Below are 55,678 nucleotides of genomic sequence, written 5' to 3' on the forward strand. Positions count from 1 at the left end.
CAAGGTGGCGGAGCAGGCCAAGGCGGTGGAGCAGGCCAAGGCGGCGGAACAGGCCAAGGTGGCGGCAAAGGCATCGGTGGTGGAACAGGCCAAGGCGGCGGAGCTGGTGAAGAAGGCGGCAAAGGAACTGGTAACGGCGGCGGAACCGGAGAAGGCGGCGGCAAAGGAAACGGCAACGGCGGCGGAACTGGAGAAGGCGGCGGCAAAGGAAACGGCAACGGCGGTGGAACTGGCAACGGCGGCGGTACAGGCAACGGTTCCGGCAATGGCAATGGATCTGGCAAAGACAATGGTCAAAATGCCGAGGACAACGAAGGAAACGGCAAAGACTAAAAAACCGTTACCTGGCAAAAACGCTTCGTTTCTCCCAAAGAGACGAAGCGTTTTCGTTTAGACAGGCGAAGCAACGGTTTGCAACGTCATTTTGTCCTTCGTCCGCCAATGTTCGCAATCCCGACTTTCCATATTCTGCTTGCAGGACGTTTGCATTATAATAAAGACGTCCGCGCTCCTTTTTCGGATGGGGTGGAAGACTTTTTCCCTAGCATGGAAGTCATGCAAAACAAAAGCTGACATACATAACGACACAGGATATTGATGGCAGAGGATGAATCACATGGCGAAAATAGAGATCATAAAAAGCATGCTGAGCAATGATCGGGGAAATGCCCATGCATGGTTTCTTTTGGGAATGGAGCATGCGGAACTGGGGGATCGCACGGAAGCATTGCAAGCTTTTACGCAAGCTCTCTCACTCGGAGATGGGGAAATAAAAGATAAAGTTGCAGTGGAATTGAACAAGCTGCAAAGGGAAATGCCGTTTTCCAAAAGCAAAAAAGGAAGCGCTTCTTGGGAGGCTTCTCTTTTTGGCTGGAGGCCCTCGCGACGAATCCAGGTGATAGAGGGGGGCAAAGGAAAAGCAGTTGAGCATGGTTGCGCGTTGCCCGACTTTACGACCGGCTATCATTCGGTTGGCGGGTTGCAAGCTGAAAAAGAAGTGATCGTAAACACATTCGCTGCCCTGACACAGCAAGGCGTGGTACATGAAAGGGGAGAGCGGGGAGGGATTTTGCTTTACGGCCCATCCGGTTGTGGCAAATCATTGCTCGCTAAAGCGACGGCAGAGGAGTGCCGCGTTCCGTTTTTTCCGATAGCGCAATCGGCAGGAAGCGACGTTATGTCCTATCTCGCTGAGTCTTCCTTTTCTGCTGTTGCGGAGGCAGACAGCTATCAAAATAAGCCGCTGCTTGTCTTTTGGGACGAGCTGGACGGGCGACAAGGGCAACAGATCGCCTATCAGAAGCAGGTGGATACGGAATTTGCATGGCTTGCGAAACTGGGCGAGTGGCAGCAGGCTGAGCGAGGGCTGTTCCTTATGGGAGCGACTACCGTTCCCTGGGAGCTGGACATCGCATGGTTGCGGGAAATCGGCTTTGCGCAAATGCTGTTTGTCAGTCCGCCGGATCGGGCTGCGCGGGCAGAAATTTTCCGGTTGAAGCTGAGAGGCAGGCCCGCCGAGCCGATTGATTACGCGCAACTGGCAGGCTGGACGGAATTTTATTCAGGAGCGGATATTGAGTACGTAGTTGAGCTTGCTACCGAGCAAGTCTTGCACGATTTTTTGACCAAAGGGGTGGAAAGGCCCATTCAGATGAGCGATTTGCGCGAATCGATCGCAGCCACTCGGCCGACGACGATCGAGTGGCTGCGGACGGTCAAAGAACATTTGCAAGAAATCAACCGAGACGGACATTATGCGGCTGTCGCACAATATTTGGACATGCATCGGCGCATTTGACTGGCAGGACCGGACTCACTTGAAAAACGTGAGGGGGTCCTGCCGTTTTTCTTGAAATAGAAAGAATATTGACGCAACGACTGTCTTTCTATAATCTGAGGGTAATCGAGCTGATTCAGCAAGGAATGGGAGGAATCGACATGAAGCTGTATGATATATCTCGACCACTCACAAAAGCTACGCCGACGTGGCCGGGGGACACAGCTTTTCAGTACACCGTGAACTGGCCCAAATCAGAAAGCGGCTCCGTCAATGTCGGGAAGCTCGTGATGAGCATTCACACGGGAACGCATGTGGACGCGCCGTTTCATTTTGATGATCACGGGAAAACGACGCTGGAATTGCCGCTTGATCTGTACGTAGGCGCAGCCAGAGTAGTCGATGTGTCGGGGCGTGCAAGCATCGGAGCGGATGATCTGGCGGGAATCGACTTGTCAGGGGTAACCCGATTGTTGCTCAAAACCATGTCGTGGTCCGAACCCGAGACGTTTCCTGCTGAGATTTGCTACCTTCGTCCTGATTTGCCGCCGTTTCTGGCAGAAAAAGGAATCAGGCTGCTTGGCCTGGACGTGCCTTCCGTCGATCCGCTAGAGAGCAAGGAGCTGCCTGCCCACCACGGGCTGCACCAGCATGGCATTTATATTTTGGAAGGGTTATGGCTAGATGCCATCGAGCCTGGCGACTATGAATTGATCGCACTGCCGCTCGCCTTGGCTGGTGCTGATGGAAGTCCTGTGCGGGCTGTTCTGCGCCGATAGGCTGTAGCGATGAAAAACCGCTCATACCTTAAAGCGGCATGAACGGTTTTTTTCCTAACTTTATTTCAACTTACGCTCTACGTGATTTGCAAGAGGGGGGAAGTTTTCTCAATGACGTCCCAATTCATGCCGCGCGCTTTCAGTCTGGCGAGAAACGGGATCGGATCGATCAGCTCTGGAGGTATGCAGCCTGTCATCGAAAGCAGTCCCTCTGCCATCATGTCAACGGCAACGACAGGCGGGATGCCGGTTTGCCAAATCGTTGCCTGAAATTCGGTTTTTTGGAAAACCTCGTCATGATTGGCGATCGTGTAGACGTAAACTTCTTTTCGCTTGTTATCTTTTCTGCCCTTGACGAGCGCGCCGACGCTGGAGTAGCCGTGGATTTTGCCTGCCAGGTCTACTGGTTTGGGCATCGTCGTTACGACCACGTCGCGCGGGGCAACGCGCACTCCTTTTACTTCAATCTCTTCATCGCTGTCCAGCCCAAGATAGCGCAACACTTTCAAGGTGTTGACGAAATCGGGGTGCAGGGCGTATTTGAAGTCGACGTATTTGCAGCCTTTTGCCCGTCCAATCGTCTCGCCGAGCGTAGTGGCTTCTTCATGCTCCACGTTGTAGCAGTCCAGCCAGCCGATCGGCTCCGGAAATTCAAATTCTTCTTTGTTGGCAAAAGGTGTCGGGAAATACTGTTCGCCTTTTGCCGCAGTCCAGAAGTTGGGCTTTGCCAGACATTCCTGTATGGCTGTCTGCGGGCTGAAATAGGAGCAGAAGCCGTCGTAATCCACTACCGAATTATCTCCATCCCGGATGAGAATGGCGTCTACTTCATCGAGCGAATCTACAGCGTATCGTGCGGCGATGTTCGAAAAACCGGGGTCGCACCCGAGCCCCATGATTCCCAAAATACCTGCTTTCCGAAAACGGTCGTTCCAGGACAGTTGCTGCTGCAGCCATTGCGGGCCGCAAGAAGCCGTATCAATATAATGAGTTCGTGTGTGAAGGCAAGCCTGCATCACCGCCAGGTTGTTTTCTGGCAAGCCGATGTGCAGCAAAAGGTCGATGTCGCCCAAAATGGATTGGACGCTGGACACGTCGCGGGCATCCACACATTTTACCTGGATTTCCACATTCGTCTCCCGGCGCAGCTCCTGGGCCAGTTCTTCTGCCGGGCCGATGGCTATATCGGCCAGGACAAGCTTGGTGACAAAACGGGATTTGATCAACTCGCACGCGCTTACTTGTCCGACTCCACCTACTCCTAAGATTGCGACTCGCATAGAGTCCTCCTCCCTGGTGACAAATCTGCTATCTTCGCATTCGAAACAGCCATTTTTGCAAAAATAACGAAATGGACGATGAACGGCGGACTCCCGCCAGGGCATCATCGATCGGCTCGCGGGGACGCAAGGAAAGCACCATGAGAAACCTCCTTTTTCGTTTTGATTGTTCACCAAACGATTGAAAAAGCAAGGTGAATAGTACATGTATATGAAGCATTCCTCACGTCCCATGCGCGACAGTGAATATCGAAGCGCAATTCTTTTTCGGGGATGGGACTTGTCTTTCCAGCAAACAGCTACGCCTCGGTTTTTCCTCTCTGCGGGTTGCGAAAAGTGTTGACCGCAAGCGGTTGTATCCACTTTCATGAAAAAGTCGAGGTGCACTCGTCAAGCAGAGTTGTCTTGATAATAAAGCGAATTTCTCTAATAATAACGGTGTAAACCAACGAAGCATTCCGCATCGTGAGTGTACGGAAGGATGGAAACACACATGGAACCGATGAGCTTTGTTCTTTTTGGCGCGACAGGAGACTTGGCAAAACGCAAAATTTATCCGGCCTTGTTTAATTTATACGTAGATGACAAACTTCCCGGCAGCTTTTCTATTGTCGGTGTGGGCAGGCGAGCTTGGTCTGGTCAGGAGTTTGTTCGCAGCGTGGAGCAGTCGATCCGGGAGTTTTCCCGGCGAGATGCGATTGATCAGGCACAGCTTGAACGATTTTTGGCAGCCTTTTCTTATGCGGCTGTCGATGTGACGAAAGCAGAAGCTTACACGCCACTGCTGGAACGGGTCAAGCAGCGCGAGGACGAATGCAAGCTTCCGCAAAATCGGATGTTTTATTTGTCGGTTGCCCCTGAGTATTTCGAGGTGATTGCTGCCAATATCCAGACGAGCGGACTCGGCTCTGTTGCCGGCTGGAAGCGCCTGATCATCGAAAAGCCGTTCGGACGCGATCTGCAATCGGCGGAAGACTTGAATGAGAAGCTGGCCAAAGCGTTTTCCGAAGAAGAAATTTACCGGATCGACCATTATTTGGGCAAAGCGATGGTGCAAAATTTGGAGGCGTTGGAGTTTGCCAATCCCGTTTTCGCCGCTCTCTGGAACAATCGTCACATTGCAAACGTACAGATCACAGCGAGCGAAACGGTCGGGGTAGAAGAGCGGGCTGGTTTTTACGAACAGGCTGGGGCGCTGCGTGACATGTTGCAAAATCATATGCTGCAAATGCTGATGATGGTTGCCATGCACATCCCCAAGCGGATTACGGCGCAAGACATTCGCGCGCAGAAACGTAAAGTAATGGAAGCAGTGCGGCCGCTGGCGCTTGAAGAAGTGGCGAAAAACATCGTGCGGGGGCAGTATCGCGCAGGAAGCATGGGGGAAGTTCCGGTGGCAGGCTACCGGGAAGAGCCGGGAGTATCGCCGACCTCGATGACGGAGACGTATATCGCAGCCAGAGTCTGGATTGACGACCCGTTTTGGAGCGGAGTGCCCTTTTACATTCGCACAGGGAAACGGATGAAGGAAAAGTCGACGCGAATCGTCATTGAGTTCAAAAACCCGCTGGAGCAGCTGTATCGGGAGCAACAGGAAAAGACAGCGCCGAATTTGTTGATCATTCATGTGAATCCACAGGAAGGAATCGCTTTGCAGCTGAATAGTAAGAATCCGGCCAATAGCGGAAAGATTGAGCCTGTGACCGTTGATTTCAGTTCCGGGCAGAAGGACGTCCCAGAGGCTTATGAACGCCTCTTGTTCGATGCGCTGCGTGGAGACTCGACCTATTTTGCCCATTGGAATGAAGTGCGCCTGTCGTGGAAATGGGTAGAGCCAATCTTGACGGCTTTTGAGCGCAATCTCGTACCGCTTGTCTCGTATGAAGCGGGAACATACGGGCCGGATGCAGCGAAACAATTGCTGCAAGCGGAAGGATTTTCCTGGTGGTTGGATGAAGTAGAAGAGAGGGAGCCGGAGCCGGTGCATCGGTAATGGCTGACTGTACACCTCGGCTTATGCGAGTGTCTTGCTCATTTCGGGTTGAGACTGGCTCAAGCCAGGGGTGAGTCAAGTGAAAAAGAAGGGGGAAGCGATTCATGCGTTTTGGCGTAATCGGCACCAACTGGATTACAGATGAGTTCATCCAGGCAGGTTTGACCGTCGAAGGCTTTTCTCTTCAGGCGGTCTATTCGCGGACGAGCGAACGCGCCCAGGAATTTGCTGAAAAATACCAAGCCCCTTTTGTATACACGGATATAAAAGAGATGGCATCGAGCGGAACCATCGATGCTATCTACATCGCAAGCCCCAATTGCTTTCATGCGGAACAGGCGATCCTGTGCATGGACATGGGGCTGCATGTGTTGTGCGAAAAGCCGTTTGCTTCTAACGCGGCAGAAGTCGAAGCCATGCTTGCGGCAGCGAAAAGAAATGATGTGCTGCTCATGGAAGCCGTCAAATCGACCCTCGTGCCCAATTTTTCTACAGTCCGGGATCATTTGCCCAAGCTCGGCACCATTCGCCGATATATCGCAAGCAACTGCCAGTATTCCTCCCGCTACGATGCCTACCGACAGGGCCAGGTTATGCGAGCTTTTGATCCCGCCTATTCCAACGGAGCGTTGCTGGACATCGGGATTTACTGTCTCTATCCTGCGATTGTGCTGTTTGGCAAGCCAGAACAGGTCAAGGCGGAAGGCGTTCTACTGCAATCAGGGGTAGATGGCGAGGGCAGCATGCTGTTGAAGTACGAAAATATGGATGCCGTCATCAGCTTTTCCAAGATCACGACTTCGTACCAGCCTGCGGAGATTCAGGGGGAGGACGCGACGATGGTGATCGATAAAATCAACCATCTCACGCGTATCGAGATTCGCTACCGCGACGGGAGGGTCGAGGATGTGACCAGGCCCCAGACGCCCAAAACGATGCATTATGAGATCAGAGAGTTCATTCGCTTGGCTGAGGCAGGCTTGAGAGAGTCAGAGACAAATTCACATACAGCTTCCCGCTGGACCATGGAGGTCATGGACGAAGCGCGAAGACAAATCGGTGTTGTGTACCCTGCTGATTTGCCGCGTTGAAGGAAGGGAACAGCTAAATCATAAAAAAGCAGGAAGACAAGGGGGGCGAAAACGCGATGAGAATGTTCGATGTGACGGCACCAATCTTTGAAGGCATGACGGTGTACAAGAACAAGCCGGAAAAGCAACCGAAAATACAGACGGTTACGAATGGGTACGTAACCGAGTCCAGAATCGATATGGATGTGCACTCTGGCACCCACGTAGATGCGCCGCTGCACATGGTGAACGATGGAGAGACATTTGAGAGCATCTCGCTGGAAAAACTGGTCGGGAACTGCCGTGTGCTTGACTTGACGCACGTTGAGGACCAGATTGGCCGGGCTGAGCTGGAAAAGTTTGATATCGCCCCGGGAGAGTTTCTCCTGTTTCAAACGAAAAATTCGCAAGACGACGCCTTTTCGTTTGAATTTGTTTATTTGGCGCACGATGGCGCTGCTTATTTGGCTGAAAAAGGCGTACGGGGAATTGGCACGGATGCTTTGGGGATTGAACGGAGCCAAGAGGGGCATCCGACGCATAAAACGCTGTTTGCCGCAGGTATCGTCGTGATCGAAGGGCTGCGTCTGCGCGATGTGCCACCGGGCCTCTACTTTATGGTGGCTGCTCCGCTGAAGCTTGTAGGAACAGATGCAGCTCCTGCGCGGGTGCTGCTGTTTGAAGGCTGGCAAGAAGGATAAATAGAGAGAAGCCGAGGAGGACATGAGCATGCTGATTCGCCCAAACCGGGAGGAGTACCAAGATTATTTTGCTACCTACGTCAGTCAAGTGCCAGAAGGTGATCTGCTGACGATTCTCGAACAACAGGCAGCACAGACAGGGGAGATGTTCGCCGGATTGACAGGGGAACAAATCGATCATCGCTACGCTCCGGGCAAATGGACGGTAAAAGAAGTGCTGGGCCATATCATCGATACCGAGCGAATCATGAGCTATCGCTTGCTGAGAATCGCCAGAGGGGATCAGACTGAGCTGGCGGGGTTCGATGAAAATACGTATGTAGCAGAAGGCTTCTATCAGGAGCGCAGTCTGGCGGATTTGCTCGCAGAATACAACGCTGTGCGACAGTCGACGCTGGCCCAACTGCGGGGGATCGCTGCCGAGGCGTGGACGAGAACGGGCACAGCAAATGGCAATAAGCTGTCGGCACGCACATTGGCCTATATTATCGCCGGACACGAGGCACACCACTGTAGAATTTTGCGGGAACGGTATTCGCTGTAAGCCGGGAGAAGCCCGCTGTTTCGCTTTCTGTGTGTCGCTTTTCGTTACTCGTTTTTCGCTTTCCAGCTGTCGCTGCGTGTTCCTCGCTATCTTTTCGCTGCCGCTCGCAACTCGCCCTCCCTATCTCGGCAATGGTAGGGTACAATAACAGTAGTGATTTTTCCAATTTCATATGTGGGAACAGGTTCCTTGAGGTATATCGCCGCAAGGATAATAGGGAAGCTCGGTGCAAATCCGACACGGTCCCGCCACTGTAAGAGGGGAGTTTTGCGCATACAGGCCACTTGTCCAGACTTGGATGGGGAAGGCAGCGCCAGACGATGATCCCAAAGTCAGGAGACCTGCCTGTTTCGACGACACTGATGGACCTACGGGAGATAGGGAGGTGTTAGAGGACTCGCCATGACAGCAGGGGGACGAATACGTTTCTCTTTGCTTGCGCATTTTCTAACGATCGTATCGGTCGTCGGAAAATGCTTTTTTTGTTTGGGGGATTGGTGTGGTCTGTCGAAGGGGGCAACTTGTCTCGAAATTGATGCGATTAATCGAGGCGCTGGAGTAGCTTCGCGATAGAAGCGGCTAAAATCGAAAGAGCTGAGCTGAAGCTGCCTCTCGCTTGCAGCGGTTCGTCGAATGGACCAGGGCGTCTCGCGGTTGATCTACCTGTCAAAGAGGCTACGATGACTCGCGATTAAATTCAACTTGACTAGATCTTGTACGAATGTGAGGGATCGCAAGCTTGCGAACCGGAGCCTTTTTAAGGATATCGTTGCCAGATTGTCGCCGTGAAAAAGGAGGGAGTGGCGTGGTTCAGCTTTTCATATGTCCATGGTGCGGCTATGTTGAAGAAAAAGAAGTGCCAGAGGAAAGCGAAGCAGGAATCGTTACGTGCGCTTGCTGCAACATGGCAGAAGTGGAAAGTGTGTTTGCGCGTGGAAACGGCTGCTTTGCTGAGGGGGTTGCCGTTCTGTCTTCCTGCTTGCGAGTCTTGTCAGCAAACAAAAAGAATTGTGTTGACGAATGCATTGGAATTTCTTAGAATAGGCTCAATAGCAAATCATAGTTCTTATCCAGAGAGGTGGAGGGTCTGGCCCGATGAAGCCCGGCAACCGTTGCTTTTGCGACAAGGTGCCAATTCCTGCGGGACGTTTCGTCTCGATAGATAAGAAGCGGGTGCCTCGTAGCAGTCAAGACGAACCTTCTTCTTAGCGGAGAAGGTTTTTTGATGTATGAAAAAGTGGGAACGAGGCAAACATTTGCCCAATTTCAAAGACAAGAGAGAACTGACATCTAGCAAAGAACAAAAATTCATAGTTTTCTTTATCTAGAGAGGTGGAGGGACTGGCCCGATGAAGCCCGGCAACCGTTACGCAGTTTGTGACAAGGTGCCAATTCCTGCAGGACGAAAATCGTTCTGGGAGATAAGGAGAAGGACCTTGATGCCAAACCTTCTTCTTAGCAAGAAGGTTTTTCTTATTTTTCCAAAACATGACATGAGGTGGTAATAATGAGCGCAGGTGTAATCAAAGTAGGATTGCTGGGATTGGGAACAGTAGGGGGCGGCGTCATCAAAACGATTCGCTCGCAACAGGAGAAGCTGGCGCAGCGGTTGGGCAAACGGATCGAGATTGTCAAAGCATTGGTTCGCGATTCGGAAAAAGAACGGGCGGTTCAGGTTGATCCTGCGCTTTTGACTACCGATTTTGAGGATGTGCTAAAAAGCGATGTGGACATTGTCGTGGAGGTAATGGGCGGTGTCGAGCCTACGTATGATTACGTGCGTGCCCTGATTGAAAAAGGCTGCCATGTGGTAACGGCGAACAAAGAGCTGCTCGCCAAACGCGGCCCTGAGCTTGTCGATCTGGCTAACCAGCATCAGGTGCATCTGGCTTATGAAGCGAGCGTAGCTGGCGGGATTCCGATTTTGAGTGTGCTGCGGCAGTTTTTGCGCACAAATGACATCCAAGGAGTTCGCGGTATTCTCAACGGGACGACGAACTTCATCTTGACGAAAATGGAGGCGGAACAGCTCTCTTATCAGGAAGTGCTGAAGCAGGCGCAGGAGCTGGGCTATGCGGAAGCTGATCCGCGTTCGGATGTGGAAGGTTTCGATGCCATGTACAAATTGTACATTCTCGCGCAGCTTGTGTACGGGGAGTCGTTGCCGCTTGCGGATGTCGTGCGTAAAGGAATCGCCGATTTGTCTGCCGGACACATCCGGATCGCAAGCGAGCTGGGTTACCGGATCAAGCTGATTGCCCAGGCACAAAAAGCCGAGCAAGGCATCCGCCTATCGGTTCAGCCGACTGTGCTGCCCATTGCCCATCCGTTGGCGCAAATCCAGGATGCGTTCAATGCGGTGCAGCTCTCCGGGAACATCGTGGGCGACCTGTTGTTTACGGGCCGGGGTGCAGGCGAACTGCCGACCGCAAGCGCTGTCGTTGAAGATTTGGCTTACTTGTTGACCCAGCCATTTACGCCGCATCCTGTTTGGACAGAAAAAAATGCCGCGGCTCAGTTGGAGCAAGGGCAAGACGAACGGGTGCTGTGTTATTTGGAAGGCTCGTGTATCGCCGCCACACCTGATCGCGTGCTGCATTTCTTGCGGGAGGCTGGCGTGAACGTGACGAAATTGAAGGTGCAATTCGACTTGGGCGGTGTGCTGCGCGCGGGCTTGATCGTTACAGGTATTCGCGCAGAGCATGAGCAAGTGCTGAAAAGTGACTTCGGACTTTCCGTGCGCTGCTTCCCGCTGATCGAATCGGCATAGCTCGCAGTCTGTCTAGATCAGCGCTGATCCTTTCTACTTGCTTTTTTTATCCGAGAGCTGTTGATCGGTATCTGAAGGCCCGTTTTTCTGATTGCCGGGGAAGACGACTTTTTCCCATTTGGTCATGAAATAACTGCAGAGTATAATAAGGCCGATCGCCGATACGGTGATAATCAATCCGGTCATATGTGCCGCCTCCTTTTCGCTGGAAAAAGTGGTTCTACTATGGTCTACGAAAGCAATATGGAAAAGTTTCGCCAAAAAAGGCAACGGGCACGCCTCATTTATCATGAGCGTGCCTGTACGTGACCATCGGCTTCAATCTGAACGTTTTCCGACAGTGATTCGATTCGTTGCAGAAGCGCTGCCCCATCCGTGTCATTCATCGGTACCGCTCGTCCCAGCTCGGCATGGAACGGGAGCATCGTCAGTTCACAGGAAGCGTCTTTTGTGCAGCTTGCTTGCAGTACCATCGTCTGCCACGTTTTTGGCTCCGTCGAGCGGGTGAAAATGAAATTGCCCAAACTGTAGGCAATCCACTTGCCGTTGTAGCGTTCAAAGCCTTGCAGGACGTGAGGATGACCACCGACGATCAAGTCTGCTCCTGCGTCAATGTAAGCTTTGGCCAATTCTTTTTGGTGATCGACGGGAAAGTCTTCCCGTTCCTTGCCCCAATGGGCGATCACGACGACGAGATCAGCGTGTGCCTTTGCTTGTTGAATCGCTTGGACGGCTTTGGCGGAATCATAGGAGCCAGCCAGTCCAGGCTGTTTCTCCGTGGCGAACCAGCTGACTTCGGGAATGACCCGGCTGAATCCGAGCAAGGCGAGCTTGATGCCGTTTCGCTCCACCACGACGGGAGTGAAGGCTTCCACAGAGTCTTTGCCGCCGCCGAGGTAAGCGATCCCGTTTTTGGCAAGCGCGTCAAACGTGTCGAGCAATCCGGCCACGCCCTGATCCATCGAATGGTTGTTTGCCAGGTTGACCGCATCGATCCCTGCTGCTTTCATCGCAGGCGCAGCCAAAGGAGAGGACTTGTAAACGTATTGTTTGTTGTCGGCAGGCGTGCCTTTTGTGGTAAGTGGCGTCTCCAGATTGGCTATGGTAAAGTCATCCTGCAAAAACAGGGAACGGACGTGCGTGAACGGGTAGTCGTAGCCTTTTTCGAGCAACGTTTTTTCCACATTTCCGGACATCATCACATCTCCGACGAAGGTCAGCCGGACAGTCGGCTCGTGGGCAACAGCCGGAGGTGGTGCGGAATCGTGTTCAGGGGAGGCGGAATGGCTTCCCAGCTTGTCGAAAGCGAAGTAAATCCCTGAGCAAAGGATGACGAGCAGACTGAACAAGAGCGTTTGCTTCGCCATCCTTTGCCACTTCTTTTGTCGTTGTTTTCGCCGGATGTGCTTTAGGCTTTGCTGCGTCTGATTCATTATGCTCCTTTCAACGGTAACGAAAAATGGGTGAATTTGTTATTATAGAGCTAATACGAAAAGGGGCGAAAAAAGATGCAGCTTTCCTTCGATCATCTGGTTCATTTCGTGCACCGTCCCCCTGGAGAGGCTGCCCGGCTTTTTCAGGAAGCAGGCTTTCACGCTGTCGCGGGCGGACGTCATACCCATTGGGGAACATGGAACAGTCTCAGCTACTTGGGACTATCTTATGTGGAGTTTTTGGCGGTGGAGGAGGCAGCTGTCGCCAAGCAATCCGACAATCCGCTCATCCGGCAACTGGTCTGGGAGGCGAATCGCGGTGAGGGACTTGGGCAAATTGCCCTGCGCACTCGGCAAATGGACGCGTGGGTAGAGCGATTTCAGTCACTTGGTCTCAAAGTGACAGGGCCGGTAGCGGGCAGCCGCACGCGAGACGACGGGAAGATTTTGCAGTGGCGCATGCTGTTTGCCGAAGACCCGCACAGTGCGAGACAAATGCCGTTTCTGATTGAATGGAGCGAGACAGACGAGGAGCGCAAAGCCGATTTGACACAGCGCGGCATCATCGCTCCGCATCCAAATGGCGCGACGGAGCTGCAAGCGGTTGGTTATGCTGTTTCCGATCTGGAAGCGGCAGCAGCGGATTGGACGCGGTGGTTCGGCTTGCCGAGCCAAGCAGTGTTCGACGATGAGCAAATGGGCGCTCGTTGCCTGACGCTTGCTTTACCTGGCGGAAATATCGTGCTGTGTGAACCGCAGCAGGATGGATCGGCCAAGCGGATGCTGCAATCGCGCGGAGAGCGTCCTTTTTTTGCAAGAGTAGGCGCGGCAAAAGCGCTTCACGAATCGCACTCCATTTGTGGCGGGACGTACCTGATTTGAATTTGCTAGAAAGTAACGAGGGGCAAAGCAAGAAAATGGCGCAAAGGAGGCGAGCTTGTGACATCACCCAAGCATTCTTTGTCCGCTGCGGCGATTATCGTCAATGATCGCAACGAAGTGCTGCTGATCAAAGGGCCGAGACGGGGCTGGGAAATGCCCGGCGGAAAGGTGGAGCAAGGGGAGTCCATCCGCGAAGCAGCGATCAGGGAAACGAAGGAAGAATGCGGCTTGGACATTGAAGTGACGAAATTTTGCGGCGTGTTTCAAAATGTCAGCAAGTCGATCTGCAACGCCCTGTTTCTCGCCAGACCGATCGGCGGAAAACTAATCACAACGCCTGAGTGTCTGGAGTCGGGCTTCTTTCCGATCGAGGAAGCTTTGCAAAAGGTGACCTGGAGCAATTTCAGACAGCGCATCTCTTTATGTTTGCAGGAGGAAAAGCATCCGTTTTACGTGGAGTTTTAGGGCAAACGGGCAAGTGTAGGTCGTAGTGAAAAGAGCGGGCGAAATCAATCAGCAGGCAAAAAGCTGTCCGAACAGGGACGGCTTTTTTGTTTTGAGAAAAAAGTGAGTGTGTTTGCTCATTCACGGCGGGCCTTAGAGCTTTTTGCAACTGATTAGCCACATCGTTGAGTTTTTCCAAACGCACTTGACTGAATAACTGAATCATAGAAAAAAGAGCAACCCGTTCCCTTTGCGAAAAAAGGAATCAGGTTGCTCTTTCTTTTCTGCGACATCAACATCGCCGGCGATCAATGCGTTCCGAACGTCTTTTTCGTCAATTGGCGGTACATGTACAGCATGGCAATGCGCCACGGAACCAGCATGCCGAACGCCAGCAGGAAGAACAAGCCGCCTGTCTGGATCGGGGTGAAGCTGTCGTTGATCACCAGCTTGATAATCAGCCGGATGATCAGGAGTCCTGCCAAAATAAAGAAGAACGCACGGGAACGTTTGAGGTAAACGTCTTGACCGATGATCTCAAAGCGCGAAGTCATAATCAAGGGAATGGAGAAAATCAATCCGGTTACAAACGCCGCCAGATCGTACATCGGTGGCAGCGCCGCTTCCGGAAAGAAAAACATGGCAAAGCCAGTAGCCATGAAGAACGGCGGCAGGATAATGCTTTTTGCAGACACAGGCTTTTTTTGCCGGCGCATGCGCAAAAAGATGACCGCGGTTGCCATCACCAGCGGCACCAAAATGCCAAAGGATGAAGAAGTGAGTATCTGCATGGAAAAAACGCCTCCATAGACTTTCAACAATTTTTCAATGTTGTCTTGTCTAGTTTACACCAAATTGAGACGTATGGGGAAGCCGCAGACAGCGAAGCGGCATTTTTGCTAAGCCGCCGCTTCGTCGCTGGCCCGGACATCGAGCTTGTGTTTTTTGCTGTAGAGGAGCGTCAAGAGGCCGGACAAGAGCGTCAGCGAGCCGATAAACAGCAGGTAGCCGGTGATGCCGAGCAGGTCGAGACCGACCCCGGTAATCCCCAGCGCGAGCAGAAAACAGCCGCGGTCGAGCATGCTTTTGAAGGAAAAAAACCGTCCTTGCTGGTGGGCTGGCAAGCGCTTCTGAAAGATCGTCGCAATGACCGGAAAAAAGAAGGCGACGACCAAGCCAAACACGGAAAAGGAAGACAGCACCATCGCTTTGTTGTCTGCCATGGACATTCCGAATTGGGAAAGCGCGAAGAAAAACAGCATGAGCGTAGAGGCAGCGACCAGATTTTTGCCGCCGATCCACCGTTTGGCGAGCAGTCCGCCGATCAAAATGCTCGTGCCCTCGACCGCGTAAATCCAGCCCATGAGCTGCGGCTCGTTTTGCATCTCGCTTAGGTTGAGGATCATCAGATTGAGTCCGCCCAAAAACAACGTAATCAAACCGTTGTTGATCAATCCGACAAACAAGGCAGGGTCTTTGCGGGCAATCATCAGCACTTCGCGGAACTCCACTTTTTCCTTCATATTCCGCGAGGTAACGGGCGGAATCCGCAAAAACAAGGTGACGACAGCCAAAATCGCGTAGGCAATGATCGAGCAAATGTACAGCATGGGCAATTCCATGGAGACCACGAGCACACCCCCGAGAGCCGTTCCGCCAATGCGCGACAGGGTGGAAATGTTCAAGTACGCACTGTTCGCTTTCAAAAGCTCATCTTTGCTCAAGATGGCAGGCAAGGAGGCTTGCACGGTCGGGAAGTAAAACGCCGCAGACACTTGCATGACGATCAGGGAGACGATCATCCAGAGAATGGAATCGTACGCGAGAGCGGGAAACATGAACACAGGGCTTAAAGTCCGGGCCATGCTGGCAAAGAGCATCACTTTTCCCTTGTCGTACATATCGATGACGACGCCCGCTTTCGGAGCCAACAGGATGCTTGCGATCAGACCGCTCATCAAAATCAGACCCTTCACGGTTTCGGAAGGGATCAGGCTCTGCATGAACGCCAGATTGGCAATGATGGAAATCCACATGCCTGCACCTGCGACAATCTCCCCTGTCATCAGCAAAAGAAAGGTTCGGTTGCGCCACAACATGAGAGCCACTCCATATCTTTTTGGTTTTTGACAAAAAAATGAACCGATCGAGTTTTTCAAAACGGTAAAACCCAGTATAGCATCTGCCCAAATATTTGTATATTTATTGACGCTGTATGTATGCTTCCTAGCAATAACGGGCAAATTACTGGAACAATGAGCGGCGATTACGCAAAAAAGGAGCTAATCGGCATGGCGCGAAAACGTACGCTGCTTCTGTTGATCGGGTATGGATTTGCTGCCACGCTTGCCATCTTTTACGGACTGGTAGAGCGGCACAGCTTGTTTGTTACGTTTGTTGCCTTCCATCTGGTCGTATGCGTGGGAATCCCCCTGCTGCACGGCTGGTGGGAGAAAAGTTTGCAGGAAAATTGGCAGTTGGCGTGGGGCCGGTTCGAAAAGCGGGGAGCGCTGTTTGGAATTGCGCTGGGCGTGCTGTTTTTTACGGGGATTCAGGCTGGATTGTGGTTGCTTTTGCAAGCGGAGGGCTTGCCTGCTGCTGTGCGGGCGGGTTTGGAATCGTGGGGGTTGAGCCGCAAATGGATCGGCTGGTTTGCCCTATACCTCGTGTTCGTGAACTCGTTGCTGGAAGAATTGTTTTGGCGAGGCTTTGTCCTGCAACGGATGCTTCGTTCGCTTTCCCGTGCCGTCTCCGTGCTTTTGACCAGCTTTTTTTATACGCTCTATCATCTGATTGTCACGACAGCCTTGTTTGGCTTGTGGCGAGGCTTGCTGCTGACTAGCGCAGTATACGCGGCCGGGGTTATTTGGGGCTGGCTGAAAGGGCTGTTCCCATCGATATATCCTACCTGGTTCAGTCATTTGCTCGCAGATTTGGGGCTGGCTTTGGCGGTTGTTTTGTGGATTTACTAGCGGGAAGATAGGGGAAAGGAGAGAAAGCCATGCTGGCGCCACACGAAGAAGTCCAGCTGCGCAAGCATCTGCTGGGCATCCTGCGGCAAAAGAATGAGCACGTCCAGCTTTACTTCGATACATATGGATTCACGCCAACAGGACCATTGCTCGCTTATTTGCGCTCGATCAAAGGGTGGGAAAATATTCGCCGCTCCGATCTGTGGCAAGTCGTGGACAATGACCCGCAGCGGCAAATTGACTGGGATGGCGGCGTTTTGCTTCGCGCCACCTACGGCTTTGCTTCAAGCCCAGTCCAGGCAGCAGGCCGACTCACAGAGGTGGAGCCACCAGCGCGTCTGTACTACGGCACGCACGAAAAGCTTGTTCGGCAAGTGCTCACGGGCGGACTTTTGCCCATCGCTAGTGACTTTGTGCAGCTTGCGCTCGCGATCGAAGAGATCGGGATGCCGGAAGACACGCTCTCTGTGCTGACCGTGCAGGCGGCAGAGGCGAGGGCAACCGGCATCCGATTTTTCAAAGGGAGCGGAGCATTTTTGTACAGCGATGCGATTCCAGCCGCTTTTGTAACAGAAGAAGCGTATTAGTCCGCCGGATTGATCTGCTTTCCTTGGCGCAGTTGCAGTTGCCGCTCTCGTTCTGCGAGCACGTCGCTGCGGTCGCGCAACGTATGCTTGTTCAGCAAAAACGGATCGCTCATGTCGCTGTCGCGGTGCTCAGGCTGATTTTGCCGGGCACAAGCCGCTTTGTACGCGGATATCAGGTCTGCGGCCTGCATCGGCAAGGTAAGGCTGCGGTATGGCATGCCTTTTTGAATCTCATCCAGGCGCTCTGCCAGCAATCGCTGCAGGGCCATGCTGTCCAAGCCAAGGCGCTCGATCTCTTCATGGTGTTCTTTGACCAACGCGTGGGCGCTTGTAAGCATCTTGCTAGCGCCATTCAGGTTGCCGCGTCTGTGATGATACAGGCCCACGGCAATTTGGATCAGGCCGACCCACACAGGCTGGCGCTTTTCTGGTGGAGCACTCTTCCAATATTCTTCGAGAATCTCGTGACACTCGAAGTAGTCGCGTTCGACATGAAACTGAACCAGGTAGTCCAGATACGGCTCAGGATACATGATGGACTTCACCTCGCTCTTTTTTGGGAAAAACGTCTCGATGTTTTTTCGCGAAAGCGGGTGCGCCGCTTGCGGTCAGTCAAACGATCAAGAGCGTTTTGTTTTCAACCGTTTCGTTATGTACTATTATAATGCATAGAGAAGAGAAATCGAGGTGTGAAACATTTTATGACAAGAGATGAACTCATGGCCGTCCTGGAAAAAAAGCGGATGACGGAAATTATCGAATTGATTGAGGATGCCGAGCAAGGCGATCTGGAAGAGCTGGAATTGGTGGAAAGCCTGGGACTGTTGATGGATCAGGAGCTGAACAAAGAAGTGATCAGTCTTCTGGAAAGCCTCGGGGTCACCATCATCTATTTGAGTGGCGATGAAGAAGATGAGGACGAAGCGGACGAAGACGACGAGAACTAAAAAGGAACCAACCTGGCTGTTTCAGCAAGGTTGGTTTTTTGATCGTGAGCGTGGGACTAGCGCCTACTTTTGGGTCCATACCCGGTTTTTGTTGCGTGTAGCGGGAAACTTTTGCCCTCTGTCCAGCTCGATGATCATCGGGTCTTGCACGCTGGCGCCAGTCTCCCCGATTTCCATGTACACGCCATTTTTCGGCGATTTGTCGCCTTCACGAAAACGGCTTTGTTCTCCCATCAGGGCACCTTCTTTCTCGTGATGTGTGATCAGCCTTAGTATTGCCGCGAAGGAACGGATCATGCCGACGGCTTCTATTGACGTTCGATTCGCAATTCATATACGATGTTTTCAATGATGGATGAAGAGGTGAATTCATGCTACGCCTGACCCTGCAAAAGGATTCGAATGTTTCGTACCACGAACAGATCTACCAACAAATTGCCTCCTCGATTCGCAGCGGAGAACTTCCGCCGAATGAACAGTTGCCGACAGTAAGGGAGCTTGCTGCGCAGCTGAAGGTCAATTACAACACGGTCCGCAGCGTTTATCTCCGCTTGCAGCAGGAAGGTATGGTGGACTCGCGACAGGGGCGAGGGACCATCGTCAGCAACATCGTCAACGATCCACTATTGACCCGCAATCCGGCGCATCTCGCCTTGCTGGCCAAAGAGACATTGCACAAAGTAAAGGCGATGGGGTACTCGATGGATGAGTTTACCCGCGTCCTCTCTTGTGTGATGCAGGAAATCAACCAGTTTCCCGTTTTGTTTCTGCGCTTCACCGAGCTGGAGCTTGCCGAATATTTGCGTCTGGTGCAATACCATCTTCCGAGTGTCATGCTGGAAGGGCGAACCTTCGAGGATTTTTCCCAGCGAGTCGAGCAGGACCCGAGCTTTTTGCAACAATACAAAGCGATTGTGACGCATCCTTCCGTGAATTTGCGCGCGAAGCATCGGCTGCCGCGCGAAGCCCCGCCAGTCGTCAGTCTCGACTTTATACCCGACCCGACAACGGTAATTCCCGCCATGGAAGCGTACCCCCGGCATACAAAAGTGGGGCTGGTCTGTGCTACCATTCGCGGGGCGGCAGGAATGATCAATGATTTGTACAATGCGGGCATTACCCATCTGGACATTCGCACGATCGAAGCGAATCATCCCGATGTGTTCGAGCTGATTACAAACTGCGATGTCGTGTATATTTCGAAGCCTGGCTATATGGTCAGGCCGCATTTGCTGACTTTGCCAAAAGTGAAGGAATACCAGGAAATTCCCGATCATCACGGAATCAACGAGCTGCGAAAAATTGTCACGCAATGATCGATTCATCCCCGCACTTATTCACTGGCCGCCTGCCAGAGCTTTTTTCTTCATACACATAGACAAAACCCCGCCGGCAGATGCTCTGTCGGCTTTGTTGTGCCAGGCAGGACACCCGCTGATTTTGGCTCAACAATAGACAAGTGTACCATGCCAATGCACCTTCACCTACATACCTTGTAGATGTAACGATCAGGAGGGGGTGAGGTTCATGGGTTGCGGATGCAGAAAGTCTCATTGCAAGTGCTACTACAAGAAGTGCTGCAAGAAGAAATACTACAAAAAACATTGCTACTACAAGCCTTACTACAAAATGGAATGTAAAACAGGTCGCGGTGGCTGCGGTCACCATCACCACCACGGTGAAAGCTGTGGACATGGCGGCGATTTTGGGTCCTCTTGGGGTGGACACAGTCACGGTGGCAAATATTAATAGCGAGGGAAGCGCCTTTTGGGCGCTTTTTTCGTTTTTTCGCAAGTTTCAAGCGAAGATATCGTACACTTACAGTAACGGGAATGGAATGGGGGAGAAAACGATGAATCATTTGAGCGGAAAAGACGAGCGAATGTGGGCCATGATTGTGCATCTGTCTGCTCTGGCAGGCTTTTTGATCCCTTTTGGCAATGTGCTGGGGCCGCTGGTTATTTGGCTGGTCAAGCGGGAAGAGGGCGAGTTTTTTCAAGAGCATGGGAAGGAAGCGCTCAATTTTGGCATCTCGATTACGATTTATGCCGCGATTTCCGGCTTGTTGCTGATTGTCTTTATCGGCGCGATCTTATTGACCGCCTTGTTCATTTTCTGGATCGTCTTCGTTGTCATCGCCGCCGTCCGGGCAAACGAGGGCAAATCGTACCGCTATCCGCTGACGCTGCGCTTTGTGAAATGAAGAGCAAAACGAGGGAACCGTTCCGTTGAGGGGCGGTTTTTTCGTAATTTTCTCGCAAAAAAGGCAGGGTGAATGACCATTCATCGCGAAAATAGGGGAGAAAGCAAGCGGAGCGTTTTCCTTGCGTTCGCACCACAACCACAAGAGCATTTCGCTCAATTTGCGGACAGAGGAAGGATTGCGCAAGCTACAGCGTCAAGGCGTTATTCCGGAAGCGTCCCAATAGAAAGGAGAAGTGAGAAGAATGGAACACACAGGACAGGCAGAAAGCCTTTTGGTGAAAAAAGAAGCGGGAGTCTGCACGATTACGCTCAATCGCCCGCATGTGCTGAATGCGCTGACAGTGGAGATGTTTTCCTTGCTGCAACAGGCGATTGCGGAGGCGGCGGATGATTCGGAGGTGGAAGTGCTCATTCTGCGGGGAGCGGGCGGTCATTTTTGCTCGGGAGCCGATTTGACCGTATTGACATCGCTGAGCGAGAAAAGCGAGGCAGATGACGCGCTTTCGGTGATCAACGATTTCATCACCCGGTTGAATCAGATGCCCAAGCCAGTCATTGCGGTCGTGGAAGGGGTAGCAGTCGGAGCGGGGCTGAACTTGGCGCTGCACGCGGATTTTGTCATCGCGGCGACAGATGCGGTCTTGCAAGAACCGTTTGTACAGATCGGACTGACGACGGACTTCGGCGGCACCTATTTGTTGCCACGGCTCGTCGGAACAGCTTGGGCGAAACGTCTTGCGTTGCTTGGCGAAAAAATTTCCGGGCAAACAGCCGAACAAATCGGTCTGATTTATCGAGCTGTGGAGCCTGCGCGGATCGAGCAGGAAGTGGAAGCACTGGTGTCCATGGTGCGCCGCTTGCCAAGCCAGGCTTACGCAGTTACGAAGGAAGGGCTGGGACGGTGCCAGTTTAACGGCCTGGAGTACGCGCTTGCCTGGGAAAAACAGCAGCAGCCGTCCTTGATTGCCCATCCCGAGTTCCAGTCGCTCGTTCGTGCCAAAAGGAAGCGGACGTAAGCTTTATTTTGGCAACGGGATTTTCAATTCGTGAATGCGCTGCCCTGATTCGGCGCTTTCTTCAAACAGGACGAGGACAGGCTCCTTCAGCTTGGAGGCGTCGAGGTTCAGGTTGATGCTGAACGTACCCCATGCTGGCCCACCCTGACTGGCGGTAACAAAACTGTCGGCCAATGTGGCGTCTCCATCTGTCACGACAAAGCGGACGGTCGCCTCGAATACGCGTGCTTCGCCTTTTACTGTGTATTGGCCCGCTCCCGTTTTCGTCACCGATATGTTGCGAAAGGACTCGTTCTCGTATTTGCCGCCTGATTCGCCAGCAGGTTGCTCCAGGGCAGTCGCAGACGCAAACAGCGGGGAGGCGGTCATACCGACGGACGCGGCAGCCAGCAAGGACAAGACGAGAAGCTTTTGGGGAAAACGCATGATATCCCTTCCTTTTCCAGAAGTATGTGTCGTTTTTAAGATGGCGACCTGCCAGGTGTTTTATTCTGGAAAAGCAACGGTCCCAAAGGAAAAAGCTTTGGCTGTCAAAGGCCAAAGCTTTTTTCGCTTGCTAGGAGCCTGTCCGAAAAATCGGCAAAGTTTCGTATGTTTGTCCCAGGACGTTTTTATGAGCGCCGCCCAGATAGCCGTCGATCACGCTTGCATAAATGCTGCGAAAATGGCGATAAATCCGGGCGAAGTATTCGATTTCGTCGGCACTTGGCGCAGGCTTGTAAAAGGCGCGCAATACTTTTTCCGTCACAAAAACGGCCGTACGGGGATGAGCAAGCAGCAACTCGACAAGGGAGGCGAGCGATTCGAAGCTGCGGGGAGCCGGATCAGCAGTCACGAGCTGTTTGATCTCCGCTTGCAGGCCGGCTCCGCCCGTGTAGCTGCCAAATCCGGCTTTGTCGTACAGCCGCTTCACATTCTCATCCATACACAATCCTCACTCCTTTTCGCCTGATGGGTCCAAGCTTACAAAAAGGTGTGGGAAAAGAATGGGAAACGAAAGGAAAGAAAATCCGTTGAGCGTGGAATGATTCTGTGGTAAAGTAGTTGTATCAAGATCCTGCGATGTACGTAAGGCCGTAAATGTTTCTAACCTTATACGTGTTTTTCGGGAGACGAAAATTTGTGATGGATGTCAGGCCCACCTCCCTTTTGGGGATGCATGGGAAGGCTGAAGGGCAGACCAGTCACCCACCTGTGTGAGCGCAGGTTATAGAAACATGAGGTCAACGGCAAAGCGGGGACTTGAAAGCATGTAAAAGCAAAGATTTGCCGATAGCATGAAAAAACCACTTGGAGATTTCCAGGTGGTTTTTCTATGTCTTCTGTTGTCGACGAAACGATTTTCGCAGCATGGCGATCAATGAGTCGTTCTGTTTTGTTTGCCGGAACCGTGTCCCTGGCCTTGGTTTTGTCTGCGGCTCGACGAATCTTGTCCGTCTTGCTGATCGTTGTTGTTGACAATCGTCAAGCTTTGCTCCAGGGATTGAGAATCTTGAGCGTCCTGGAGGATTTGGTACATTTGCAGGAAGTTTGCTTTCTGGCCTTCGGGTATGCCTTTAATGCGCACGGTCAGTTCCTGTGGCCCGCCTTGCTGCCCTTGACCTTGCCCCTGGCTTTGCCCGCCCTGGCCGCTAGTGGAGCTTCCTTCCCCGGAGCTGGGCTGTTCGTCCAGAAAGCTGAGGAACATGGAGTCGCTGTCTTGAAAATCCTGTCCACCGCCGCTTTGCGAATGCTGGTCGCCGCCACCGTTTTGTCCGCCACCACCGCCGCTGCCGCCTTGTCCACCGTTTTGCTGCTCAAACAATACGCTGAATTCGTTTAGATCAGTCTGGATGATGCCAATGACGTTCATCCTGATCCTCCTTCCAAAGTTGAAACCACGAAGATATGCTTCTTTGCTCTTAGTATGAGCTTAGCGGGTTTCGCTATGCGTGGAGGAAGCGTTCGCTTTCAACTGGCGGACGAGGGCTTCGTCCGGTGTGACGTACAAGGTGCGCTGTTGCTCGTAAATGACAAAGCCCGGCTTGGCGCCGCTCGGTTTTTTGACGTGCTTGATCAAGGTGTAGTCGACAGGAATTTGGCTGCCTTCTTTGGCGCGACTGAAATAGGCGGCCAGATTTGCCGCTTCCAGCAACGTTTGCTCGGAGTATTCCCGGGAGCGGATGACGACGTGAGAACCGGGAATGTCCTTCGTATGCAGCCATGTCTCATGCGAAGCGGCCAGTTTGTTCGTCAAAAATTCGTTTTGCTTGTTGTTTTTTCCGACCAAAATTTCCGTTCCGTCTGTGGACACGTACGTTTCCAGCTCAGGGCGCGTATCTTTTTTCTTGCGCGGCCCGCGCTTTTTCCGATCGCGCATGTAGCCTTGCTCGACAAGCTCGTCGCGAATTTCTTCGGCTTCCTTTAGGCTGGCGTGCCCAAGCTGAACCAAAAGGCCGTCTAGGTAAAGAATTTCCGCTTTGGCCTGCTCGATTTGCTCACTGACGATTTGCAGGCTGTTTTTTGCCTTGTTGTAGCGCTTGTAGTACGCTTGCAGATTTTCGGACGGCGTCTTCAGCGGATCGAGCGGAATCGTGATGGTTCCGCCCGCTTCGTCGTACCAGTTGACCGTGACCAGCTCGGTGTCGCCGCGCTTCATTTGGTGCATGTTGGCGGTAATCAGCTCGCCGAACAGGCGGAATTGGTCAGCGTCGTGCGCCTCCTGTAACGTTTGCTCCAGCTTTTCGATTTTCTTTTCATTTTTGTTGCGTTCACCAGTCACGAAGCGAATCAAGTCGTGGGCGCGCTGCTTGACCGTATCGCGCAGAGCTTTGCCTTCGTAGTACGCCTGCAAGCATGTCTGCACGGATGGGTACGGCGTTGTCGTGCCCGCGGCGAGGTGCGTCAGCTCGATTACGTGGAAGTAGGCTTTGCCAGCGTGTTCCACGATGGAAGGAGCGTATGCGTGCGCCTTGACTGCTTCCATGACCGCAGAAAAAGCTTCCCACAGCGTTTCCCGATTCGCCAGCTTCGCTCTGTGCACGATCTCTTTTGCCAAAAGCGGGCTGATTCCCGTATAGCCGTCGACGATCTGCTTGTCCAGGCGTCCGCTGTTCCAATCGATGGAGGAAATGAACTCTTGCTCGGTCGCAGCCAACGGGTCGCGCTTGTCTTGGCTCGGCGGGGAGACGTACGTCCTGCCGGGCGTGACCTGCCTGTACTGGCTGATCGCCAAGGTGACGTGCATCGCGCTGTCCAGAATCGTCCCGGTAGCCGGATCGATGAGAATGATGTTGCTGTGCTTGCCCATGATTTCCATGATAATGCGGCGGGTCGCCGTATCTCCCAGCTCGTCGCGGGTGCGGACGTCGATGTGGATGATCCGTTCCATGCCGATCTGCTCGATGGACTCGATTACGCCGCCTTCGCAATGTTTCCGCAGCAGCATGCAAAACATCGGGGCTTCCAGCGGATTTGTAAATTCTTCTGTCGTAATGTGAATCCGCGGGTACGTCGGGTTTGCCGAGAGCAGGAGCTTGACCGTTTCCCCAGGTGTCCGCACCTGCATGACAATATCGCTATGATGCGGTTGATGAATTTTGGAAATGCGTCCGCCGATACATTTATGTAATTCCCGTGTCAAGGCACGGGTCACTACGCCGTCAAATGCCACTATAGCTCACCTCTATCCTAAAAAATGCCGAGAAGGAAAAACGAATGGAGAAAATGTTTGCCAGTCACAGTGTAGCATAAAGCGGGAGAGGGAGGAATCTTGTTGTCGCCTTGCGCCTTCGGTTGACACTGCCAAGAGTTGTCTCCTATAATAAATTAACGATTTTGCGTCTGTGGAAGTGAAAATGATGGTTAGAAGCATGACAGGTTATGGACGGCAAGAGGATAGCAGGGGAACTGTGCGTTTGACTGTGGAGATTCGCGCCGTCAATCATCGGTATTCCGAGATACAGGTACGACTGCCAAAAGCTTGGAGCATGCTGGAGGATCAGGTGCGCAAGCTGGTGAGCCAGTACGTCCGAAGAGGCCGTGTCGATGTGACCATCGCGATCGACGGAAAAAGCCAGGCGGCTTCTGCTATCGATATTGACTGGCAGATGGCCGAACAGCTTGTTTCGTTGTCGCGCACGATGGCTGAGCGCTTTTCACTGGAAAGTCCGCTTGGCGTCAAGGAGCTTTTGCTCTTCCCTGGCGTGATACATACAAAAGAAACGGCAGACGACCATGACGAAGTAGCCGAATGGCTGCTGGATCAGGTACGAACTGCGGCGATCGACTTGCTTTCCATGAAAGAGGCGGAAGGCAAGCAACTGTACGCTGATTTATCCAGTCGGCTCGCACAGATTCAAGCGTGGGTAGCGGAGCTTCAACAGTTGGCTCCTATGGGGATCGAGGAACATCGAACCCGCCTGCAGCAGCGTCTGGGGGAGTGGGCCAGCCAGGTTCCGTTTGAACTGGACCTTGCGCGTGTGGCTCAAGAGGTTGCCTTTTTCGCTGACAAGAGCGATATCAGCGAGGAGATTACCCGCCTGGAAAGTCATTGTCTCCAGTTTGCAAAGCAATTGACGGCAAGCGAAGCGATCGGGCGAAAGCTTGATTTTTTGCTCCAGGAAATGAACCGGGAAGCGAATACGATTGCTTCCAAGGCGAATTACTTGCCAATCGCGCACCTCGCTGTCGAGATCAAGACCGAGCTGGAGAAAATGAGAGAGCAAGTACAGAATGTCGAGTAGCATGAAAGGATGGGCTGGGCCGTTATGGCAATCAAGCTAATCAATATCGGGTTTGGCAATATTGTGAATGCCAACCGTATCATTTCCATTGTAAGTCCGGAATCTGCCCCAATCAAACGGATCATCCAGGAAGCGCGTGATCGCAATATGCTGGTGGATGCAACGTATGGGCGCCGGACGCGCGCTGTGATTATTACGGATAGCGATCACGTCATTTTGTCGGCGGTGCAGCCGGAAACGGTGGCGCAGCGACTGACGACGAAGGATGACGAATCGGACGAATAAAGTAGGAGTGTACACAATGAGCATGGTTGATCGCGGTCTCCTTTTGATTCTCTCCGGACCTGCGGGAGTGGGCAAAGGCACGGTATGCAAGGCGCTTCGGGAAAGAATGCCCGAGCTGGTGTATTCCGTCTCGGCTACCACACGTTCTCCGCGCCCGGGCGAGGTGGAAGGAGTCAATTACTTTTTCAAGACACAGGAAGAGTTCAAGCAAATGATTGAGCAAGACGCTCTTCTGGAGTGGGCAGAATACGTAGGGAACTTCTACGGCACGCCCCGCCAATTCGTGGATGAGATGCTGGACGAAGGACGCGATGTCATTCTGGAGATCGAAGTCCAGGGCGCGCTGCAAGTGAAGGAAAGCTTTCCGCAAGGGACGTTCCTGTTCCTCGCTCCGCCTGATTTGCACGAGCTGGAAAACCGGATCGTAGGACGGGGCACGGAGACAGAGGATGTTATCCGCAAGCGGATGGAAGTAGCCCGCGCGGAAATCGAGCTGATGGATCATTACGATTACGTCGTGGTCAATGATGTTATCGAGTCTGCCTGCGATCGCATTCAGGCTATTATTACAGCCGAGCATCTGAAAAAAGATCGCCAGGTTCACAAATATCGCAAATGGTTAAAGGAGGTTGAATAGATCATGTTGTATCCATCTATTGACGAATTGACTGCGAAAGCAGAAAGCAAGTACATTTTGGTGACTGTCGCTTCCAAACGCGCGCGCCAATTGCGCGAAAACAGCGAAATGCAGGTAGTCAGACCAAAATCCAAAAAGTTTGTAGGCGTGGCTCTCGAAGAGTTTATCTCCGACGAACTGGTGCACGAGTTTTTGGACGGACGTAAATAAGAGCTTACCTTTAAAAACAACCTCCAAGCAGGTTGTTTTTTTCGGATAGGGAAGAAGAGGGGGAGTTGCAGATGATGAATACGCTCTCGGGAAAACGAATCGTGCTCGGAGTCTGTGGCGGCATTGCGGCTTACAAGGCGGCGGCGCTGACAAGCAAGCTGACACAGGCAGGGGCACAAGTGCATGTCATTTTGACGGAAAACGCCTTGAAATTCGTTCAGCCGCTGACATTTCAAGCTTTGTCGCATCTGCCGGTCTACACCGATACGTTTACGGAGCCAGACCCGCACGTCATCAGCCACATTGAGCTGGCGGACAAGGCTGACCTCGTGCTGATCGCTCCTGCCACGGCCAATGTGATCGGCAAAATCGCGAACGGAATCGCAGATGACATGCTGACGACGACCTTGCTTGCAACCAAGGCCCCGGTGATGGTCGCACCCGCGATGAATGTCAATATGTATCACCATCCGGCGGTCGCGGCGAATATGGAAAAGCTCGCGTCTTTCGGCTATCGGTTCGTGGAGCCGGGGGTAGGCTTGCTGGCGTGCGGCTGGATCGGCAAAGGGCGTCTCGCTGAACCGGAGGAAATCGTCGAAGCGGTTCAACGCTTTTTTGCCCAAGCGGACGATCAAGCAGGAGCGGCGATCAAGCAGGACTTGCTGGACAAGCACGTACTGGTGACAGCAGGGCCAACCCGGGAAAAAATCGATCCGGTTCGCTACATTACCAACCACGCCTCCGGGAAAATGGGCTATGCCATTGCCGAAGCTGCGCGCGACCGGGGAGCGAAAGTGACGCTGATCAGCGGGCCGACTTCGCTTGCCCGTCCCGCTGGTGTCGAGTTCGTAGCGGTAGAATCGGTACAGGAGATGTTCGACGCGGTCATGGAGCATCTGCCGCAAAGCGATATCGTCGTGAAGTCGGCGGCTGTATCCGATTACCGTCCGAAAACGGTGCAGGAGCATAAAATGAAAAAGGGCGACGGTCCGTTTGTCTTGGAGCTGGACAAAGCGCCGGATATTTTGAAGACGATCGGCGAACGCAAAACGAAGCAGTTCGTGGTCGGGTTTGCTGCCGAGACGCAAGATGTCCTGCTGCATGCGCAGTCCAAACTCGAACGCAAAAATCTCGACATGATCGTGGCCAACAATGTCCTGCTGGAAGGGGCAGGAATGGGAAGCGACACGAATATCGTCACCCTTTTGACGCGGGAAGGCGAGCAAGTGGCGCTGGATAAACTGAGCAAGCGGGCGGTAGCTGACAAACTGTTTGATGCCGTGCTGTTGAAGCTGCAGCATAAGCCGCTGTCGGAGCTGTCATGATCGCTCAAGTGATTGTAGACGTGCCTGTCAATCGAACGAATCGGCCTTTTGACTACAAGGTACCGTCTTGGCTTAGTCCGCTCATCCGTGTGGGCAGCAGGGTAATCGTCCCGTTTGGCCCGCGCAAGCTGCAAGGGTATGTGACCGGAATTGTGGAACTAGCGGACGGAGAAATCGCGTCGTCCCGTTTGAAAGATGTGGAGCAAGTGCTCGACGATACGCCTCCGCTTAGCCCGGAACTGCTGGAGCTGGGCGAATGGATGTCCAAACAGTATTTGTGCCCGTGGGTGACTGCTGTTCAGGCGATGATTCCGGCTGTCCTGAAAGGAAAGTCGGAGAAATGGCTGGTCGCGACAGAGGCGTTGGATGCTGACGCATGCGGACAGTCGGGGCTTTTATGGGAACTGTCGCGAAAACGGCAACTTCCGCTGGCAGAGGTGGAAAAACAGTTTCCGGAGGAGTATTTGCTCGTTCCGGGCTGGATTTCCAGCGGACTTTTGGCGACGGAATACCAGGTGACGGATCGGATTACCCGCAAGCAGCAATCTTTTGTGCGCAGTTTGCTGGATGCATCCGGCCTGGAAGAAGCGATCCGCTCCTTGCCAGCGCGTGCCGAGCAGATGCGCCGAGCGCTCGAACTGTTTCGCATGCATGAGGGGCAAGCGTTTTCGACCCAGATGCTGCAAGCGGAGTACGGCATTAGCCGCGCGTCCTTGAAGAGTTTGGAGGCAAAAGGCATTCTCGTCATTGAGCAGGTGGAAGTGTACCGCGATCCATACGCCAATCGGCGCTTTTCCGAGAAGCCGAAGCCGGAATTTACCCCGCTCCAGCAGCAGGTTTTGGCACCGATTTTGCAATCTATAAAAATGGGGATTTACTCCTCGTACTTGCTGCACGGGGTTACGGGCAGCGGCAAGACAGAAGTGTACTTGGAGGCGATTGAACAGACGCTGGCAAAAGGGCGCGAGGCGATTTTTCTCGTTCCGGAAATTTCTTTGACGCCGCAGATGGTGGAGCGGTTCAAAGCGCGCTTCGGGGCCGATGTTGCCGTCCTGCACAGTGCCTTGTCCCAAGGGGAGCGGTACGACGAGTGGCGCAAAATCATTCGCAATCAAGTAAAAGTCGTGGTGGGCGCACGCTCCGCTATTTTCGCTCCTTTTCGCAATGTCGGCCTGATCGTGATCGACGAAGAGCATGAAAGCTCCTACAAGCAAGAGGAGACACCTCGTTATCACGCGCGGGAGGTTGCGCTCTGGCGGGCGAAAAGAAACGATGCTGTCCTGATTATGGGCAGCGCGACTCCGGCTTTGGAGACGTATGCGCTGGCTACGCGTGGCCGCTACGGCCTGTTGCAAATGCCAGACCGCGTCGGAAATCGCCCGATGCCGCAGGTGCACGTCGTCGATATGCGCGAAGAGCTGCAAGCCGAGAATCGCTCGATGTTCAGCCGGAAGCTGCATGCGATGATTGCGGATCGTCTGCAAAAAGAGGAGCAGATGGTCATTTTCCTCAATCGCCGCGGCTTTTCCACGTTCGTCATGTGCCGTTCGTGCGGCTATACGATGCGCTGCATTCATTGCGACATCTCGCTTACCTACCATAAAACGAACCATACGGCGCGTTGCCACTATTGCGGCTACACGATCGCCCAGCCTACCCATTGCCCGGAATGCCAGAGCGAGCATATCCGCTTTTTCGGGACGGGAACGCAAAAAGTCGAAGCCGAGCTTGCCAAGCTGTTTCCAGGCATTCGCGTCATTCGCATGGATGTGGACACGACCTCGCGAAAAGGCGCACATGAGGAGCTGTTGAACAAATTTCGCAACGGACAGGGCGATGTGCTGCTGGGAACGCAAATGATCGCCAAAGGACTCGATTTTCCGCGGGTGACGCTGGCAGGCATTATCGCGGCGGACAGCTCGCTGCATTTGCCTGATTTTCGCGCGGCGGAAAAGACGTTCCAACTGCTGACCCAGGTAGGCGGACGCGCCGGTCGGCATGAACTGGAAGGCGATGTCGTCATCCAGACGTACACGCCGGAGCATTACAGCATCGTCCACGCCACCCGGCACGACTATCCGGCTTTTTATCACGATGAAATGTTGCAGCGCAGACGCACGGGATACCCTCCGTATTTCCGGCTGGTGCTGATCACGTTCAGCCATGAGGAAGTGCCTGTCGTGATACGCGGCGCCCACACCTTGGCAGACTTTTTGCGCCCGCGGCTTGCCCAAACGACGATCTTGCTTGGGCCTGTCGCTTCGCCCATCGCGCGCGTGAAGGATAGATTTCGCTTTCAGATCATGCTAAAATATCGGGATGAACCGCAACTGTCTGACTTGCTTGCTCAGGCGACAGCGGCATTTGAAGAATGGAACAAACAGCAGAAAGTATTGATGACGATTGACGTCGATCCATACGTATTGCTTTAGGGAGGATATGATTCACATGGCGATTCGCACAATTGTAAAACATCCAGATCCGATTTTGCGTGAAAAAGCGATCAAAGTGACCAAGTTCAATTCGAACCTGCACAAGCTTTTGGACGATATGGCTGACACGATGTACGATGCAGACGGGGTAGGTCTGGCTGCACCGCAAGTAGGGATTTCCAAGCGCGTGATTGTAATGGACTGCGGAGACGGACTGATCGAAATCGTCAACCCGGAAATCGTCGAGCACAAAGGCGAGCAGTTTGACTATCCGGAAGGCTGCCTGAGCATCCCGGGACTGCGCGGAGACGTTCGCCGCCACAAATGGATCAAGCTGCACGGGCAAGACCGCTTCGGAAATGAGATCGAGCTGGAGGCAGACGATCTTTTGTCCCGTTGCGCCCAGCATGAGATCGACCACTTGAACGGCGTCCTGTTCATCGATGTAGCCGACAAGGTGTATCAGGTGAACCCGGAAGAGGAAGGGGAATAACCGATTTGAAAGATGCTCGCATCCTGTTTATGGGTACGCCTGACTTCGCGGTTTCGAGCCTGAATGCGCTCATCGAAGCAGGCTATAACGTGATTGGAGTCGTTACGCAACCGGATCGTCCCGTAGGACGCAAGCAAGTGCTGACGCCGCCCCCCGTCAAGGAGGCGGCTTTGCGTCATGGACTTGCTGTGTTGCAGCCGGAAAAAATCAAGGCGGAAGAAGCTTTGGAAGAAGTGCTCGCGCTGTCTTTTGATCTGATTGTCACGGCGGCATACGGGCAAATTTTGCCGAAGCGCTTGCTGGATGCTCCGCGCTTTGGCTGCATCAACGTGCACGCTTCGCTTTTGCCGAAATATCGCGGTGGCGCGCCGATTCACAAATCAATCGTCGACGGCGAAGCCGAGTCCGGCGTGACGATCATGTACATGGTAGAAGCGCTCGATGCGGGAGATATGCTGTCCAAGGTCGTAGTGCCGATCGAGGAGCGCGATACGGTCGGGCTGTTGCATGACAAGCTGGCGGTAGCGGGTGCCCAGCTTTTGCTGGAGACGGTGCCTCGTTTGCTGGCCGGAGAGATTCAGCCGGAAGCGCAAGACCATTCGGCAGCGACATTTGCCCCGAACATCAAGCGGACGGATGAAAAAATCGACTGGACGAAAACCGCTACGCAAATCTACAACCAGGTGCGCGGCTTGAACCCGTGGCCTGTCGCCTTCACGACTTGCGAAGGCAAAGTGTGGAAGCTGTGGTGGGTGGAAAAAAGGCTGGAGGCTGGCGGCGGATACGAGCCGGGCACGATTATCGCCCGCGAAGAGGACGGATTGGTCATCGCCTGCGGAAGCGGTGCGGTAAAAGTAACCGAGTTGCAGCCAGAAGGCAAAAAACGGATGAGTGCTCTCGACTTTTTGCGCGGAGCGGGCAGCAGCATTGAAATCGGCACAAAGGTAGGAGAATAGTCCGTGGCAAAAAAGGGAGCAAGAGATATTGCGCTAGACGTTTTGAATCGGGTAGAGGAGCATAAGTCGTACAGCAATCTGGAGCTGAGAGGCGTTCTGGATCGCGCGCAGCTCAGTGCGGCGGATACGGGATTGGTGACCGAGCTGGTATACGGGACGATCCAGCGCAAGCTGACACTCGATCATGTTTTGTCCCATTTTGTCGGGAACAAAAAGCTGCAGATGTGGGTGCGCAACTTGCTTCGTCTGAGTTTGTACCAAATTCGTTTCCTCGACCGCATTCCAGAGCGCGCCGCTGTTCACGAGGCCGTAGAAATGGCCAAGCGTCGCGGACATCAAGGGATTGCCTCGATGGTGAACGGGGTTTTGCGCAATGTACTGCGCCAGCCGGATGTGTGGGAGCGTTTGCCAAAAGGTGACCGCGCCGCACAAATTTCCGTTGCGCATTCCCATCCGGAATGGCTCGTCCGCGAGTGGCTGAAAGTGTACGGCGAAGAAGCGACGATCGCGATTTGCGAAGCCAACAACCGCACGCCGCACAGCTCGATCCGCAGCAACTCGCTGAAAACAACGGTCAGTGAACTGCTGGACAAGCTTGCGCAAGAGGAAGCGGTAGCGCAGCCATCTGCCCTGAGCCCGCAAGCGATCGTGGTGGCTGGCGGACACGTGGCCGGATCGCGTTTGTTCCGGGAAGGGTTTTTTACGATCCAAGATGAAAGCTCGATGCTGGTCGCCCCTGCACTCGCTGCCAAGCCAGGCATGCGCGTGCTCGATGCATGTGCGGCTCCGGGCGGCAAGACGACGCATATAGCGGAGATGATGGAAAATCGCGGACAAATTATCGCCAGCGATTTGCATCCGCACAAGCGCGAGCTGATTGCCCAAACCGCCAAGCGGCTGGGGATCACGATTATCGAGCCGATTACAAGCGACGCGCTCGATTTGCCAGACAGAGGACTCGGGACATTTGACCGGATTTTGCTGGATGCACCGTGCTCCGGTTTTGGCGTCATCCGGCGCAAGCCCGACTTGAAGTGGAACAAAACACCCGAGGACGTGCGGGCGATTGCCCAGCTCCAGTACGAGCTGCTCAAGGCATTGGCTCCGATGCTTGCGCCAGAAGGTGTGCTCGTCTACAGTACGTGCACGATTGAGCCAAAGGAAAACCAGGAAATTGTCCAGCGCTTCGTCAAAGAGCACCCGGAGTTTGTTTTGGATGATACGCTTGGGCAAGACTTGCCTGACGCCGTTCGCAATCAAGTGGACGAGTCTGGTGCCTGCGTGCAGATTTTGCCTCAGCATTTTGACAGTGACGGCTTCTTTATCGCGCGATTGAAACGAAAAGGATAGCAAGGGAGGGGTGGCGTGCCAATTGCGGAAAATGCCACTCCTTTGCCTTTGTTTGCGCATGTGCGGATTGGTTTACACTAGGAAAAGGGACGCATTTCTGAAATGGATGCCAAAACCGTTTGAAGCGTGACGCGTGGCGAGGTACAATGATAGAATGATAATTTGTGCAAGCAATGATTTTGAGGATGTGGAAAAGAAATGCCATTCACGACATTTACAAGCGCTAAGCCGCTTATTTACAGCTTGACCCAAGACGAAATGAAAGAGTGGCTCATCAGCGTAGGTGACAAGGCTTTTCGCGCCCAGCAAATTTTTGACTGGCTGTACGTAAAGCGTGTGACTTCCTTTGATGAGATGAGCAACCTGTCCAAAGACTTGCGGCAGAAGCTTGCTGAGACATTCCGTCTGGACTCTTTGACAGAAATTACGCACCAGCAATCAACGGATGGCACAATCAAGTTTTTGTTCCAGCTCGTTGACGGGCACGCAATCGAAACGGTCATCATGCGCCACAGCTACGGAAACAGCATCTGTGTGACGACGCAGGTCGGATGCCGGATCGGCTGCACGTTCTGCGCCTCCACGCTCGGCGGATTGAAGCGCAACTTGGATGCAGGCGAGATCGTTTCCCAGGTGCTGATGGCCCAGCGCAGACTGGATGCCGATGGGGAACGCGTCAGCCACGTCGTAGTGATGGGGATTGGCGAACCGTTCGAGAACTTCGAGAGCTTGATGGCTTTTCTGTCCATCATCAACGACAACCGCGGGCTGAACATCGGCGCTCGTCACATTACCGTTTCTACCAGTGGGATCGTGCCGAAGATTTACGAGTTTGCCGAACGCGGCGGACAAGTCAATCTCGCTATTTCCCTGCACGCTCCGAACACAGAGCTGAGAAGCAAGCTGATGCCGATCAACCGCGGCTTCCCGCTTGACAAGCTGATGGAGGCGTGCCGTCATTACATCAACAAAACGGGCCGCCGGATCAGCTTCGAGTACGGTCTGTTCGGAGGCAAAAACGATCAGCCTGAACACGCCGAAGAGCTGGCGGAGCTGATTGGAGACATGCTGTGCCACGTCAACCTGATTCCGGTCAACTACGTGCCGGAGCGCGACTACGTGCGCACGCCGCGCAACGAAATTTTTCAGTTCAAACGCATCTTGGATGAAAAGGGAATCAATGTGACCATCAGACGCGAGCAAGGCAGCGATATCGCCGCTGCCTGCGGTCAGCTGAGGGCACAACACGCTAAAGAAACCGTGGGGTGAAGCCATGGAAATCGCGATGAAATCCCATGTCGGCCGCGTCCGCCAGGTAAATGAGGACTACTATGCCTGTGTTGCCGATCTGAACGGACGCGTGCTGGCCATTGTTGCAGACGGTATGGGCGGGCATCAGGCTGGAGACATTGCCAGCCGCCTTGCCGTTGAGCGAATAGTAAAAGAACTGCGGCACCTGGATGGACAGCTTGACGCAGAAGATGCGCGCGAGCAGTTGATGAATGCTGTCCTGGCCGCGAATAAAGAAGTGTACGATTACGCTTTGAATCATCCGGAGTGCAGCGGGATGGGAACGACAGTAGTGGCCGCGCTGCTTGGCGAAACATCTGTCATTACGGCCCATATTGGCGACAGTCGCCTGTATGTTTACAACGCAGACGGACTGGTCATGAAAACAGAGGACCACTCTCTTGTGAACGAGCTTTTGAAAAGCGGACAAATCACGGAAGAGGAAGCTTCTGTCCATCCACACCGAAACGTCATTATGCGTTCGCTCGGCACCGAGCCGGATGTGTTGATTGATCTGGGGCACTTTGAATGGGCGAAGGGCGATATCGTCCTCATTTGCTCAGACGGCCTCAGCAACAAGGTAGCCCATGCCTCTTTAGAAAATTGGTTGCAGAAACAGATATCGTTGCAAGCGAAAGTGGACGGTCTGGTGCAAGAAGCGCTGGAAGCCGGTGGGGAAGACAACATTACGCTGGTCGCTGTCCAAAAAAAGCTTGACGTCGGTCAGAAAGAGGGGTGAGAGAGATGGAAGGTCAACGACTGGGAGGACGGTACCAATTGGAATCCCGCGTCGGCGGAGGCGGGATGGCGATCGTATACAAAGCGAGAGATCTGATACTGAATCGTCCAGTGGCCGTCAAGGTGCTGCGTTCGCAGTTTGGTACAGATGAAGACTTTGTGAACCGGTTCCGGCGTGAAGCTCAGGCAGTAGCAAGCTTGTCTCACCCCAATGTGGTCGGGGTTTACGACGTAGGCCAGGAAGGCGACACGCATTACATGGTGATGGAGTACATAGAAGGCTACACGCTGAAAGAAGTGATTATCCAGCGTGGGGCATTGCCGGTGGAAGAGGCCGTGCGCATCGCCGAACAAATTTGCGATGCACTCGATCATGCGCACCAGAACCAGATTATTCATAGAGACATCAAGCCGCACAATATCATGATCGGCAAAAACGGTCGGGTGAAGGTAACGGACTTCGGAATTGCGCGAGCAGTCACTTCTGCTACCATAACCCACACCAACGCCATGCTTGGCTCTGTCCATTATTTTTCGCCAGAGCAGGCGCGTGGCGGGATTACAGGGGAAAAGTCGGATATTTACTCGTTGGGGATTGTCTTGTACGAAATGGTGACGGGAGAGCTGCCGTTTTCCGGGGATTCCCCGATTTCCGTGGCGCTCAAGCATTTGCAGGAACCGCTGCCTGAACCGCGCCAGGTGAATCCGAACATCCCGCAGAGCGTGGAAAACGTGATTTTGAAAGCATTGGTCAAGGACCCGTTTTTGCGGTACGCCTCGGCCCGCGAAATGCTTGAAGATTTGGAGACGTGCCTGTTTCCGGAACGGTTGAACGAAGAAAAGCTGACGTTTCCGATTGATGAAGAGATGACGCGTGTCGTCCCGATTATTACGCCGGAAATGATGGAAGGGCACACGCACGGACGGACCGGAGGCGGACAGCGCAGCCGCCAGGAGCCGAATGGAGACGACGAGGAGCAAAGACCCCAGAAAAAATGGTGGGTGAAGGCGCTGCTCTGGGTCGGCGGAATCGGACTGTTTTTCGTGCTGGCGTTCTTCGGATTCAACTTCCTGTTGAATGTCGTGCCATCTGTCCCGGAGGTGCCCGTCCCTTATGTGGAAGGAACCGAGGTGTCCTTGGCTGAGAAAAAGATTCAGGAAGCGAATCTCGTTCCGCAAATCGTCGAGGAAGCGAACGATACGATGGAAAAAGGAATGGTCATCAGGCAAGACCCGGCTCCGCCGATGAGGTTGAAGGAAAAGGCCGTCGTCACCTTGTACGTCAGCAAAGGCCAAGAGCTGATCGACATGCCGAACCTGATCACCTTGCCGCGGGCAACGGCGGAAGAGACGTTGAAAAAGAATGGCTTCAAGCTGGAATCGGTCAAGTTCGTCGAAGAAGAGGACGACAAGGCCGAGGTGGGAACCGTCATCAAGCAGTCGCCGGAAGCAAATGAGAAGGTGTATGCAGGAAAAACAAGCGTGACGGTGACGATCAGCAAAGGAAAAGCGTTCGTGACCATGCCGGATGTACGCGGCAAATCGGTCGAAGCGGCGCAAGTGGAGCTGTTCAAAAAAGAGCTCAACGTCGGGGAAATCAAGAAAGTGCCTACGTACTCGACCGACAAAGAGGGGGAAGTGCTGAGCACCCATCCTTATGACCCGGGCATGCAAGTGCAAAAAGGGGTGGCTGTCCCGCTGACCGTCAGCAACGGACAGTATCCGCAGGACGCCAAGTCCGCCGTCGCGCCTGTGTACGTCGAAGTCGTGCCTGGCGAGACGCTGGAAGTGAAGATTGAAGTGACAGACGCGCGCGGCGATGCAAAAGTGCTCTACCAGGAGGCGATTGCCGAGAACAAGGAATACGACGTTCCGGTAGTCGTATCGCCACAAAAAGACGCGCTGGTCAAAGCAACGGTCAAAAGGCAGAACGAAACCGAATTTAAGGAATACCAAACGATTCCGATCTCGTACAACAGCCTGCCGTAAAACAAGTGGAGGGACATGAATGCCAGAGGGACGGATTGTGAAAGCGCTGAGCGGCTTTTACTATGTAGCCGATGAAGGGCGCATCTACAGTTGCCGTGCAAGAGGGCTGTTCAAGAAAAAAGATGCCAAGGTCAACCCGCTTGTAGGCGACTGGGTCGTCTACGATGCGATCAACGAAGAAGAAGGCTATGTGATGGAGGTGGGCGAAAGGACCAATGAACTGGTCCGCCCGCCCATTTCCAATGTAGATCAGGCCGTCCTCGTCTTTTCCATGTACAAGCCGATGTTCAGTCCGCTTCTTTTGGACAAGTTTTTGGCTCATACGGAGCATGTCGGGATTGAGTCCGTCATCGTGCTGTCCAAGGCTGATCAGGTGCCGCAGGAAGAAGTGGACGCGATTGTGCAAAAATACGAGAAGATCGGCTATCGCGTGATCCCGACCTCGACCGTGGACGAACGCGGGCTGCACGAGGTTCGCGAGATTTTGCACGACCGGATTACCGTTTTCGCCGGGCAGTCAGGGGTAGGCAAATCATCGCTGATCAATACGCTGTTTCCCGGTGTCAGTCTCCAGACCGGAGACGTCAGCGAAAAGCTGGGCCGAGGAAAGCATACGACCCGCCATGTGGAGCTGATTCCGCTGGACGGGGGCGGATATGTAGCCGATACGCCAGGCTTCAGCTCGCTCGAGTTCATCGATTTTACCGAGCTGGATCTGGCAGAGTCGTTCCGCGATTTCGCCGAGCTTAGTGCGGATTGCAAGTTCCGCGGCTGTCTCCACGTGAGCGAGCCGTCTTGCGCCGTACAGGAGGCGCTGGCTGCGGGCGAGCTGTGCGAAGAGCGCTATGCCCACTACAAACAGTTCCGTGAAGAGCTGAAAGAATATCAACGGAGGAACAAACCATGGTAAAAATCGCACCTTCTATCCTGTCAGCGGATTTTGCCCGTCTGGGCGAGGAGATTCTCGATGTCGAGCGCGGGGGAGCAGACTGGATTCACGTCGATGTCATGGACGGACATTTTGTGCCAAACATTACGATCGGGCCATTGATCGTCGAGGCGATTCGCCCTGTGACCAAGCTGCCGCTGGATGTTCATTTGATGATTGAAGAACCGGACCGCTACATCCCGCAGTTTGCCAAAAGCGGTGCAGACTGGATCACGGTTCATCAGGAAGCGTGCCGCCACCTGCACAGATCGCTCTACCTGATCAAAGAGCAGGGCGTAAAAGCGGGTGTAGTCCTGAATCCGGCCACTCCGGTTTCGACGATCGAGCCTGTGCTTGCTGACTTGGACATGGTCTTGCTGATGACAGTCAATCCAGGTTTTGGCGGCCAGAAATTCATTCACAGCGTCGTTCCGAAAATCAAGGAGCTGCGCCAGTTGCTGAATGAACGCGGACTGGGCCATGTCGAGATCGAAATCGACGGCGGGGTCAACGTGGAAACGGCTCGCCTGTGCGAAGAAGCGGGGGCAACTGTGCTCGTCGCCGGAAGTGCCGTATTCAACCAGCAAGACCGGGCGAAAGCGATCTCTGCCATCCGCGGATAAAAAGCATAGCAAAAAGCCGACTGCCATTTTTCGAGCAGTCGGCTTTTTTCGTGGGAAGCGAGCGTCAGGGCTGATCAGAAGTTACGTACGTGCCAGCAACCAAGTCGTGAATGGCTCGCTTGTCTTTTCGCACACAGACCATGACCAGACTGACAAGCGCAGCGATGCCAAATGTGATGCCGTAAATGAGCATCATGCCGACCAGCACGCGCAAAAGCATCGTGCCGATTCCGACGCGTTCCCCGTCTACGCGGGCGATGCGCACGCCGACAATTCTTTTGCCGACCGTGTAGCCGTACCAGAACACCGGAACGAGCAGGCTGTATAAAGTCGAGATCAGATTGGTCACGATGTTGCCTTCTGTATCCCCAGTAATGAGGTAGCTGATGAGAGCAAGAGGCACGCCAATAATCAGGCCGTCCAGCAAGGATGCTCCGAGACGCCGCCAAAAACCGACGGGATTGCTTGGCACTGGTGCAACGTTTTCCATATGTACCCTTCCTTTCATTGTAGGCTAGGGAATATATATGTCTGATCTCTTGAAAGTATTTCACGAAACAAGCCTGCCGATTCTCCGGTGCCTGAGCAGGCAGGGGAGCGGAGCGGCTTTACAGGACCGTAAGCAGGCGAAGCAAGACCGCAACCCGTCCCGGAATCGCATCGAGGACGATGTGCTCGTGCGAAGCGTGTGCGCCATCCCCGACAGGACCAAGCCCATCGAGTGTCGGGCATCCGGCGTCTGCGGCAAAATTGCCGTCGCTGGTTCCGCCTACGCCCTGCTCTGTCAGCTCGAAGCCTTCCAGACGCGCTTGCTCCTGAGCCAGTAAAAACAGTTTCTCGGTGCCAGCGCTTCGCTCCATCGGAGGCTTGGCAATCCCGCCTTCGAGTTTCAGCTCCGCGCCGGGCAGAACAGGTGCAAGCTGATTCATCAACCGGGTAATTCGCTCTGCTTCCGCACGGCTCTCGATGCGAACATCGATTTCTGCCATCGCCCAGTCAGGTACGACGTTGGAGACGCTGCCTCCTTTGATCGTGCCGACAGACAACGTAGTGCCAGCCGCATAATCGGTAAACGACTGAATCGCCAGGACGTGATGCGCCAGTTCTTCGATAGCATTTACCCCGATAGCGTGGTCGTTGCCGGCATGAGCGGCTCGTCCTGTTGCCGTCAGGAAAAATTCCCCGCCGCCTTTGCGGCTTGTCTTCAAGGAACCGTCTCCTGCCGCTGGCTCCAGAACCAGCGTGTATTTGCTTCGCTTGGCTTCCGCTCTGATCAACTGTTCGGAGGAGACGCTGCCGATCTCTTCGTCCGTGTTCCAGAAAAAGACGAGCTTTTTGGACAGCGGCAGCCCGTGCGAGATAATCGCGCGCAGAGCGAAGTAGGCGAAGACGATCCCCGACTTCATATCGTACGTGCCAGGCCCGTACAGCCGCCCGTTTTCTTCGCGCAAAGGCTCTTTTTGCAGCGTGCCGATCTCTTTCACAGTATCGAAATGACCGAGTATGAGCACTTGCTCCTCGCCTTCGCCGTATTCGATGCGGAGCTGATCGCCGTACGTTTGCTGCGGCAGGCGCTCGACGCGGCAGCCAAGCTCGCGGAAACGCTCTGCGATATACAGGCCCAGTCGATCAACAGCTTCCTTGTTGTGAGTCGGTGTCTCCATTTCCACGTAGGTGCGCAGCTCTTCAACCATGTCCGGGAGCTGCTCGCGAAAGTAGGACGTCCAATTCGTACTCATCTTAGTTTCCTCCTTTATGTACGAGCTTTTCATACTGCACTATAAATCTTCTCTCCTGTTTTCGCCAGAGAAAAATCCGCGAAGCCGTCACGATATTTGCCGAGGTTGGGCATACTAGGCGAAGCAGCAAGCACCGTGAGAAAAAGGGGGAGAGTGATTTGTGTGTAAAATTCTGTATTTTGCATAATTGGCAGATGGTGAAAAAATGATTGAAATTGTTTAGTAAATGATTAAAATAGTCATTATCCTGCATAAATATAAGTTGTTGTGCAAAATATTCAAGTCAAGCATGGCTGCTTTTGCAGTAAATCATTTTACCGGGGGTACACAATGAAAAAACGGACTTCGATTCTTTCTCTTGCAGTAACTTCTCTTTTGGCAGCGGCTATGATCGCAGGATGCGGTACGGGAAATCAGCCTCAGACGGGCGCAGGACAGGGGCAACCGGCTGGCCAAGGACAAGCAGGAGAGAAAAAGACGCTGATCATGGCGACGTCTGCTGACTACAAACCGTATGAATACCACGACCTGACAAGCGGAAAAGACGAAATTGTCGGCTTCGACATCGACATTGCCAAATACATCGCAAATGAGCTTGGCTACGAAGTGCAAGTGACAGACATGAACTTCGACGGACTGGTTCCGGCGCTGCAAACCAATCGCGCAGACTTCGTTATGGCAGGCATGACGCCGACACCGGAGCGCCAGAAAAACGCGGAGTTCTCCGATATTTACTACGATGCGAAAAACACGCTTGTCTCCAAAAAAGAAAGCAACATTACAAAGCCGGAGCAATTGGCTGGCAAAAAAATCGCGGTTCAGCTCGGTTCCATCCAGGAAGAAGCAGCCAAAGAGATGAGCAAAACGGTACAAGGCTTGCAAGTCACTTCCCTCAACAAGCTGGGTGAGATCGTGGAAGAAGTGAAAACAGGCCGTGTCGATGCGGCAATCATCGAGGACCATGTGGCAAAAAGCTTCGTCGAGAGCAATCCTGGCCTGCAATTCACGACGCTCGAAACAGACGAAACAAACGGCTCCGCCATCGCTTTTCCAAAAGGCTCTCCGCACGTAGCGAAGTTTAACGAAGTCATCAAGAAAATGAAGGAAAACGGAGAAATGGACAAGCTGATCCAAAAATGGTTCGCTCAATAATCTCTGGTCACAACGAAGTAACTACTACGCAACGTAGCAAGAGGTGAGAACGGGCATGAATTTGGATTTTGCGCAAATCGTGCCCTATATCCCTTTCATTTTGCAGGGGATAAAGGGCACGCTGCTTGTTACATTGATTTCCGTCGTACTGGGTTTCGTCTGGGGTTCGATCCTCGCACTCATCAAAATTTCTAAATTCGGACCGCTGAACTGGCTCGCTATCGCGTATACGTCCGTTTTTCGCGGCACGCCGCTGATTTTGCAGCTGACCTTTGTTTACTTTGCGACCCCGCAGCTTACCGGCTACAATATTTCGCAGCTGGAAGCGGCTGTCCTGACGTTTACGCTGAACTCGGGCGCGTACATATCAGAGACGATTCGCGGCGGAATCATGGCGGTCGACAAAGGCCAGTGGGAAGCGGCCAAAGCGCTCGGCATTCCGTACCGCCGCATGATGCTCGACATCATTTTGCCACAGGGCATCAAGAACATCCTGCCTGCGCTGGTGAATGAGACGATTGCGCTGCTGAAGGAATCGGCGCTTGTCTCCACGATTGGCTTGTCCGACATCATGCAAAATGCAAACGTGGTAAAAGGGGCCATCTTCCGCTACTTTGAGCCATACATTATCGCCGGCACCTTGTACTATGTCATGGTCATGATGTTGACATGGGTGGCGCGCGTTGTGGAACGGAGGATGAGACGCAGTGATTAAGATCGAGAACATTACCAAGTCTTTCGGGCAACTAAACGTACTCAAGGGCATCTCCACCGAGATCGGCAAAGGGGAAGTCGTGGCGATCATCGGGCCGTCCGGCTCGGGAAAATCCACGCTTTTGCGCTGCATGAATTTGCTGGAGGTGCCAACCAGCGGCAAAATCGCGATCAACGGTCAAGACATTACCGATCCAAAAGCGAATGTGATGGCGATTCGCCAGCAGATCGGGATGGTGTTCCAGCATTTTCACCTGTTTCCGCACATGACGGTGCTCAGCAACCTGACGTATGCGCCGATGAAGGTGAAGGGCATGGCAAAAAGCGAAGCAGAGAAGAAGGCAAGAGAGCTTTTGGCGCGTGTCGGTCTGGCTGACAAAGCCGACGTGTTCCCGTCCCGCTTGTCCGGTGGACAAAAGCAGCGGGTGGCGATTGCCCGCTCGCTCGTCATGGAACCGCAAATCATGCTGTTTGACGAGCCGACTTCCGCGCTTGACCCGGAAATGGTCAAAGAGGTGCTGGAAGTTATGAAAGGGCTGGCTCATACCGGGATGACGATGGCGATTGTGACGCACGAGATGCGTTTTGCCGAAGAAGTTTCTGATCGCATTCTGTTCATCGATGATGGTCGACTCTTGGAAGAGACGCCTCCGAAAGAGTTTTTTCAAAATCCGAAAAGCGAACGGGCCAAGCAGTTTCTGGAGAAAGTTCGCTAGTGGAAAAAAGTCGCGGTGCCGCTTTGGGGCCGCGGCTTTTCTCTTTGACAGGGGCATGCACTTGGGCTAGAATCAGGTTGATTTGGAATGTTCATTAGGTTATAAGGAGTGAAGATAGTTGGATCGACAACGCTTGATCATCTTGCTGGAAATGGCGATGATGGCTGCGCTCGCTTTCGTGTTTAGCCAGATTAAAGTTTTTGAAATGCCGCAGGGCGGTTCTGTCTCGCTGGTCATGGTGCCGATTGCGCTGATCGCTGTCCGCCGCGGTTTGACCGCAGGCGTCGTGACGGGCACGCTCGTCGGATTGCTGCAGCTCATGCTGGGAAGCACGCTGGTGAACCCTGTGCAGGTGCTGCTGGATTATCCGCTGGCATTCGCCTTCCTGGGGTTGACGGGACTGGTTCGCTTGTCCCGCTATGAAAAGAAACAGCAACGGGTTGCCGTGCTCTGGGGCGGCTTGCTCATCGGCGTGCTCGGCCGCCTGGCTTGCCATTTTACTTCCGGCGTCATCTGGTTTGGGCAGTACGCGCCTGAAGGCATGAATGTGGCGCTGTACTCGTTTGTTTACAACATCACTTACCTCATTCCCGAAATGATCATCGCGGGAGTGGTCTTGTCAGTCGTGCTGGGCAGCGCTTCCCAACTGTTGTTCCCTGCGCGAGACAGAGTAGCTTAGTTGGACCTGCATAAATGGCACAGCGGATTCATAATGTAATCAGGCAGCAATCATGTTGCCTGATTTTTCATTTTGTCGTGGCGCGATTCCACGGGAGTTTTTGGTGGACATCGACATTTTCGCGTGGCAGGATACATGTTTATCCGACAGCAGAATATGATGTAATATGCACGTTTGGGAGAACACCTAAAGGAGGTGCACAATGAAATGGGATTGCGCTCCTATCGCCTGCGACAGGGGGGCGCCTTGCGACGTGTTCTCGGGGTTGCGTTGGCTGTCGGGGGAATCACCATTTTCCTGTACATGGCACCTCCGTGGGTTTGGTATAGCCTGTTGGCGGCGGCACTCATGGGGGCAGGCTGGTTTTTGTATCGTGGGAAGTAATTTCGGTGAGGAGGGGTAGCATGCGGTTTTACACCATCAAGTTGCCGAAGTTCCTGGGTGGCATGATTCGCGGCATCATCGAGGCATTCAACAAGAAAAAATGAAGACGCGGCCTCCTTCATGAAAAGATGGAAAAGGAACGTCGGAGAAATGCAAAAAAGCACCTCGAGGGTGCTTTTTTTCGCGTCGTTTAGAAAAACTATACGCGAGTTACGAGACCGGATTTCAGTGCTCGAGTGCTTACATAAACGCGCTTCGGTTTACCGTTAACGAGAATGCGCACTTTTTGTACGTTGACACCCCAAGTGCGGCGAGTTGCGCGCATGGAGTGGGAGCGAGCGTTTCCAGCTTTTGCAGATTTACCTGTTACAAAACAACGACGTGCCATTACAATCCACCTCCCTTGTTGCATCTAAACGGGATTTCCTTGATGGGAAATACAAATACTCGATTATATTAGCACATGATTGCTGTCAATTGCAATACTTGACAAGATGATTTGCCAGCTCTTTCTCATAGGGTTGGTAGGATCGACAAAACGCTTCATTTCTCACATCCGTTAGTGTAGAATTGAGGGAAGCATGGGTACGCTTACCTATGAGGCAAGCTGTTTAACAGAGGAGGAGTCCTTCAATGACAGTGGAAATGAGCACATCATTAGGAAAAATTGATGTTACAGAGGACGTAATTGCACGAATTGCCGGAGGCGCAGCCATGGAAGTTTTCGGGCTGGTGGGCATGGCTTCCCGCAAGGCGTTGAAAGATGGAATTGCCGAGCTTCTTGGCCGCGACAACCTGAGCAAAGGTGTCGTCGTGCACAATACGAACGGCGAAGTGGTTTTGGACATGCATATTATCGTCAGCTATGGCGTGAAAATTTCCGAGGTGGCAGGCAACGTGCAACGCCGCGTGAGATATACCTTGGAGCAAACGGTAGGCATCGACGTCACTGCCGTAAACATCTTCGTGCAGGGAGTTCGTACAGACAGAGATTCGTAAGGAGGAACATCAGTTGGTACATACGCATCTAGATGGCGTGCTGTTTAGCCGGATGGTTTACCTGGGGGCGAACCTATTATCCGACAACGTCAGAGTAGTAGATGGCTTGAACGTTTTTCCGGTGCCGGATGGCGATACGGGGACAAACATGAATTTGACTTTCACATCCGGTGTGGATGAGCTGAGACGCAAGGAATCTCCCCGCATCTCGGACAGTGCTGCTGCTCTGGCAAAAGGTCTTTTGATGGGAGCGCGGGGGAACTCCGGTGTCATTTTATCGCAGCTTTTCCGTGGCCTGAGCAAATCAGTCAATGGAAAAGACGAGGTGAACGCCCGTCAATTTGCCGATGCCTTGAAAGCAGGTGTGGACGCTGCGTACCAAGCAGTGATGAAGCCTGTGGAAGGCACGATTTTGACTGTTGCCCGCGAAGCGGCGGAGATGGCTGTGCGTGCAGCGCGCACGTCAGATGATATTGTCTCTGTAATGGAAAAAACGTACGAGCAGGCACAAGCTACGCTCTTGCGCACGCCAGAAATGCTGCCTGTACTCAAAGAGGTGGGCGTCGTCGATTCAGGCGGACAGGGCCTTCTGTTTATTTATGAAGGGTTCTTGCGCGCCCTGCGCGGCGAGGAATTTGCCGAGCGCGGAGAACAAGCCAAGCCGTCCGTGCGCCCGGAAGAGCTGGACAAGCTGATTTCCGAACAGCACAATGCACAAGTCCATCTGAAAACGGAGGACATCAAGCACGGCTACTGCACGGAATTTATGGTTCATGTCACACATAGCACAGAGCCGAACAAAAAGCCGTTTTCCGAGCTGTTGTTCCGCGGTCATCTGGATACGATGGGCGACTCGCTCCTGGTAGTTTCCGACGACGAAATCGTCAAAGTACATATTCATGCAGAGCATCCGGGCCAAGTGTTGCAATACGCGCAACAGTTCGGAAGCCTGCACCGGATCAAAATCGAAAACATGCGCGAGCAGCATGCGAACATACTCAAAGCGGAAGAGGGCAAAAGCGAGGCGAAGGCGGCAGAGCCAGCTGTCCAGCCTGCGAGTGAACAGCTCCCTTACGGATTGATTGCAGTCGCTGCGGGCGAAGGCATCGCCAAAATTTTGCGCAGCATGGGTGTGCATGTCGTGGTCGAGGGCGGCCAGACGATGAACCCGAGCACAGAAGATTTCATGAAAGCTGTCGCAGGACTGTCTGCCCAGCACATCATCATATTGCCAAACAACAGCAACATCATTATGGCGGCACAACAGGCTGCCGCACTCGCAGAGGTTCCGGTTACTGTCGTGCCGACGAAGAGCGTTCCGCAAGGTTTGGCGGCGGTGCTCGCTTTCCACGCAGACGCCGAGCCTTCCGTGAACGCATCCGCGATGGAAAAAGCCATCTCCCAGGTAAAGACGGGAATGGTGACGCATGCGGTTCGCGATACGCAAATGGGTGAAGTCACGATCAAGGAAGGCGACTTCATCGGCTTGGAAGAAAAAGAAATCGTCACGGCTGGACCAGAGCTTTTGGAGTGCGCCAAGACGCTGCTTCTGGGGATGGTGGACGAAGAGACGGAAATCGTCACCGTGTTCCTGGGAGAAGGAGCGACAGAAGAGCACGCCGAAGCGTTGCAGGAAGCTGTGGCAGACGCATACCCGGATGCGGAAGTGGAGATTCAGCCTGGCGGACAGCCGCTGTATCCCTTCATTTTTTCCGTGGAGTAACGAGGAGAGGAGCACGCCAGAATGCCAGTTGTGATTCTTACTGACAGCGCGTCCGACATCGACGCGTCTGTAAGGCAGTCGCTCGGTATCGTGACCGTTCCGTTGAAGGTCATGTTTGGCTCGGAGACGTATTTGGACGGAGTGACGATCTCTTCATCCGAGTTTTTTGAAAAGCTGAAGCAGTCTCATGCTTTGCCGACTACTTCGCAGCCATCGCCGCTTGAGTTTGCCGAGGCGTACAAAGCCATCCGGGAAGAGTACGGAAGCGATGTACAAATCATTGCCATTCTTCTGTCCGGTTCCTTGTCCGGCACGTATCAGTCCGCGATGATCGCGAAGTCCATGCTCGACGAAAACATCGATATTACCGTAATCGATTCGCGCAAAGCGTCGTTCGTGCACGGAATGATTTGCGTGGAAGCGGCCAAGGATGCGAAAGCGGGAAAAGGCAAGGAACAAATCCTCGATGCGATCGACCGCTATCTCGATTCCGTGCAAGTGTACTTTATCGTAGATACGCTGGAGTTTTTGCAAAAAGGCGGCCGGATTGGCCGAGCTTCGGCTGTCATCGGTTCTTTGCTCAATATCAAACCGATTTTGACGCTCGACCCGGCAGGCTACGTGGCTGCTTTTGACAAAGTGCGCGGCACGAAAAAAGCGCTCAACCGCGTGCTGGAAGCCTTGCAAGAGTATGCGCAGGGCCAGCCTGTAAGAGTCGCGATTCTCCACAGCAGTGCCCACGAGCAAGCAAGCGAGCTGTTGGAGCGGGTGAAAAACGAGTTCCAGGTAAGCGAGTCACACCTGGAGCAAATCGGCCCGGTAATCGGCACACATACAGGCCCAGGGCTTCTGGGCGTCGTGATGGTCAAGCAATAAAAAGTCAAAGTGAATCAGATGAGAGAAAGCCTCCCGGTGGATGGGAGGCTTTTTACGCGAGTGAAGCGGCGAGGGCGATGACAGCACACGCTACACTTTCCCATGTGGCGCTTTGACAGCCTGTAGGATACAATGAGAGTGAATCTTGTTGAACCCCTTGTCATTCAGGAGGAGAACCGGTTGAAGTATAAAAGCGTATTTGATATCATCGGCCCCATCATGGTTGGACCATCGAGTTCCCATACAGCTGGCGCGGCCCGGATTGGCCGGGTGGCTCGCAAGCTGTTCGGACGTCAGCCACAGCGGGCAGACATTACTTTTTACGGCTCATTCGCGAAAACCTATCAGGGACACGGCTCCGATGTGGCGACCGTTGCAGGGATTCTCGACTTCGATACATCCGATCTGCGCTTGAAAAATTCGCTCCTGCTTGCAGAAAAAGCCGGGATGGAAGTCGCGCTGACTACCTCCGACGTTTTGACGGAGCACCCGAACACGGCGCGGATCAAGCTGTCTGACGATCAGCACCAGGTTGAACTGGTAGGCGTATCGATTGGCGGCGGAAAAATCGAGGTGCTGGAACTGAACGGCTTTTCGTTTCAGCTCGGTTTCGACACGCCGACGTTGCTCGTTTTGCACGAAGACCGCTTCGGCATGATTGCCGCTGTAGCGAAAGTGCTCACGCAGCACCGGATCAATGTCGGATTCATGGAAGTGTCCCGACACGAACGCGGCTCCCGCGCCTTGATGGCGATTGAGACAGACTCGACGGTTTCCGCAGAAGTGCTGGAGGAAATTCGTCAGATTCCCCATATTTTTGATGTTTCCCTGCTCTCGCTCTAGCCAACATCCGAGCCAAAGCACGAATAGCAGGATCAGAGGAGTGAAATCAACCAGATGTTTCGTAATGTAGCTGAACTGGTAGAATTGGCCGAATCGCAAGGGAAACCGATCTCCCAGGTGATGATCGAAGCGGAAATGGAAGTTTCCCAGCGTACAAAAGAGGCGATCATGCAAGACATGTACGCCAATCTCGATGTGATGGAAAAAGCAGTGCGCCGCGGCCTTACGGAAGATATCCGCTCCCATAGCGGACTCACGGGCGGCGATGCGAAAAAACTGCAAGAATATATGAAGAACAAGCCTTTCTTGTCCGGCCCGACTCTGCTCAACGCCGTGTCGATGTCGGTAGCGGTCAACGAGGTGAACGCAGCGATGGGAACGATCGTAGCGACACCGACAGCGGGTGCCTGTGGGATTGTGCCGGGAACACTGTTTGCCGTCTCAGACAAGCTGCAACCAACCCGCGAGCAGATGGTCAACTACTTGTTCACGGCTGGAGCGATCGGCTATTGCATCGCCAACAATGCGTTTATTTCCGGTGCGGCGGGCGGCTGTCAGGCAGAAGTAGGCTCGGCGACCGCGATGGCAGCGGCTGCGATTGTGGAGATGGCAGGCGGCACCCCGGAAGAATCGGCGCAGGCAGTGGCGATTGCCTTGAAAAATATGCTCGGTCTGGTTTGTGACCCCGTAGCCGGACTGGTAGAAGTGCCGTGTGTCAAACGAAATGCGATGGGAGCGGCGATTGCGACAGTCGCAGCGGACATGGCGATGGCGGGAATCAAGAGCGTGATTCCGACAGATGAAGTCATTGATGCGATGTACCGGATCGGCTGCTCCATGCCGACTGCCTTGAAGGAAACCGCGCAGGGCGGATTGGCAGCAACCCAGACAGGCCGTATGATCGAAGCGAAAGTGTTCGGCGTACGGATGGAGAAGTAAAATGGCTGGGGCTTATCAGTCACCCGTCTCCCTTTTGCACGGGGTAGGGGAGGAACGGGCGAAGGCATTTGCGGGACTCGGGATTCACAGCATCGGCGATTTGCTGGAGTATTTCCCTTCCCGCTACGAAGATTACCGCGTGCGCGATTTGACAGAAGTAAAAGACGGAGAGAGGGTCACGCTGGCAGGTACGGTGTACGGCGAACCCTCTGTTCGTTTTTATGGAAAAAGAAAATCGCGCCTCTCTGTCAAGCTGGTGATGGATCGGGTGGTCGTGACGGCTGTCTGGTTCAACCAGACGTTTGTCAAAACGAGACTGTCGCCCGGGAAGGAAATTCTCGTGACGGGCAAATGGGACAAGCACAAGCTCCAGATTACGGTCAGCGAGATGACAGAGGTAGACTCGGAGCGAGCGGCGAAACGAGGCGAGCTGTCTCCGGTCTATCCGCTCGGCGGAGATATGACTACGACGCTGCTGCGCAAATCGATCCAGCAGGCGCTGCGGCAATACGGCAAGGAAATCCCGGAAATTTTGCCGCCAGACATCGTGGAGCGCTATCGGCTGATGCCGCGCGTCGAAGCGTTTCACTCGATCCACTTTCCGGAAAATGCGGAAGTGGGACGTCAGGCGCGCCGCCGGATCATGTTTGAAGAGCTGTTTTTGTTCCAGTTGAAAATACAGACGCTTCGCCGCATCAATCGGCAGCAGTCGGAAGGTGTGGCTCTTTCCATTCCGATGGACGAAGTGCGGCAGTTTGTCAAAGGGCTGCCTTTTCCGCTGACAGACGCGCAAAAGCGGGTTGTCAAAGAAATATTGGACGACATGCTTGCGCCTCACGCGATGAACCGGCTGTTGCAAGGTGACGTAGGCTCGGGGAAAACGGTAGTGGCGGCCATCGCGCTGTTCGCTGCCGTGAAAGCCGGCTATCAGGGCGCCTTGATGGTGCCGACCGAGATTCTCGCCGAGCAGCATGTGCAGTCGCTGACGAAGCTGTTGTCAGACTTCGGCATCGAGGTGGCACTGCTGTCGGGATCGTTGACAGCCAAGCGCAGACGCGAAGTCATCGGCTCGCTGCAAATGGGGCTGATCGATGTCGTCGTCGGGACGCATGCGCTCATCCAGGAGGACGTGTTTTTCTCGCGCCTCGGCCTGGTCATTACGGACGAGCAGCACCGCTTCGGCGTAGAGCAGCGGCGCATTTTGCGCAACAAAGGACTGACTCCCGACGTCTTGTTCATGACGGCTACGCCGATTCCCCGGACGTTGGCGATTACGGCGTTTGGCGATATGGACGTTTCGACGATCGACCAGATGCCGGCAGGCCGCAAGCCGATTGAGACAACGTGGAAAAAGCACGACCAGTTTCCGGCCGTCCTGGAGCAGATGCGCGATGAATTGCGAAAAGGACGCCAGGCGTACGTCATTTGTCCGCTCATTGAAGAGTCGGAAAAGCTCGATGTGCAAAATGCAATCGACGTCCACGCCCAGCTCACCCATGTCTTCCCGGAATTTGGCGTCGGGCTGATGCACGGTCGCTTGCCTGCCAAGGAAAAGGATGCGGTGATGCAAGCTTTTCTCGCAGCGGAGCACGCCGTTCTCGTTTCGACTACGGTCGTCGAGGTCGGGGTCAACGTGCCGAATGCGACGTACATGGTCATTTACGATGCCGAGCGCTTCGGGCTTGCCCAGCTGCACCAGTTGCGCGGTCGGGTCGGTCGCGGTTCGGAGCAATCGTACTGCGTCTTGATCGCCGATCCGAAATCCGAGATCGGCAAAGAGCGGATGCGCGTCATGTGCGAGACGACGGACGGCTTTGAGCTGTCGCAGCGCGATTTGGAATTGCGCGGACCGGGTGACTTTTTCGGCACGAAGCAGAGCGGATTGCCGGAATTTAAGGTCGCGGATTTGCTTGCCGACTACAAAGCGTTGGAAGTCGCCAGACAGGAAACCGCGAGACTCGTGGCCGAGGACGCTTTTTGGCGGGAGCCAGCTCATCAGTGGCTGCGCGATTACTTGCAGCGTGAAGGCGTGCTGGATGGCATCGTCTTTGATTAAAAATGGAAAGCAAGAGTCTTCTTTTGCACGTTTGTGTGCGGGGGAGGCTCTTTTTTTGGTGATAAAACGATTTTTTTCAGGAAAAAAATGTGACGAAATGGCAAGGATAAACGTCTTATCTTCACGGATAAAAATTTACTGGGGAGAGAGGCGAATTTTGTGTTTTTGCGAAATCTTCGGGGAATGAGCATCGCGTTGGGCTTCTCTTTGATCATCATGACGGGTTGCAGCATGGCCGCAGCCTCTTCGGCACAAAAACAAACGGGCACAAATCCAGCAACAGGCGCTTCGTCCGGCAAAGCCGCACCATCGGGCACGACACCGAAGGCAGCGGATGACTGGAAGCAAAAGGAGCGCCCTTACGATTATGCAAGCATGAAAGCAGATGTGGTCATTCAATTAGATGAGGACACGCGGTTGCAGTCGCCGCTGCGCACGGTAGTCGGACCGACTCCGCAGTCGTACACGCTCTTTTTCCGGGAGGAGATGGACCGGGGAAGCGTGGAGACGACGATTCGCAAGCACGCGAAAGAAGAGGCGGCGAGAGAAGGTTTGGGGTTCATTGAACCGACGTTTGCTTTTCAATGGTTGAACAACCGTCAGTTGCAAGTGCTGGTAACTCTTCCTGCTACCGCCGGAAAAGAGCGGGATTGGACGGAATACGTTCTGAGTGCCGGGGGAGCCAAATCGACAAAAGGCACGGTGATTGGTGCAGCGAATGCTTTTCACGCTGTTGTGCTTGCGCCTTCGCAAATTTGGCGAATCTCTGTCGACGGCAAAGTGCGCGAGAAGCTGACTGACTTTTCCGTCATGACCAATATGAAGTTTTTGGACCGCGAGCAACGGTACGTGCTGCAGAGCCGTTTCACGAAATATTGCGAGTGCGACGCCCGGTATCCGATGCTCTATTCGATTTACGATACAAAAACAAAGGAACGCACCCTTTACCCAGTGGAGCTTGCGGACAACTATCGTGGAGCGGGCGATTTCATCGCAGATCGTCGGGGCTTCTTCTACGCACAGCCGGATAAAGGAATCACTGTTCCGCCAAGCGACAGCGCCGTTCGCGTTCAGGTACAAGGGTACGTGCATGGTGCGAGCTTCAGCTACGATCAGAAACAGTTGCTGATGGCAGTGGGGAAAGCCGAGCAGAAAAAAGACCTCGATCTCGTTGTGTTTGATCTGGAAAAGGGAACGGAAAAGCGCATTCCTGGAGCGATCAAGGGATGGGTGCCTACGAGCGAGTCCAACGGGGAGATTTTGCCTGTCGCCTTCCAGGACGATGGCCGCTACGCCACGTTCGCGATGAGAAGCGAAGAATCAGGCTTTGAGGAAATACGTCTGCGCTATGAGTGGAAGAGCGGCAAGGTCATCGCATGGACACCGCCTGTTCCGGCTGATTCCTGGTCCGGGTATGTGCAGTCGACGGATGGCGCGTATCAAATGTACTGGAATGCAGGTCTGTTCAAAGGCAACGTGCCGCTGATGGACATGCGCGGCGATGGTCTCTGGCTGCCGGGCACGCACCGTTTTTTGTTTACGGAATGGGAAAAAGCCGCGCAGGAAACCGACTTGAAGCAATCGCTGTACTTGTTTGACGCCGATACAAAAGGACAGTCCGTGCTCGTGTCGGGCCTTCCTGCGGGTCTTTCCATCCTGGGAGCAAGCGCGGATGGCAAATGGTTGTACGTGATGACGGACCGAACGCTTGCTCCTTAAATCGCGATCATCACGATTCGTATTCGTCGGCAAGCATGGACAGGACAAGCAAAGATTCGTACGTATCTCCGGTCTTCAGGCAGTCGCGCAACGTTCCTTCCACGCGAAAGCCTTCGGAAAGGTAGAGCGTGCGGGCGACGTCGTTTGTTTCCTTGACGTCCAGCCAAAGGCGGTGGGCTTTTCGTTCCTGAAAAGCCCATTGCTTGATTTGGCGCAAGATGCTGCGGCCGTAGCCTTGACCTTTGACTGCGATCGTAATGCGTTTCAGCTCAATTGAATCATGCGGATTGGCCAGCCCGGCGATGATGACGTAGCCTACGGGGTGGCCTGTTTCTGCTTTTTCAGCGATCATGTGCAAAACATCGGGATCATTGAGAGCTTCCCGATGCCGTTCTTCGCTCCAGACGACGAGAAAAGGGGCGTTTTCGGGTGCTTGCTCCACATCGCAAACGAACGGGAGGTCTGTTGGCACGGTAAGGCGCAGGCGGATCGTCACAGTCGGTTTCCCCTTTCTTTGTCAGCATTTGGCTGCCATCAGCAGATTGCCATCCGGGTCTTTGAACGTGAACCAGTGTCCGTGCTGGATCGGACCGACCAGCTCCACCCCCAACTCTTCCAGGTAACGATAGGAGGCTTCGATGTCCGTCGTGTTGAAGTGAAAGAGCGGAGCATCATCAGGGGTGCGTTTGGGAAAAATTTTGCTGTCCAGCACCAGGTTGGAGCCGTTGTTCATCGGGATGCAATAGAGGTGTCCAAACGAAATCTCGCCGTCATTCGGCAGTCCCAACAGCTGGCAGTACCAGTCGCGCGCACGCTCAATATCGCTGACGGCGATGAAAATGGCTCCGATCTCGGAGTGCAACGGAGAAGGAGAAGTGGTCATGGGCATGATTCGCTTCCTTTCGGTACGGTATGGGAATCGGGATGCTACATGTAGCGAAGCCACCCTGCATCATCGGGCACGAAATGTCGGATCGCTTCGCGGTATGTCTGTTACTCTTTGGTGGAGAGGGAGGTCATGTTGATGGATATGCTGCAAAAATGGAACGAAGCTCTGGACTACATCGAGGAAAATCTGGCTGGCGAGATTGATGTCAAGCAGGCCGCACGCGTGGCTTGCTGCTCGGAATACCACTTCAAAAGGATGTTCTCCTCTCTGGCTGGCATTCCGCTTTCCGAGTACATCCGGCGCAGGCGCATCACACTGGCTGCTTTCGAGCTGAAAGACGAGCGGGTGAGAGTCATTGATGTCGCCATCAAGTACGGGTACAGCTCGCCAGATTCGTTTGCCCGCGCCTTCGTGCACATGCACGGGGTAACGCCCACCGAAGCGAGAGCCAGCGGCCAGTCGCTGAAAGCTTATCCGCGCATGACCTTCCATCTGTCTATCAAAGGAGGCAGTGTCATGAACTATCGTATAGAAGAGAAAGCGGGATTTCGCATCGTTGGCTTGCAGAAACGGGTTCCGTTGATGTACAACGGGGTGAATCCCGAGATTGCTGCGATGTGGGCCTCGCTGGATGCTGAAAAAATCGAGCTGCTCAAATCTTTGTCCAATACCGAGCCTGTAGGATTGTTGAGCGCATCCACGAATTTTTCCGAAAAGCGGTTGAATCAGGGCGAGCACGGAGAGCTGGATCATTACATCGGCGTGGCCACGACAAAGGAATGTCCAGAGCACTTCGCGAAGCTCGAAGTGGCGGCCTCTACCTGGGCGGTATTTGAAGCCGTAGGACCTTTTCCCGATACGCTGCAAGAC

The 55,678-nt window shown here is 53.6% G+C and carries 60 protein-coding genes, 1 other RNA gene and 3 riboswitches (1 of these 64 cut by a window edge); of the genes, 45 read left to right on the forward strand and 16 right to left on the reverse strand.

The annotated features are described in order from the left end of the window. The 3 genes from DEP07_RS08100 to kynB all read left to right on the forward strand — a co-directional run. The coding region (locus DEP07_RS08100) for a hypothetical protein (protein ID WP_287102354.1) at positions 1–333 on the forward strand (333 nt) is incomplete at its 5' end. A 283-nt stretch (positions 334–616) separates the two neighbouring features. Next, positions 617–1,798, forward strand: a complete 1,182-nt coding sequence (locus DEP07_RS08105; protein WP_287102355.1) for an AAA family ATPase — start codon at positions 617–619, stop codon at positions 1,796–1,798. 140 nt (positions 1,799–1,938) lie between these two features. Continuing rightward, the gene (kynB, locus tag DEP07_RS08110) at positions 1,939–2,556 is read left to right on the forward strand and encodes an arylformamidase (protein WP_173600208.1); all 618 of its coding nucleotides are present in this window, start codon (positions 1,939–1,941) and stop codon (positions 2,554–2,556) included. Between the two features lie 77 nt (positions 2,557–2,633). Here the strand turns inward: kynB and DEP07_RS08115 are convergent, their stop codons facing one another. Then, positions 2,634–3,836 carry a saccharopine dehydrogenase family protein gene (locus tag DEP07_RS08115; protein WP_122965055.1) on the reverse strand — a complete coding sequence of 401 codons (1,203 nt, stop codon included), beginning with the start codon at positions 3,834–3,836 and terminating at the stop codon, positions 2,634–2,636. 493 nt (positions 3,837–4,329) lie between these two features. On the opposite strand from DEP07_RS08115, the gene zwf reads away from it, so the two are divergent. From zwf to DEP07_RS08140, 5 genes are all read left to right on the forward strand, one after another. Continuing rightward, positions 4,330–5,829, forward strand: a complete 1,500-nt coding sequence (zwf, locus tag DEP07_RS08120) for a glucose-6-phosphate dehydrogenase (RefSeq protein WP_287102356.1) — start codon at positions 4,330–4,332, stop codon at positions 5,827–5,829. A 104-nt stretch (positions 5,830–5,933) separates the two neighbouring features. Next, positions 5,934–6,920 carry a Gfo/Idh/MocA family protein gene (locus DEP07_RS08125; RefSeq protein WP_274874062.1) on the forward strand — a complete coding sequence of 329 codons (987 nt, stop codon included), beginning with the start codon at positions 5,934–5,936 and terminating at the stop codon, positions 6,918–6,920. Between the two features lie 56 nt (positions 6,921–6,976). Next, positions 6,977–7,600 (forward strand): cyclase family protein, encoded by a 624-nt coding sequence (locus DEP07_RS08130; protein WP_122965058.1) that lies wholly within the window; start codon positions 6,977–6,979, stop codon positions 7,598–7,600. Positions 7,601–7,628: 28 nt separating this feature from the next. Further along, complete coding sequence (locus DEP07_RS08135; protein WP_287102357.1) at positions 7,629–8,144, forward strand: DinB family protein; 516 nt, start codon at positions 7,629–7,631, stop codon at positions 8,142–8,144. 165 nt (positions 8,145–8,309) lie between these two features. After that, positions 8,310–8,507, forward strand: a riboswitch (cobalamin riboswitch). A 700-nt stretch (positions 8,508–9,207) separates the two neighbouring features. Beyond that, a riboswitch (SAM riboswitch) is annotated at positions 9,208–9,313 on the forward strand. Positions 9,314–9,461: 148 nt separating this feature from the next. Continuing rightward, positions 9,462–9,572: riboswitch (SAM riboswitch) on the forward strand. A gap of 79 nt (positions 9,573–9,651) precedes the next feature. Continuing rightward, on the forward strand, positions 9,652–10,914 hold the full coding sequence (locus DEP07_RS08140) for a homoserine dehydrogenase (RefSeq protein WP_173598028.1): 1,263 nt from the start codon (positions 9,652–9,654) through the stop codon (positions 10,912–10,914). Positions 10,915–10,947: 33 nt separating this feature from the next. On the opposite strand, the gene DEP07_RS08145 is transcribed toward DEP07_RS08140, so the two are convergent. Continuing rightward, on the reverse strand, positions 10,948–11,100 hold the full coding sequence (locus tag DEP07_RS08145; RefSeq protein ID WP_217021478.1) for a hypothetical protein: 153 nt from the start codon (positions 11,098–11,100) through the stop codon (positions 10,948–10,950). 101 nt (positions 11,101–11,201) lie between these two features. After that, positions 11,202–12,347 carry a CapA family protein gene (locus tag DEP07_RS08150; protein ID WP_173599653.1) on the reverse strand — a complete coding sequence of 382 codons (1,146 nt, stop codon included), beginning with the start codon at positions 12,345–12,347 and terminating at the stop codon, positions 11,202–11,204. A gap of 75 nt (positions 12,348–12,422) precedes the next feature. Here DEP07_RS08150 and DEP07_RS08155 point away from each other — a divergent pair, with 75 nt between their 5' ends. Both DEP07_RS08155 and DEP07_RS08160 read left to right on the forward strand, forming a co-directional pair. Then, positions 12,423–13,229: a VOC family protein gene (locus tag DEP07_RS08155; RefSeq protein ID WP_122965063.1), complete on the forward strand. Its 807-nt coding sequence runs from the start codon at positions 12,423–12,425 to the stop codon at positions 13,227–13,229. A 57-nt stretch (positions 13,230–13,286) separates the two neighbouring features. Next, a complete protein-coding gene (locus tag DEP07_RS08160; protein WP_122965064.1) occupies positions 13,287–13,694 on the forward strand; it encodes an NUDIX hydrolase in 408 nt (135 codons plus the stop codon). Positions 13,695–13,981: 287 nt separating this feature from the next. Here DEP07_RS08160 and DEP07_RS08165 read toward each other — a convergent pair whose 3' ends face one another. After that, the gene (locus DEP07_RS08165; RefSeq protein WP_063229897.1) at positions 13,982–14,464 is read right to left on the reverse strand and encodes a CcdC family protein; all 483 of its coding nucleotides are present in this window, start codon (positions 14,462–14,464) and stop codon (positions 13,982–13,984) included. Between the two features lie 108 nt (positions 14,465–14,572). Continuing rightward, positions 14,573–15,772, reverse strand: a complete 1,200-nt coding sequence (locus tag DEP07_RS08170) for an MFS transporter (RefSeq protein WP_122965065.1) — start codon at positions 15,770–15,772, stop codon at positions 14,573–14,575. 192 nt (positions 15,773–15,964) lie between these two features. On the opposite strand from DEP07_RS08170, the gene DEP07_RS08175 reads away from it, so the two are divergent. Together DEP07_RS08175 and DEP07_RS08180 are read left to right on the forward strand one after the other, a co-directional pair. Beyond that, complete coding sequence (locus tag DEP07_RS08175) at positions 15,965–16,645, forward strand: CPBP family intramembrane glutamic endopeptidase (RefSeq protein ID WP_122965066.1); 681 nt, start codon at positions 15,965–15,967, stop codon at positions 16,643–16,645. A 29-nt stretch (positions 16,646–16,674) separates the two neighbouring features. Beyond that, on the forward strand, positions 16,675–17,232 hold the full coding sequence (locus tag DEP07_RS08180; RefSeq protein WP_287102358.1) for an RNA 2'-phosphotransferase: 558 nt from the start codon (positions 16,675–16,677) through the stop codon (positions 17,230–17,232). On the opposite strand, the gene DEP07_RS08185 is transcribed toward DEP07_RS08180, so the two are convergent. Then, the gene (locus tag DEP07_RS08185; protein WP_287102359.1) at positions 17,229–17,765 is read right to left on the reverse strand and encodes a DUF309 domain-containing protein; all 537 of its coding nucleotides are present in this window, start codon (positions 17,763–17,765) and stop codon (positions 17,229–17,231) included. The genes DEP07_RS08180 and DEP07_RS08185 overlap by 4 nt on opposite strands. Before the next feature lie 168 nt (positions 17,766–17,933). Here DEP07_RS08185 and DEP07_RS08190 point away from each other — a divergent pair, with 168 nt between their 5' ends. Continuing rightward, on the forward strand, positions 17,934–18,179 hold the full coding sequence (locus DEP07_RS08190) for a hypothetical protein (RefSeq protein WP_122965473.1): 246 nt from the start codon (positions 17,934–17,936) through the stop codon (positions 18,177–18,179). 63 nt (positions 18,180–18,242) lie between these two features. Here the strand turns inward: DEP07_RS08190 and DEP07_RS08195 are convergent, their stop codons facing one another. After that, positions 18,243–18,413 (reverse strand): YjzC family protein, encoded by a 171-nt coding sequence (locus tag DEP07_RS08195; RefSeq protein ID WP_083955748.1) that lies wholly within the window; start codon positions 18,411–18,413, stop codon positions 18,243–18,245. Between the two features lie 137 nt (positions 18,414–18,550). On the opposite strand from DEP07_RS08195, the gene DEP07_RS08200 reads away from it, so the two are divergent. The 3 genes from DEP07_RS08200 (at position 18,551) to DEP07_RS08210 (ending at position 21,400) form a co-directional block, all read left to right on the forward strand. Then, the gene (locus DEP07_RS08200; protein ID WP_122965069.1) at positions 18,551–19,495 is read left to right on the forward strand and encodes a GntR family transcriptional regulator; all 945 of its coding nucleotides are present in this window, start codon (positions 18,551–18,553) and stop codon (positions 19,493–19,495) included. Positions 19,496–20,031: 536 nt separating this feature from the next. Next, positions 20,032–20,382: a DUF4870 domain-containing protein gene (locus DEP07_RS08205; protein WP_122965474.1), complete on the forward strand. Its 351-nt coding sequence runs from the start codon at positions 20,032–20,034 to the stop codon at positions 20,380–20,382. A 244-nt stretch (positions 20,383–20,626) separates the two neighbouring features. Then, on the forward strand, positions 20,627–21,400 hold the full coding sequence (locus DEP07_RS08210; protein WP_122965070.1) for an enoyl-CoA hydratase/isomerase family protein: 774 nt from the start codon (positions 20,627–20,629) through the stop codon (positions 21,398–21,400). 3 nt (positions 21,401–21,403) lie between these two features. On the opposite strand, the gene DEP07_RS08215 is transcribed toward DEP07_RS08210, so the two are convergent. Together DEP07_RS08215 and DEP07_RS08220 are read right to left on the reverse strand one after the other, a co-directional pair. Then, a complete protein-coding gene (locus DEP07_RS08215; RefSeq protein WP_122965071.1) occupies positions 21,404–21,826 on the reverse strand; it encodes a Gmad2 immunoglobulin-like domain-containing protein in 423 nt (140 codons plus the stop codon). Between the two features lie 130 nt (positions 21,827–21,956). Next, positions 21,957–22,325 carry a hypothetical protein gene (locus tag DEP07_RS08220; RefSeq protein WP_122965072.1) on the reverse strand — a complete coding sequence of 123 codons (369 nt, stop codon included), beginning with the start codon at positions 22,323–22,325 and terminating at the stop codon, positions 21,957–21,959. 126 nt (positions 22,326–22,451) lie between these two features. On the opposite strand from DEP07_RS08220, the gene ssrS reads away from it, so the two are divergent. Then, a non-coding RNA gene (gene ssrS / locus DEP07_RS08225) (6S RNA) lies at positions 22,452–22,645 on the forward strand. 112 nt (positions 22,646–22,757) lie between these two features. Here the strand turns inward: ssrS and DEP07_RS08230 are convergent. Beyond that, a complete protein-coding gene (locus tag DEP07_RS08230; RefSeq protein ID WP_173598035.1) occupies positions 22,758–23,252 on the reverse strand; it encodes a hypothetical protein in 495 nt (164 codons plus the stop codon). A 60-nt stretch (positions 23,253–23,312) separates the two neighbouring features. After that, entirely contained in the window at positions 23,313–25,052 is a 1,740-nt protein-coding gene (locus tag DEP07_RS08235; RefSeq protein WP_173598036.1) for an Rqc2 family fibronectin-binding protein, read from the reverse strand. A 187-nt stretch (positions 25,053–25,239) separates the two neighbouring features. Between DEP07_RS08235 and DEP07_RS08240 the strand changes: the two genes are divergently transcribed. The 14 genes from DEP07_RS08240 to rpe all read left to right on the forward strand — a co-directional run bounded on the left by DEP07_RS08240 (position 25,240) and on the right by rpe (position 39,380). Beyond that, positions 25,240–26,124, forward strand: a complete 885-nt coding sequence (locus DEP07_RS08240) for a YicC/YloC family endoribonuclease (RefSeq protein ID WP_173599680.1) — start codon at positions 25,240–25,242, stop codon at positions 26,122–26,124. Between the two features lie 24 nt (positions 26,125–26,148). Continuing rightward, positions 26,149–26,409 carry an extracellular matrix/biofilm regulator RemA gene (gene remA, locus DEP07_RS08245; protein WP_015891999.1) on the forward strand — a complete coding sequence of 87 codons (261 nt, stop codon included), beginning with the start codon at positions 26,149–26,151 and terminating at the stop codon, positions 26,407–26,409. A gap of 16 nt (positions 26,410–26,425) precedes the next feature. Further along, positions 26,426–27,046 carry a guanylate kinase gene (gene gmk, locus DEP07_RS08250; RefSeq protein WP_122965076.1) on the forward strand — a complete coding sequence of 207 codons (621 nt, stop codon included), beginning with the start codon at positions 26,426–26,428 and terminating at the stop codon, positions 27,044–27,046. A gap of 3 nt (positions 27,047–27,049) precedes the next feature. Then, complete coding sequence (rpoZ, locus tag DEP07_RS08255; RefSeq protein ID WP_063229880.1) at positions 27,050–27,256, forward strand: DNA-directed RNA polymerase subunit omega; 207 nt, start codon at positions 27,050–27,052, stop codon at positions 27,254–27,256. A 74-nt stretch (positions 27,257–27,330) separates the two neighbouring features. Continuing rightward, positions 27,331–28,581, forward strand: coding sequence for a bifunctional phosphopantothenoylcysteine decarboxylase/phosphopantothenate--cysteine ligase CoaBC (gene coaBC, locus DEP07_RS08260; protein WP_122965475.1), 1,251 nt, complete (start codon positions 27,331–27,333; stop codon positions 28,579–28,581). Further along, entirely contained in the window at positions 28,578–31,013 is a 2,436-nt protein-coding gene (gene priA / locus DEP07_RS08265) for a primosomal protein N' (protein WP_217021459.1), read from the forward strand. Before coaBC ends, priA begins: the two co-directional genes overlap by 4 nt. 16 nt (positions 31,014–31,029) lie before the next feature. After that, complete coding sequence (def, locus tag DEP07_RS08270; RefSeq protein ID WP_063229878.1) at positions 31,030–31,506, forward strand: peptide deformylase; 477 nt, start codon at positions 31,030–31,032, stop codon at positions 31,504–31,506. Positions 31,507–31,511: 5 nt separating this feature from the next. After that, positions 31,512–32,462: a methionyl-tRNA formyltransferase gene (gene fmt, locus DEP07_RS08275; protein WP_122965078.1), complete on the forward strand. Its 951-nt coding sequence runs from the start codon at positions 31,512–31,514 to the stop codon at positions 32,460–32,462. Positions 32,463–32,465: 3 nt separating this feature from the next. Then, positions 32,466–33,812, forward strand: a complete 1,347-nt coding sequence (rsmB, locus tag DEP07_RS08280) for a 16S rRNA (cytosine(967)-C(5))-methyltransferase RsmB (RefSeq protein ID WP_287102360.1) — start codon at positions 32,466–32,468, stop codon at positions 33,810–33,812. 198 nt (positions 33,813–34,010) lie between these two features. Beyond that, positions 34,011–35,081, forward strand: a complete 1,071-nt coding sequence (gene rlmN / locus DEP07_RS08285) for a 23S rRNA (adenine(2503)-C(2))-methyltransferase RlmN (protein ID WP_122965080.1) — start codon at positions 34,011–34,013, stop codon at positions 35,079–35,081. Positions 35,082–35,085: 4 nt separating this feature from the next. Beyond that, positions 35,086–35,841 (forward strand): Stp1/IreP family PP2C-type Ser/Thr phosphatase, encoded by a 756-nt coding sequence (locus DEP07_RS08290; RefSeq protein WP_122965081.1) that lies wholly within the window; start codon positions 35,086–35,088, stop codon positions 35,839–35,841. 5 nt (positions 35,842–35,846) lie between these two features. Then, complete coding sequence (gene pknB, locus DEP07_RS08295; RefSeq protein ID WP_122965082.1) at positions 35,847–37,829, forward strand: Stk1 family PASTA domain-containing Ser/Thr kinase; 1,983 nt, start codon at positions 35,847–35,849, stop codon at positions 37,827–37,829. Positions 37,830–37,848: 19 nt separating this feature from the next. Further along, positions 37,849–38,739, forward strand: a complete 891-nt coding sequence (gene rsgA / locus DEP07_RS08300; protein ID WP_122965083.1) for a ribosome small subunit-dependent GTPase A — start codon at positions 37,849–37,851, stop codon at positions 38,737–38,739. After that, the gene (gene rpe, locus DEP07_RS08305; protein WP_063229871.1) at positions 38,733–39,380 is read left to right on the forward strand and encodes a ribulose-phosphate 3-epimerase; all 648 of its coding nucleotides are present in this window, start codon (positions 38,733–38,735) and stop codon (positions 39,378–39,380) included. Before rsgA ends, rpe begins: the two co-directional genes overlap by 7 nt. A 64-nt stretch (positions 39,381–39,444) precedes the next feature. On the opposite strand, the gene DEP07_RS08310 is transcribed toward rpe, so the two are convergent. Continuing rightward, complete coding sequence (locus DEP07_RS08310; RefSeq protein WP_122965084.1) at positions 39,445–39,870, reverse strand: RDD family protein; 426 nt, start codon at positions 39,868–39,870, stop codon at positions 39,445–39,447. A 118-nt stretch (positions 39,871–39,988) separates the two neighbouring features. Continuing rightward, positions 39,989–41,119, reverse strand: a complete 1,131-nt coding sequence (locus tag DEP07_RS08315; RefSeq protein WP_287102361.1) for a M20 family metallopeptidase — start codon at positions 41,117–41,119, stop codon at positions 39,989–39,991. 330 nt (positions 41,120–41,449) lie between these two features. On the opposite strand from DEP07_RS08315, the gene DEP07_RS08320 reads away from it, so the two are divergent. From DEP07_RS08320 to spoVM, 6 genes are all read left to right on the forward strand, one after another. Beyond that, entirely contained in the window at positions 41,450–42,271 is an 822-nt protein-coding gene (locus DEP07_RS08320; RefSeq protein WP_122965086.1) for a transporter substrate-binding domain-containing protein, read from the forward strand. A gap of 55 nt (positions 42,272–42,326) precedes the next feature. Beyond that, the gene (locus tag DEP07_RS08325) at positions 42,327–42,986 is read left to right on the forward strand and encodes an amino acid ABC transporter permease (protein ID WP_122965087.1); all 660 of its coding nucleotides are present in this window, start codon (positions 42,327–42,329) and stop codon (positions 42,984–42,986) included. Further along, positions 42,979–43,701, forward strand: coding sequence for an amino acid ABC transporter ATP-binding protein (locus tag DEP07_RS08330; RefSeq protein ID WP_173598040.1), 723 nt, complete (start codon positions 42,979–42,981; stop codon positions 43,699–43,701). The genes DEP07_RS08325 and DEP07_RS08330 overlap by 8 nt, the downstream gene beginning before the upstream one ends. Positions 43,702–43,819: 118 nt before the next feature. After that, positions 43,820–44,380, forward strand: a complete 561-nt coding sequence (gene thiT / locus DEP07_RS08335; protein WP_122965089.1) for an energy-coupled thiamine transporter ThiT — start codon at positions 43,820–43,822, stop codon at positions 44,378–44,380. A 246-nt stretch (positions 44,381–44,626) separates the two neighbouring features. After that, positions 44,627–44,764 carry a hypothetical protein gene (locus DEP07_RS08340; protein WP_173598027.1) on the forward strand — a complete coding sequence of 46 codons (138 nt, stop codon included), beginning with the start codon at positions 44,627–44,629 and terminating at the stop codon, positions 44,762–44,764. 20 nt (positions 44,765–44,784) lie between these two features. Beyond that, positions 44,785–44,868, forward strand: coding sequence for a stage V sporulation protein SpoVM (gene spoVM, locus DEP07_RS08345; RefSeq protein ID WP_005831022.1), 84 nt, complete (start codon positions 44,785–44,787; stop codon positions 44,866–44,868). A 95-nt stretch (positions 44,869–44,963) separates the two neighbouring features. Here the strand turns inward: spoVM and rpmB are convergent, their stop codons facing one another. Then, a complete protein-coding gene (rpmB, locus tag DEP07_RS08350; protein ID WP_005831020.1) occupies positions 44,964–45,152 on the reverse strand; it encodes a 50S ribosomal protein L28 in 189 nt (62 codons plus the stop codon). A 245-nt stretch (positions 45,153–45,397) separates the two neighbouring features. Here rpmB and DEP07_RS08355 point away from each other — a divergent pair, with 245 nt between their 5' ends. From DEP07_RS08355 to DEP07_RS08385, 7 genes are all read left to right on the forward strand, one after another. Then, a complete protein-coding gene (locus DEP07_RS08355; RefSeq protein WP_005831018.1) occupies positions 45,398–45,763 on the forward strand; it encodes an Asp23/Gls24 family envelope stress response protein in 366 nt (121 codons plus the stop codon). Between the two features lie 13 nt (positions 45,764–45,776). Next, positions 45,777–47,486: a DAK2 domain-containing protein gene (locus DEP07_RS08360; protein WP_287102362.1), complete on the forward strand. Its 1,710-nt coding sequence runs from the start codon at positions 45,777–45,779 to the stop codon at positions 47,484–47,486. A 21-nt stretch (positions 47,487–47,507) separates the two neighbouring features. Beyond that, a complete protein-coding gene (locus DEP07_RS08365) occupies positions 47,508–48,362 on the forward strand; it encodes a DegV family protein (protein ID WP_122965091.1) in 855 nt (284 codons plus the stop codon). A 180-nt stretch (positions 48,363–48,542) separates the two neighbouring features. Next, a complete protein-coding gene (gene sdaAB, locus DEP07_RS08370; protein ID WP_122965092.1) occupies positions 48,543–49,205 on the forward strand; it encodes an L-serine ammonia-lyase, iron-sulfur-dependent subunit beta in 663 nt (220 codons plus the stop codon). 54 nt (positions 49,206–49,259) lie between these two features. Further along, on the forward strand, positions 49,260–50,144 hold the full coding sequence (sdaAA, locus tag DEP07_RS08375) for an L-serine ammonia-lyase, iron-sulfur-dependent, subunit alpha (protein WP_122965093.1): 885 nt from the start codon (positions 49,260–49,262) through the stop codon (positions 50,142–50,144). A gap of 1 nt (position 50,145) precedes the next feature. Continuing rightward, positions 50,146–52,200 (forward strand): ATP-dependent DNA helicase RecG, encoded by a 2,055-nt coding sequence (gene recG, locus DEP07_RS08380; RefSeq protein WP_063229860.1) that lies wholly within the window; start codon positions 50,146–50,148, stop codon positions 52,198–52,200. A 159-nt stretch (positions 52,201–52,359) separates the two neighbouring features. Further along, a complete protein-coding gene (locus DEP07_RS08385) occupies positions 52,360–53,919 on the forward strand; it encodes a hypothetical protein (protein ID WP_287102363.1) in 1,560 nt (519 codons plus the stop codon). A gap of 10 nt (positions 53,920–53,929) precedes the next feature. Here the strand turns inward: DEP07_RS08385 and DEP07_RS08390 are convergent, their stop codons facing one another. Beyond that, positions 53,930–54,415 (reverse strand): GNAT family N-acetyltransferase, encoded by a 486-nt coding sequence (locus tag DEP07_RS08390; protein WP_287102364.1) that lies wholly within the window; start codon positions 54,413–54,415, stop codon positions 53,930–53,932. A gap of 21 nt (positions 54,416–54,436) precedes the next feature. Beyond that, positions 54,437–54,808, reverse strand: a complete 372-nt coding sequence (locus DEP07_RS08395; protein WP_373926279.1) for a VOC family protein — start codon at positions 54,806–54,808, stop codon at positions 54,437–54,439. Between the two features lie 135 nt (positions 54,809–54,943). Between DEP07_RS08395 and DEP07_RS08400 the strand changes: the two genes are divergently transcribed. Continuing rightward, positions 54,944–55,678: the 5' portion of an AraC family transcriptional regulator gene (locus DEP07_RS08400; RefSeq protein WP_173599659.1), read on the forward strand. It continues 144 nt past the right edge of the window; 735 of the gene's 879 nt are visible here — the first part of the coding sequence; the start codon lies at positions 54,944–54,946; the stop codon falls past the right edge of the window.

It is taken from the genome of Brevibacillus sp., from assembly GCF_003521185.1.
GTDB lineage: Bacteria > Bacillota > Bacilli > Brevibacillales > Brevibacillaceae > Brevibacillus > Brevibacillus parabrevis.

Bases quoted from the DNA above. Each gene is read 5' to 3' on its own strand.
- DEP07_RS08150 (WP_173599653.1), bottom strand. From the start codon at position 12,347: ATGAATCAGACGCAGCAAAGCCTAAAGCACATCCGGCGAAAACAACGA.
- DEP07_RS08140 (WP_173598028.1), top strand. From the start codon at position 9,652: ATGAGCGCAGGTGTAATCAAAGTAGGATTGCTGGGATTGGGAACAGTA.
- pknB (WP_122965082.1), top strand. From the start codon at position 35,847: ATGGAAGGTCAACGACTGGGAGGACGGTACCAATTGGAATCCCGCGTC.
- DEP07_RS08125 (WP_274874062.1), top strand. From the start codon at position 5,934: ATGCGTTTTGGCGTAATCGGCACCAACTGGATTACAGATGAGTTCATC.
- DEP07_RS08310 (WP_122965084.1), bottom strand. From the start codon at position 39,870: ATGGAAAACGTTGCACCAGTGCCAAGCAATCCCGTCGGTTTTTGGCGG.
- DEP07_RS08190 (WP_122965473.1), top strand. From the start codon at position 17,934: ATGACAAGAGATGAACTCATGGCCGTCCTGGAAAAAAAGCGGATGACG.
- DEP07_RS08200 (WP_122965069.1), top strand. From the start codon at position 18,551: ATGCTACGCCTGACCCTGCAAAAGGATTCGAATGTTTCGTACCACGAA.
- DEP07_RS08145 (WP_217021478.1), bottom strand. From the start codon at position 11,100: ATGACCGGATTGATTATCACCGTATCGGCGATCGGCCTTATTATACTC.
- DEP07_RS08210 (WP_122965070.1), top strand. From the start codon at position 20,627: ATGGAACACACAGGACAGGCAGAAAGCCTTTTGGTGAAAAAAGAAGCG.
- rpmB (WP_005831020.1), bottom strand. From the start codon at position 45,152: ATGGCACGTCGTTGTTTTGTAACAGGTAAATCTGCAAAAGCTGGAAAC.
- DEP07_RS08155 (WP_122965063.1), top strand. From the start codon at position 12,423: ATGCAGCTTTCCTTCGATCATCTGGTTCATTTCGTGCACCGTCCCCCT.
- DEP07_RS08365 (WP_122965091.1), top strand. From the start codon at position 47,508: ATGCCAGTTGTGATTCTTACTGACAGCGCGTCCGACATCGACGCGTCT.
- DEP07_RS08395 (WP_373926279.1), bottom strand. From the start codon at position 54,808: ATGCCCATGACCACTTCTCCTTCTCCGTTGCACTCCGAGATCGGAGCC.
- DEP07_RS08195 (WP_083955748.1), bottom strand. From the start codon at position 18,413: ATGGGAGAACAAAGCCGTTTTCGTGAAGGCGACAAATCGCCGAAAAAT.
- gmk (WP_122965076.1), top strand. From the start codon at position 26,426: ATGAGCATGGTTGATCGCGGTCTCCTTTTGATTCTCTCCGGACCTGCG.
- DEP07_RS08315 (WP_287102361.1), bottom strand. From the start codon at position 41,119: ATGAGTACGAATTGGACGTCCTACTTTCGCGAGCAGCTCCCGGACATG.
- DEP07_RS08185 (WP_287102359.1), bottom strand. From the start codon at position 17,765: ATGTATCCTGAGCCGTATCTGGACTACCTGGTTCAGTTTCATGTCGAA.
- DEP07_RS08220 (WP_122965072.1), bottom strand. From the start codon at position 22,325: ATGGATGAGAATGTGAAGCGGCTGTACGACAAAGCCGGATTTGGCAGC.
- DEP07_RS08115 (WP_122965055.1), bottom strand. From the start codon at position 3,836: ATGCGAGTCGCAATCTTAGGAGTAGGTGGAGTCGGACAAGTAAGCGCG.
- DEP07_RS08165 (WP_063229897.1), bottom strand. From the start codon at position 14,464: ATGCAGATACTCACTTCTTCATCCTTTGGCATTTTGGTGCCGCTGGTG.
- DEP07_RS08240 (WP_173599680.1), top strand. From the start codon at position 25,240: ATGGTTAGAAGCATGACAGGTTATGGACGGCAAGAGGATAGCAGGGGA.
- DEP07_RS08135 (WP_287102357.1), top strand. From the start codon at position 7,629: ATGCTGATTCGCCCAAACCGGGAGGAGTACCAAGATTATTTTGCTACC.
- zwf (WP_287102356.1), top strand. From the start codon at position 4,330: ATGGAACCGATGAGCTTTGTTCTTTTTGGCGCGACAGGAGACTTGGCA.
- remA (WP_015891999.1), top strand. From the start codon at position 26,149: ATGGCAATCAAGCTAATCAATATCGGGTTTGGCAATATTGTGAATGCC.
- DEP07_RS08205 (WP_122965474.1), top strand. From the start codon at position 20,032: ATGAATCATTTGAGCGGAAAAGACGAGCGAATGTGGGCCATGATTGTG.
- coaBC (WP_122965475.1), top strand. From the start codon at position 27,331: ATGAATACGCTCTCGGGAAAACGAATCGTGCTCGGAGTCTGTGGCGGC.
- DEP07_RS08320 (WP_122965086.1), top strand. From the start codon at position 41,450: ATGAAAAAACGGACTTCGATTCTTTCTCTTGCAGTAACTTCTCTTTTG.
- DEP07_RS08230 (WP_173598035.1), bottom strand. From the start codon at position 23,252: ATGAACGTCATTGGCATCATCCAGACTGATCTAAACGAATTCAGCGTA.
- DEP07_RS08355 (WP_005831018.1), top strand. From the start codon at position 45,398: ATGACAGTGGAAATGAGCACATCATTAGGAAAAATTGATGTTACAGAG.
- priA (WP_217021459.1), top strand. From the start codon at position 28,578: ATGATCGCTCAAGTGATTGTAGACGTGCCTGTCAATCGAACGAATCGG.
- rsgA (WP_122965083.1), top strand. From the start codon at position 37,849: ATGCCAGAGGGACGGATTGTGAAAGCGCTGAGCGGCTTTTACTATGTA.
- rpoZ (WP_063229880.1), top strand. From the start codon at position 27,050: ATGTTGTATCCATCTATTGACGAATTGACTGCGAAAGCAGAAAGCAAG.
- DEP07_RS08175 (WP_122965066.1), top strand. From the start codon at position 15,965: ATGGCGCGAAAACGTACGCTGCTTCTGTTGATCGGGTATGGATTTGCT.
- DEP07_RS08290 (WP_122965081.1), top strand. From the start codon at position 35,086: ATGGAAATCGCGATGAAATCCCATGTCGGCCGCGTCCGCCAGGTAAAT.
- sdaAA (WP_122965093.1), top strand. From the start codon at position 49,260: ATGTTTCGTAATGTAGCTGAACTGGTAGAATTGGCCGAATCGCAAGGG.
- DEP07_RS08130 (WP_122965058.1), top strand. From the start codon at position 6,977: ATGAGAATGTTCGATGTGACGGCACCAATCTTTGAAGGCATGACGGTG.
- DEP07_RS08215 (WP_122965071.1), bottom strand. From the start codon at position 21,826: ATGCGTTTTCCCCAAAAGCTTCTCGTCTTGTCCTTGCTGGCTGCCGCG.
- DEP07_RS08170 (WP_122965065.1), bottom strand. From the start codon at position 15,772: ATGTTGTGGCGCAACCGAACCTTTCTTTTGCTGATGACAGGGGAGATT.
- DEP07_RS08325 (WP_122965087.1), top strand. From the start codon at position 42,327: ATGAATTTGGATTTTGCGCAAATCGTGCCCTATATCCCTTTCATTTTG.
- spoVM (WP_005831022.1), top strand. From the start codon at position 44,785: ATGCGGTTTTACACCATCAAGTTGCCGAAGTTCCTGGGTGGCATGATT.
- def (WP_063229878.1), top strand. From the start codon at position 31,030: ATGGCGATTCGCACAATTGTAAAACATCCAGATCCGATTTTGCGTGAA.
- recG (WP_063229860.1), top strand. From the start codon at position 50,146: ATGGCTGGGGCTTATCAGTCACCCGTCTCCCTTTTGCACGGGGTAGGG.
- DEP07_RS08180 (WP_287102358.1), top strand. From the start codon at position 16,675: ATGCTGGCGCCACACGAAGAAGTCCAGCTGCGCAAGCATCTGCTGGGC.
- rlmN (WP_122965080.1), top strand. From the start codon at position 34,011: ATGCCATTCACGACATTTACAAGCGCTAAGCCGCTTATTTACAGCTTG.
- DEP07_RS08105 (WP_287102355.1), top strand. From the start codon at position 617: ATGGCGAAAATAGAGATCATAAAAAGCATGCTGAGCAATGATCGGGGA.
- kynB (WP_173600208.1), top strand. From the start codon at position 1,939: ATGAAGCTGTATGATATATCTCGACCACTCACAAAAGCTACGCCGACG.
- rpe (WP_063229871.1), top strand. From the start codon at position 38,733: ATGGTAAAAATCGCACCTTCTATCCTGTCAGCGGATTTTGCCCGTCTG.